Origin of the sequence: Mixta sp. Marseille-Q2659 (assembly GCF_940807255.1) — a bacterium.
Lineage (GTDB): Bacteria > Pseudomonadota > Gammaproteobacteria > Enterobacterales > Enterobacteriaceae > Mixta.
Genome location: NZ_CALNWY010000003.1, coordinates 1 through 57,671 on the forward strand (window position 1 = coordinate 1; position 57,671 = coordinate 57,671).

Sequence of the window (57,671 nt, forward strand, 5' to 3'; positions counted from 1 at the left end):
CGGCCAACACAGCAGACTGCGTGGGTAAGGCGCAGTTTGGCCAGCTGCGGCCAGAAGCCGAAGCAGAGCGCGGCATAGCCGAGCGCGATAAGCGGCGCGGCCAGGTCGCGCGGTGCCTGTAAATAGAAAGCGGTCCAGCGAAACGCCCAACCCAGATGCCATTGCAGCAGCGTCGCGGGCAACTGGATCAGCCAGCCGATGGTTAACAGCACCAGTGCCGTGCGGCGATAGTGACGGCGGCTAAAGGCGCCCTGTAGCCAGCCGTTGCGCATCAACGCGCCGCCGATCAGCATCAGTCCCGCCAGTTGCCAGCCATACTGCGCGCCCAGCGCCAGCAGCATCGACGAGAGATGATCGAGCCGGTTTTGCACCGCTTCCGCGCCGCCGTTCAGCTTCCAGAACATTTCATACTGAATATCCGCGGCGCCGGGCAGCCAGGATCGCGCCGGTTCAGGCGAGGAGATCAGGCCAAACAGCAGCAGCACGCCAACGCCCACCAGATAAAGCATCACGCCGGTGTTAAACAGCGATCGCGTCGAGGGCACATCACGGATCATGCGCCAGGCAATCAGGCCGATAATGCCGTAAGCCAGCAGAATATCCCCTTCCCACAGGAAGATGGCATGGATAAAACCGAAGATTACCAGCCAGCTCAGGCGCGCCTGTAGCCAGCGTTTTCCGCGCGGCAACAGCATTTGCAGGCCCGCGCCGAACAGCAAGGCAAACAGCGAGAGAAATTTACTCTGCGCCAGCAGATCGAGCAGCGCCCAGCTCAGCGCGTCGCTGAAGGCGGGCTGGCCCTGCCAGGCGGGATTCAGGTAGGCGGCGGAAGGCAGGCCGAAGCCGCTGATGTTCAGCAGCAGGATACCGAGAATGGCGAGACCACGAATAAAATCCAGCGTGATATTTCGTTGCATGCCGGTTCCTGCCGCCGTCAGAGAGGATTAGTTATGGCGCACCGCGCGTAAAAATTCCTGACGCGTGTTCTGGCTCGACTTAAACAGGCCGCCCAGCGAAGTCGTGGTGGTGGCGCTATTGGCGTCGCGAATGCCACGCGCTTTCACGCAGTAATGCACCGCGTCAATGGAGACCGCCACGTTATTGGTGCCGAGCAGCGTCTGCAACGCGATCAGCACCTGCTGGGTCAGTCGCTCCTGCACCTGCGGGCGCTGAGCAAAGAACTGCACGATACGGTTGATTTTCGACAGGCCGATCACTTTATCTTTCGGGATATAAGCTACGGTCGCTTTGCCGTCGATGATCACGAAATGGTGTTCGCAGGTGCTGGTCAGGGTAATGTCGCGCACCGTTACCATCTCATCCACCTTCATCTTGTTTTCGATAAGGGTGATTTTCGGGAAATTAGCGTAGTCCAGACCGGAGAAGATTTCATTCACATACATCTTGGCGATGCGATGTGGCGTTTCCATCAGGCTGTCATCTTCCAGATCGAGATTAAGCAGCTGCATGATTTCTGTCATATGTCCGGCAATCAGCCGTCTACGCGTTTCGTCATCCATTTCACGCACGGGCGTACGTAACGGGGTTTCCAGTCCACGCGCAACCAGCGCTTCGTGAACCAGAGCGGCTTCATGACTTAACGTCGCCATCTGATGTTTCTCCAGCAGGTGTAACAACCGATAATCGCCAACACGGTCGTTATCGGGGTAATAATCTGAGGGCGTATTCTGAAGCACTCCGCCCGGTTTATCCAGTGAATACGCGTAATGGCTGCTGAAATCCCTTCATACAGCGCGCCGCCAGACCAGCGCGCCCGCCAGCAGCAGCGCGGCGCCAGCTACATAGAGCGCCGGATCGAGCCGGTGCCACAGCAGTGTGGAGACCGACGAGAGCAGCGGCCCCGCCAGCTGGCCGACGGCGTAGCCGGTGGTCAGCAAACCGGCCAGGTAACGCACATGCTGCGGCGCCAGTTCGCGACCATATTGCAATGTCAATTGCACCACGCACAGAAAGCCGCCGCCAGTCAGCAACGCGCCCAGCGCCAGCCCGCCGATACCCGGCAGCAGCCCGCCGAGAAAGACGCCCAGCGCCTGCAACCAGAGCGCAATTGCCAGCCGGCAGTGGCTGGCGCCCAGCCGTCGGGTCAGGATACCCAACGCAATCCCCGCAACCGCCGCGCCGCCAAAGATCGGCCAGATATACTGCGCAAACGGGCTGTGTGGAAAGCGCGACGCCGCCAGTTGAGAAAGAAAAGTGGCGGGCAGAATATAGCCGAAGCCCGCCAGACTGTAGCTCCAGACCAGGCGCTTCAGATTGCCGTTCAGCACCAGCGGCGCGGGCGCCGTTTCAGGCCGGTGCAGTTCGCCCTGGCGCGGCAGGTTAACGGCAATCGCCGCCACCAGTAGCAGCGCCGCGGCGCCATAGGCCAGCCACGCGGCGGCGGCCGAAACCTGGTAGCCGTTCAGTAATACCGCCAGCAGGCCGCTGAGCGCAATACCGACGCCCGGCCCGGCAAAAACCAGCGCCGACAGGCCAGGCTTGCCGTGGCGCTGGAGCTGTTCACTGCTCCAGGCCGCCACCAGCACCATCGCCCAGCCGCTGGCCCAGCCGATAAAAAAGCGCGCCGCGCCGTGCAGCCAGGGGCCATGCAACACGGCGGAAAGCAGTGTCAGCGCCACCGCGCCCCAGACACCGCAGCGCAGACGCAACTCGACCCGCTGGCGGGCGCGCATCGCATCAAACGAGCCACACAGATAGCCGAGATAGTTAAGCGCCGCCACCAGGCTGGCGCTGGTCAGCGTCAGCTGATGTTCTGCGATCATCAGCGGCACCTGCGGCGTAAAGGCAAAACGTCCAATGCCCATCGCCACCACCAGCGACAGTAGCGCGCTGAGCGCAATGCGCCCTGCTCCCGGCGCGGTTCTATCGCGAAGATTCTGCATGCTTAATATCATCTTATCTGTTTTAGCGGTTGCACCCATCTTGCCTGACGTTTAAACTCACGGAAAGTGAATACTTATAACCAACTTCCTTACGGTAAGAGAACAGATGGATTTAGTCCAGTTACGTATGTTCTGTTCGGTGGCGGAAACCGGATCGGTGGCGCGTGCCGCCGAGCAGCTGCATCGCGTACCTTCCAACCTCACCACGCGTCTGCGCCAGCTTGAGCAGGAGATTGGCGTCGATCTTTTCATTCGTGAAAAGCAGCGCCTGCGTTTGTCGCCGATGGGCCATAATTTCCTTAACTACGCCCAGCGCATTCTGGCGCTGAGCGACGAGGCGTTAAGTATGGCGCGCACCGGCGAACCGGGCGGCAATTTCGCCCTCGGCTCGATGGAAAGTACCGCCGCCACGCGGTTGCCTAACCTGCTGGCGGCCTATCATCAGCGTTATCCGACGGTGGCGCTGTCGCTGATCACCGGCACCTCCGGCGAGATTATTGATCGGGTGCGTGAAGGCACGCTGGCGGCGGCGCTGGTCGACGGGCCGGTAAACTATGATGAGCTGAACGGCTGCATCGCCTTTCGCGAGCAGATGATGCTGATCTCCAGCGCCGATCATGCGCCGATCCACAGTGCGGCTGATGCCAGCGGCGATACGGTATTCGCCTTTCGCACCAGCTGTTCCTATCGTTTGCGACTGGAGGAGTGGTTCCGCGCCAGCAATGTGCAGCCGCACAACATTATGGAGATCCAGTCCTATCACGCGATGATGGCCTGCGTCGCCAGCGGTGCAGGCGTGGCGCTGATTCCGCAGTCGGTGCTGGCGCAAATGCCCGCCCGCGAGCGGGTGCAGGCGCACGTGCTGCCGCCGAAGTTTGCCGATACCGCCACCTGGCTGCTCTGGCGGCGCGATGCGTTTACGCCCAATGTGGAAGCGCTGAAGTACCTGATTATTGAACAATTTGATGACAAACCCGTTAACGATGAACTGATTCATCCCCTGGAGCTGATAAATGGAAATGATTAAGACCCGTGCCGCCGTTGCCTGGGCCGCAGGCGAACCGCTGAAAATCGAAGAAGTGGATTTAATGCCGCCGCAAAAAGGCGAAGTGCTGGTGCGCATCGTGGCCACCGGCGTTTGTCATACCGATGCCTATACGCTGTCAGGCAAGGACCCGGAAGGCGTGTTTCCGGCAATCCTCGGTCATGAAGGCGGCGGCATCGTGGAAGCGGTGGGCGAAGGCGTGACCAGTGTGGCGGTGGGCGATCATGTGATCCCGCTCTATACGCCGGAGTGCGGCCAGTGCAAATTCTGTCTCTCTGGCAAAACCAACCTGTGCCAGGCAATCCGCACCACGCAGGGCAAAGGTCTGATGCCGGACGGCACCACTCGCTTCTTCAAGGACGGCAAGCCGATTTTCCACTATATGGGCACCTCTACGTTCTCTGAGTACACCGTAGTGCCGGAAATCTCGCTGGCGAAAATCAGCAAAGAAGCGCCGCTGGAAGAAGTATGTCTGCTGGGCTGCGGCGTAACGACCGGCATGGGCGCGGTGATGAATACCGCCAAAGTGAAGGAAGGCGATACCGTGGCGATTTTCGGCCTTGGCGGTATCGGTCTGTCGGCGATTATCGGCGCGAAAATGGCGAAAGCGGGCCGCATTATCGGTATCGATATCAACACCAGCAAGTTCGATCTGGCGCGCAAACTGGGCGCTACCGACCTGATTAACCCGAAAGATTATGACAAACCGATTCAGGAAGTCATCGTGGAGATGACCGACGGCGGCGTAGACTTCTCATTCGAGTGCATCGGCAATGTAAACGTAATGCGTTCGGCGCTGGAGTGCTGCCATAAAGGCTGGGGCGAGTCGGTGATTATCGGCGTAGCGGGCGCGGGCGAAGAGATCTCCACCCGTCCGTTCCAGCTGGTGACCGGTCGCGTCTGGCGCGGCTCCGCCTTTGGCGGCGTCAAAGGCCGTTCGCAGCTGCCAGGCATCGTGCAGGATTACCTCGATGGCAAGTTCCAGCTGAATGATTTCATTACGCATACCATGCCGCTGGAGGAGATTAACGAGGCTTTCGACCTGATGCACGAAGGCAAATCGATTCGCTCCGTGGTGCATTTCAGTAAGTAAACGGGAGCTATCATGCCAACAACGCTGGAATTACTGGAAGAGCATCGCCTGTTTGGCGGCTGGCAGCAGCGCTGGCGCCACCACTCGTCGGTGCTGGGCTGCAATATGACCTTTGGCATCTTTTTGCCGGGGCCAAAAGGGGATACCCCGCCGCCGGTGGTCTGGTGCCTGGCGGGCCTGACCTGTACCGATGAAAACTTCGCCGTTAAGTCCGGCGCGCAACGCATTGCGGCAGAGCTGGGGCTGGTGCTGGTGATGCCTGATACCAGCCCGCGCGGCGACGAAGTGCCAAACGATGAGGCGTACGATCTGGGCCAGGGCGCCGGGTTCTACCTGAACGCCACCCAGGAGCCGTGGCGGCACAATTTCCATATGTACGATTACCTTAATGATGAGCTGCCGGCGCTGATTGCCGCCAGCTTTAAAATAAGCGATCGTCAGGCGATTATGGGCCATTCCATGGGCGGCCACGGCGCGCTGATGCTGGCGCTGCGTAATCCGCACCGATTTGCCTCCGCCTCTGCCTTTGCGCCGATTGTTAATCCCAGTTCAGTGCCCTGGGGACAAAAAGCGTTCCGCGCCTATTTAGGGGAAGATGCTGAACAATGGCAGCAGTATGACAGCTGTCTGCTCATGCAGCAGACACAGGCGCAGCTGCCGATCCTGATCGATCAAGGTGACAGCGATCAGTTCCTGGCCGATCAGCTCCAGCCTGAACGGCTGAAAGCCGTAGCGCAGCAAAACGGCTGGCCGCTGACGTTGCGCATCCAGCCGGGTTACGATCACAGCTATTTCTTTATCGCTTCATTCGTTGAGGATCACCTGCGCTTTCACGCGCAACATCTGCTGGCATAAAAAAGGGCGGCCTCGGCCGCCCTTTTTCATCAGAAGCTGTAATCCATCGCCAGGAAGTAGCGGCGTCCATCCTCATTAAAGCCGTAGTCATCGCGGCTGAAATCTTTATCCAGCAGATTCTGCACGCCCGCGCGCAGCTTAACCGCTTTGGTGGCCTGCCAGCTGGCGCCGCTGTTCCACAGCACGTAGCCGCCCGGCGTCACGCCATCGTTATTCAGCGTACGACGTTCACCGGAGTAGTTGGCCTGCAGATAGACATTCCAGTCATCCACCGGCGTCCAGTCGAGCGTGCCGTTGGCGGTATGCAGCGGCAGCTCACGCAGCGGTTTGTTGCCGCCGTTGCTCAGATCGCGTCCGTCGCTGTAGGTATAGTTCAGCGTCAGTTTCCAGCGATCGGTCAGCGGCACCTTCAGTTCGGTTTCCAGCCCGGTAATACGCGCCTTGTTAACGTTGTAATAGCGGAACACCGGATTACCCTCATCATTGACGCCAACATAGTTGCTGTAGCCCGGCGCCAGCGCCTTGTCCGAGGTGCGCGAAATGCTGATCATGTCATCAACGTTATTCTGAAAGGCAGTGATGCTGCCGGTCACGCCATCCAGCCAGCCTTCGTCGCCGCGCCAGTAAAGGCCCAGCTCAAAGCTTTCGCTGGTTTCCGGCTTCAGATCCGGGCTGCCGACCACCGCGCAGCTGCCGCGACAGGAGTTGCTCTGCCAGTCAGGGCTGAGCTGCAGCAGCGAAGGTGCTTTAAAGGCGTTGGCCCAGCCGCCTTTTACCGTCACATTATCGGTGGCGTTCCAGACCAGGTAGAGACGCGGGCTCCAGTGATCGCCGTAGGTTTCATGATCGTCCATACGCACGCCGCCGGTCAGCGCCAGCGACTCCAGCAGCCGCCACTCATCTTCAACAAACAGCGCGTACTGGCTGGCGGAGGTGCTGCCGCTGCCCTTCAGGTTTACCGCATCGCTCAGCTTATCGTGTCGCCACTCGCCGCCGACGGTCAGCAGCTGGTTAATATCCATCAGCGGCAGCACCAGCTTGCCGTCGAGGCTGTTATTGCGCGAGGTAATGGTTTTGCTGGTGTAGTTATCCACTTTATCGCCGTAGAAGCGCAGCTCCGTATTGCCAAAGTCCCAGCGCCCGTTATGGCTGATGCTGTAGTTCTGGCGCTCAAGACGATTTTTATCCAGCGAGTCGGAGTCGCGATCTTGCCGATCGAAGCCGTAACCCAGGCCGATCTCCTGGTTATCAGTCGGCGTCAGGGTAAATTCGGCATTGCCGTTGCGCGTGGTGTAACCTTCGATGCGCGCAGATTCGCCGTTGGCGGGCGCATCATCTTTTTCGCGCTTGCCGAGGTTGCCGTAGACTTTTACGCCGAGCAGGTCGTCAATCAGCGGCCCGCTGGTAAAGAAGTTGCCGTTGTAGCTATCACCGCGATCACGATGCTCCTGAATAGTGGTGTCAGCACTCAGGGTGCCGTGCCAGGCCTTGCCTACTTTGCGGGTGATAATATTCACCACGCCGCCCAGCGCATCGGACCCGTACAGCGAGGACATCGGGCCGCGCACTACTTCGATACGTTCGATGGCATCAACCGGGATCCAGTTAAGGTCGAAGTCGTTATGGCGGAAGACTGCATTGCGTGAGCTGACGCGCTTGCCGTCAATCAGGATCAAGGTGTAGCTGCTGTCCAGCCCGCGCAGGCTGACGCCCTTACGGTTATCCCCTTCGTCGGTCAGCTGGACGCCCGGCACTTCACGTAATACATCACGCAGGTTTTGTACCGGTTTACGCTTAATCTCTTCACTGGTGATAACGCTAATGCTGGCTGGCGCATCCTGTAAGTTAATTTCATTCGCCGAGGCGGTTACCACCATCGTATCGCTGGCATCTTCTCCAGCGGCATTAACAGGCAGCGTCACGGCCAAAACGGACGTAAAAATACCGGCCCGCATTACACCATTTAAGCGAAACATATTCTCTCCATGAGGTCAAAGTAACAAGGTTTAAAATGTGTCGCTCACATTGAAAGGGGTGATAAAGCATCCCCAAAAAATTATTTAACCGTTATTTAAACGGCGGCCGCTTGATTAAATTTTACGGCCTTATTATGTCGATTATTTATAAAGCGCCAGCGCTTATTATCCACTGACGGCTTAAGGTTATATTTATTTAACTGCTGATGGATTAAGGGCGGCGCAGGCCGCTCCGTTGGTTACAGGCTCGGCGCCGTTACCAGCCCGTCAATTAACACCTGCGGCGTTCCCTGCGAGCAGCGCTCAATGCGTCCGCGTACGCCGTAAACTTCAGCGAGGCTTTCCGCAGTAATCACCTTTTCCGGTTCGCCATCGGCAATTAACCTGCCCTGCTGCAGCATTAATACATGTTCCGCATGGCGCAGCGCGATATTAATATCATGCACCACCACCACGGTAACAATATTCCGCAGGCGCGTTTCACGGCGAACTAAATCCATTACGTGAAACTGATAGTTTAAATCCAGCGCGCTGAGCGGCTCATCCAGTAATAGTAATTCCGGGCGACGAATTAATGACTGCGCTAATCCCACCAGCTGTTTTTGTCCGCCGGAAAGCTGATCGAGATAGCTTAACGCCAGATGCGCAATGCCCAGCTGCTCCAGCAGCGTCATCACTTCCGCTTCGCTGGCAACGCGGCTGCCATGACTGCCGGAGGCGCGCTGGGCGACGATGATCGACTCCAGCACGTGCAGATGGACGCCCGCCGGCAGCGACTGCGGCAGATAAACCACCTTTTGCGCGCGCCGCACAAAAGGCTGCACCATCAGCTCTTCGCCGTTAAGCCACAGCTCGCCCTGCGCCCGGTTTAAGCCGGCCAGCGAGCGCAGCAACGTCGATTTACCGCAGCCGTTCGGCCCCAGCAGCACGGTAATTTTGCCGCGCGGCAGCTGCGGCACGTTAAGATTTTCAATGACCTTGCGCTTCGGATAACCGGTATGAAATGCGCGGATCTGTAAGCCTTCCATCAGACATTCCCCCGATGACGCAAAATAATAGTCAGGAAGAACGGCACGCCAACCAGCGAGGTGACGATGCCGACCGGAATAATAATGCCGGGGATCAGGTTTTTCGAGGCAACCGACGCCATCGACAGCACCAGCGCGCCGGTCAGGGCGCTGGCAGGCAGGTAGAAGCGATGATCTTCACCAAAAATCAGGCGCGAAATGTGCGGCGCCACCAGGCCGATAAAGCCAATCGGCCCGACAAAGGCTACCGCCAGCGCTGAGAGAATGCTGATGCGCAGCAGCGTGCCCAGACGCAGGCGACGCACATCGATGCCGAAACTGATGGCGCGATCTTCGCCGAGGCGCAGCGCGGTCAGTTTCCAGGAACTCATTAAGGAAAACGGCAGCAGCAGCAATACCGCCGCGCTTAAGATCCCCAGCTTTTCCCATGAGGCGCGCGCCAGGCTGCCCATCGTCCAGAAGACCAGGCCCTGCAAGGTATCTTCGCTGGCGATAAATTGCAGCATCGACACCAGCGCGTTAAAAGTAAACACCAGCGCAATGCCAAACAGCACTACGCCAGAGGTAGCAACCCGCGTCCAGCGCGTCACCGCGTCCAGCATCAGGGCAGCAAACAGCGCAAAGATAAAGGCGTTGCCGGAAACAAACCACTGGTCGGGAATGCCGGGAATGCCGATGCCGAGAATAATGGCCAGCGCGGCGCCGAAGGCAGCGGCAGAGGAGACGCCAAGCGTAAAGGGGCTGGCGAGCGGGTTATTTAAAATGGTTTGCATCTCTGCCCCGGCGAGGCCGAGCGCCAGGCCGACCACGACCGCCATCAGCGCGTAAGGCAGCCGGATTTCCCAGACGATCACGCGCGTTCCGGCATCGACGCTGTCCGGCTGCAGCAGCGTATGCCACAGCGTATCCAGCGTCAGGCCAGAAGGACCGAGGGTAAAGTCTAAGATTAGCGAAGCCAGAATGGCCACCAGCAGCACGCCCATCAGCATCAGACGATGCCGTAAAAGCTGGTGGTAGCGTCCCATTACCTGCTCAGGCGCTTTGGCGCTGGCACAGGAAGCGGAATCAGGTGTTACACTCATGTTAAATCCTGTCAATATTTCAGTCGCGGGCGCGGCATCGGTTGCCTGCCTGACGGCGCAACAACGCATGGAACGCTGCCCTTCCCCCGCCGTCATCGTCGCTTTCTGACGTTAAGGGCTCGAACAATAGAACAAATGATAATGGTTATCAATGCAATTTGTAACAACTTTGCCGCATAGCAAAAAGGCGCGACCTGAGTCGCGCCTTTATTTTACCAGTCTCTGTTTAACCGTTACTTACCGAAACGCGGAAACTCCATGTCCTTGTAGCGGACAAAACGGCTGCGACGCACCAGCTTGTAGCCAAACCAGATAACCAGGAACAGCGGAATACCGATATAGGTAGCGGCCACGCCGTACCAGTCAATTTTATCGGCCAGGAACGCCTGGTAGTTCTGCCCCAGGGTAATGATCAGGCAGAGAACAAAGGCGAAGATCGGCCCCAGCGGGAAGAAACCGGACAGATAAGGCAGATCCGCCAGATTATGTCCCTGCGCCACATAGCCGCGACGGAAGCGGTAGTGGCTGATGGCGATGCCAAGCCAGGCGATAAAACCGGTCATGCCGGAGGTGTTCAGCAGCCACAGATAAACCTGCTGGTTGCCGAATTTGGAGGTCAGGAAGCAGAGCGCCGCCACCACCGTGGTGGCATACAGCGCGTTACGCGGCACGCCGTTTTTCGACAGTTTGGCGAAAATACGCGGCGCTTTGCCTTCGCTGGCAAGAGTGAACAGCATACGCGTGGAAGCGTACATGCCGGAGTTGCCCGCCGACAGTACCGCCGTCAGGATCACCGCGTTCATGACCGCCGCCGCTGACAGCAGGCCGGCATGCTGGAACACCAGCGTGAACGGGCTGACGCTAATATCTTTCACGTCGTTGCGCAGCAGGCTGGGATCGGTATAAGGGATAATCAGGCTGATAATCAGAATGGCGAAGATATAGAACAGCAGAATACGCCAGAACACCTGACGCACCGCGCGCGGAATGTTTTTCGCCGGATCTTCTGATTCGCCCGCCGCAATGCCGATCAGCTCCGTGCCCTGGAAGGAGAAGCCGACAATCATCGCCACGCCGATCATCGCGGAGAAACCGCCAGCAAAAGGCGCCTCGCCAATCTGCCAGTTTTCCCAGCCGGCGTGATCGCCGCCGCGCAGAATGCCGACAATCATCAGCACACCGACGGCGATAAAGATAATCACGGTGGCCACTTTGATCAGCGAGAACCAGTATTCCGCTTCGCCAAAGCCTTTTACCGAAATGTAATTCAGCAGGAACATCAGGCCGAGGAACAGCGCGCTCCAGATCCAGCCCGGCGTATCGGGAAACCAGTAACTCATCACCAGCTGTGATGCCACCAGGTCAACGGCGATAGTAACCGCCCAGTTGTACCAGTAGTTCCAGCCAAGCGCGAAGCCAAAACCCTCTTCGACATATTTGGCACCATAGGTGGAGAAAGAGCCGGAAACCGGCATAAAGGCCGCCAGTTCGCCGAGGCTGGTCATTAAAAAGTAAACCATCAGCCCGATCAGGGCATAGGAGAGTAGCGCACCGCCAGGCCCCGCCTGTGAGATGGTCGCGCCTGAAGCGACAAAAAGCCCGGTGCCGATAGAGCCGCCGATAGCGATCATTGTCAGATGACGCGCCTTCAGCGCACGCTGCAACCCAGGTTGTTGTGTTGTTTTTTTATCCTGAACCATATTTAAACGCTGTAAAAGGGGTGAAAAGAGGCGCGATTGTAGCAACTCGACCGGTCAAGTATAGTAATAACCCGCCGTTATAAGTTACCTTCATGATCCACGCCAGATTATTAGCAACATCGCCCCGGGCTTTACGCCGCCGCATTTAAAGCCGTTCAGCCTTTTCGCCGGACGCGGTTGCCAGCGAGAAAAACGGCGCTGCGCTTATTCGCGGCAGTAGCTGAGAAAGCGCGTCAGCGCCTTTGAGATATGTTTTTGCCGGTGATGAATACGATAAAGCGTACGCGAGAGCGTCGGCAGCGGAATAGCAATCTCAACCAAAGAGCCGGTCTCCAGCTGCTCGGCGATAACCCGCCGCGACAGACAGCTAATGCCCATGCCGTGCCGCACCGCGTGCTTGATGGCTTCCGAATTGCCCAGCTCCAGCGCCAGCTGAAACTGCGGCAGATGCGACAACAGCAGATAATCAACAATTTCCCGCGTGCCGGAGCCCTGCTCGCGCAGGATCCAGGGCGCGGCGGCCAGGCTTTCCAGGGTCACTGGTTGCTGGCGTAACGGCGTATCCGGCGCGGCAAACACCACCAGCTCATCTTCCAGCCAGGGTTCGCTGACAATATCGCTGACGTGGCACGGCCCTTCGATCAGCCCCAGATCGACGCGAAAATCCGCCACCGCGTTAATCACATCCTGACTGTTGCCGACGCTCAGCTCCAGCGGCAGCTGCGGATAATCGCGCCGCCAGGCGGCGATCATGCCCGGCAGTAGATAGTTGCCGATGGTGCTGCTGGCATACAGGCGAATCGCACCGTTGTCCTCGCGGAACAGCTGCTCGATATCGGTCGCCTGCTCCAGCAGCCCTACCGCGCGTGGATAGAGCAGACGTCCATGTTCATTCAACACTAAACGTTTGCCGACGCGGTCAAACAGCTGTACGCCCAGCTGTCCCTCCAGATCGGCCAGCGCCGCGCTGACCGCCGACTGAGACAGTGAAAGCAGTTGGGAAGCCTGGGTGGTGGATCCGCTTTTCAACACTTCGGTAAACACTTCAATTTGACGCAGCGTAATATGCATCGATTTTCCTTTACGACATAAAATGTCTGACGCCCCACATCAGCAGCGCCAGCCAGAGCAGCAGCAGAATGACCAGCGCGCTGCGGCTAATTAATTTTTTACCCTGTTGCTGCCGCCTTTCCACTTTGGCGAGGCTGCGGGCGCGTACCTGAGCGGGCATGGCGCGCAGCAGCAGCATGACGCCCGACGGCACAATGACCGCATCGTCCAGCCATCCTACTAAGGGGATTACATCAGGGATCAGATCGATCGGGCTAAAGGTATAGGCTGCCAGCACGCCGGTAAACACTTTCAGCCACAGTGGTGCCTGCGGATCGCGGCAGGCAAACCATAACGTCAGGGCATCTTTCTTAATGAGCCGCGCCCAGCGGCGTAAACGATTAAACAGCATTCTTCTTCCTGTATTCCGTCTCGGCGCAGGCTGCGTAAAGCCTGTAGCCGCAGGCATAACCGTACCACGATTTACAAACCGCCATTATGAATAGCGGACTCACTTCGGCACATGACCAGCAATACGCGCTATCAACGCCGGGTTTAATGCACTGTACAGAATGGCTGAAAAACCGCGATTTTACCTGCAGGCAGGGTAAAAACTATCGGGCAGCAGGCTCCAGATTATCAATAACGTCTTTCTCACCTTATACTACTTATTTCGATTAATTATAAATATATAATCAATTTTACTTTTAAGCCAGCTAACAGGAGACTTGTCTCATCAGAGAGGAGTGTGACTATGGCTGAACTCATTTTTTCTAAATCACATCATCATCCGGGACGCTTTTTACCCGGACTGCTGCTGACCGGCCTGATTGCCGCCGCCGCGTTAATGCTCGGCAGCCAGCCTGCCGTCGCCGCATTGGGACTGAGTGCGCTGACGTTGGCGATTGTGCTTGGCATGCTGGTAGGTAACACCTTTTATCCGCGCCTCTATTCTGCCTGCGACAGCGGCGTGCTGCTGGCGAAGCAGCGCTTGCTGCGTTTGGGGATCATTTTGTACGGCTTCCATCTGACCTTTCAGCAGATCGCCAGCGTGGGCTTCAGCGGGATAATTATCGATGCGCTGACGCTCAGTTCCACCTTTCTGCTGGCCTGCTGGCTGGGACGCCGCTGGCTGGGGCTCGATCGCGAAACCTGCTGGCTGATCGGCGCCGGAAGCAGTATTTGCGGGGCCGCCGCCGTGCTGGCCACTGAGCCGGTCGTCAAAGCACAGGCCTCGAAAGTGGCGGTGGCGATTGCAACCGTGGTGCTGTTCGGCACGCTGGCGATATTTCTTTATCCCCTGCTGTGGCCGCTGGCGCAGCATCTCTTCCCGCAGCTGACCGCCACGCAGTTTGGCATCTATACCGGCTCCACCGTACATGAAGTGGCACAGGTGGTGGCGGCTGGCCATGCGATTGGCCCGGACGCGGAAAATGCGGCGGTCATCGCTAAAATGCTGCGCGTCATGATGCTGGCGCCCTTTCTGCTGCTGCTTACCGCCTGGATACAGCGTCAAAGCCCACAGATGGCGACACAGAAAAAAGCGTTGCCGTTTCCCTGGTTTGCCCTGCTGTTTATCGCGGTCGCGCTGTTTAACTCTTTTCATCTGCTGCCTGCCGACATGATTGCGCGTATCAACCAGCTCGATACGCTGCTGCTGGCAATGGCGATGGCAGCGCTTGGGCTGACCACGCACGTGAGCGCCCTCAGGAAAGCAGGTGTACGCCCGCTGCTGCTGGGATCGTTACTGTTTATCTGGCTGCTGCTGGGCGGCGGCGCGATTAACCTGCTGGTTCACCATTTTCTGCCTTAAGCGCATCAGGTATTATGGCCTGCCTGCTCAGGCGGGCCATTAACAGGAGAGACGCATGAAATTTATTGGCGCACATGTCAGCGCAGCGGGCGGTGTGGAACAGGCGGTGTTACGCGCCCATGAACTGGAAGCGACCGCGTTTGCGCTGTTTACCAAAAACCAGCGCCAGTGGCGGGCGGCACCGTTATCCGCGGCGACCATCAGCGCCTTTCGCAATGCCTGCGAAAAATATGGCTACAGCAGCGGTCAGATCCTGCCGCACGACAGTTTTTTGATTAACCTCGGTCATCCGCAGGAAGAGCCGCTGGAGAAGTCCCGCGCGGCCTTTATCGATGAGCTGCAGCGCTGCGAGCAGCTGGGCCTGACGCTGCTGAATTTCCACCCCGGCAGCCATCTTAGCCAGATCGATGAAGATGCCTGCCTGTCACGCATTGCTGAATCAGTGAATATCGCGCTGGATAAAACCACCGGCGTCACCGCGGTGATTGAAAACACCGCCGGTCAGGGCAGCAATCTGGGCTATCGTTTTGAACATCTGGCGGCGATTATCGATCAGGTGGAAGATAAATCGCGCGTCGGCGTTTGCATTGATACCTGCCATGCTTTTGCCGGTGGTTACGATCTGCGCAGCGAAGCGGACTGCGAGACGACCTTTGCCGAGTTCGATCGCATTGTCGGCTTTCGCTATCTGCGCGGTATGCACCTGAATGATGCGAAAAGCGCTTACGCCAGCCGCGTTGACCGCCATCACAGCCTGGGCGAAGGCAATATTGGCAAAACCGTGTTTAGCTGGCTAATGAAAGACAGCCGCTTCGACAATATTCCGTTGATTCTGGAAACCATCAATCCTGACATCTGGAAAGATGAAATCGCCTGGCTGAAATCGCAGCAGATTGCCGCTGTAAATCCTTAATCACATGGCGTGGCGCCGCCGTAAAGGGCAGCGCCACGCCAGATCCCCTTCTCCCGCTCGCGTTAATTAACCGGCTTTAATCGGTAACACCTCACTGCTGATAATACACAACTTTATAACCTCGCAACTTTATAGCAGCATAATTTATCATTTCTTTAGCGCAACTATTTCGTCAAAAGATAATAGAGCGTTACAACGATGTTTTCCGGACACGTTTTTAATTCCTTTCAGGCGGCTTTTCTGACGCAACATAGAGTAACTTCGAATAGAAACAGGCTTTTTCAGGATTATTAGCTGTGCTAATTAATAGGAAGGTAATTTTTTAAATTAAAGCATCGCGTTAAACAGGGATTATTGAACGTATTAAATTACTTAATTTAACAATTGCCTTTCTCTATTAACCGCTCGTTAAAGCATCCGCTTTATATAACCAATAAAAATTACGGGCCTGCAGATAAAGGTATCAGTATGCAAACACAAATCCTCCCCCGCCAAAATGTTACAGCATTGGGCTTTCTGGCAATTGTTCGTCGCGCCGGGCGAAATGTTCAGGAGGCATGGTAATGACCACTGAAACAACCTTAAATGCGGTGAAGCCGGTGGCGCGCGGTTGGTCGCTGAAGGATACGATCTGGATACTGAGCGTGTATGGCTCGACGGTCGGCGCCGGAACGCTGTTTCTGCCGGTAGAAATCGGCACCCGTGGCCCGATGGTGTTTTTTATGCTGTTGCTGCTGGGCTTCCCGCTGTCAATGGTGCCGCATGTATTAATCGGTCGCGTATTTATGCGCGATCATCAAACCGCCGATAAAAGCCTGCCGATGTTCGGCTCCTGTTTTGGCGCGAAAGGACGCCAGGCGATTAAAATCTATTTTTGTATTGCCCATTTTCCGGTGACGCTGGTGTACGGCATTTCACTGGTTAACGCGCTGGATAATCTCTTTACGGCACACCTGCATTTTGCCGCCATCAATCGGGGAATGTTGTCGTTTATTGTGGTGGCTTTTCTGTTTTTATTGCTGAGCAACGGGCGCGATAAAGTCGTTAGCACGCTGAGCGCCTTAGCGCTGCCGTTCGCGCTTACCGTGCTGGCAATCGCAATCATCCTGATCCCCGGCTGGCACCTGGCGAACTTTACCGATGCGCTGAAAGCGACCAATACCGCGCCCGCCGGAGAGACGATTAAAAATCTCTGGCTGACGCTGCCTTTGGTGACCTTTGCGTTTTGCTCTACGCCGATGATTTCGCCGCTCGCCTCTTACTATCGTGAGGAAGGCAACGGCGGCGAGCAGAAATCCGTGCTGGTTATTCGCCTGGCCTATGGGCTGATTTTCTTTAGCATCGTCTTCTTTGTGCTGAGCTGTATTTTAAGCATTCCTCATGACACCTTCGTTGAGGCGAAAGCGCAAAACCTGAATGTGCTGTCGGTGATGGAAGGCAACGGCGGATCAAATCTGATTTATTACATCGCGCCGCTTATCGCTATCCTGGGGATGACCAAATCCTTTCTGGGGGTCTGCCTGTCCGTAGCGGAAACCTTTACCACGCTGACCGGTGAAGTTATCGGCGCGAAAAGTGAGGCCGGCTGGAAGAAGGCCAAAGTTATCGCCTTCCTGATTATGTTCGCCGTCTCATTCGCGGTGGTTTACGTTAACCCGGATGTGATTACGCTGATTGAAACCGTGTGCGGGCCGCTGATAGCGATCTTCCTTTTCCTGATCCCCTCCTGGCTGATCTATACCCGCAAAGAGCTGCAGACGCTGCGCGGTCTCACCGCGATTGTCGTGCTGTTTGGCGGCCTGCTGACGGTTTCAGCCCTGCTGTATGGCATGTTCTTCTGATCGCTCAGCCCGTACAAGATAAAAAAATGCCAGCCCGCAGGCTGGCATTTTTATTGGTGTTCGCTGAAGGATCAGGCTTTCGCCAGCTCCGACTCAGGACGCTTCAGCACCGCATAAGCCACACCGGCCAGCAGCGTACCCACGGCAATCGCCAGCAGATAGCCCAGCACCGGCGTAATAGCGCCTGGGATCAGTAGCACAAACAGACCGCCGTGCGGCGCCATCAGTTTTGCGCCGACCATCATGGAGATGGCGCCAGTGACCGCGCCGCCGACGATGCAGCAAGGCAGTACGCGCATCGGATCGCGGGCCGCGAACGGAATCGCCCCTTCGGAAATAAAGCACAGCCCCAACACCAGCGCCGCTTTGCCGCCTTCCTGCTGCCCTTTGTTAAATTTCCGACGCGCCAGCAGCGTGGCAACGCCCATTGCCAGCGGTGGTACCATCCCGGCAGCCATAATCGCCGCCATCGGCGCGTAAGTTTGCGAACTGAGCAAGCCAACACCAAACGCATAGGCGACTTTGTTAATCGGGCCGCCCATATCGGCACACATCATGCCGCCCAGGATCGCGCCCAGCAGTACCGCATTCGCCGTACCCATATTACCCAGCCAATGCGTCAGGCCTTCCATGATCTTCGCGACCGGCGTACCCACCACATAAATCATCAGCAGACCGGTGATCAGGCTCGCCACCAGCGGAATGATCAATATCGGCTTCAACGCTTCCATACTTTGCGGCAGTTTCACCTTGCTGCTGAGGAACTTCGCGGCGTAACCGGCAATGAAACCGGCGATAATCCCGCCGAGGAAACCGGCGTTAATCGAACTGGCCAACATACCGCCGATCAAACCCGGCGTCAGGCCCGGACGGTCAGCGATAGAGAACGCGATAAAGCCCGCCAGCACCGGTACCATTAGCGCAAACGCGGTGCCGCCGCCAATCTGCATCAGCGCCGCCGCCAGCGTACCCTGCTCTTTAAAAGCGGTAATACCAAACGCAAAGGAGAGCGCAATCGACAGGCCGCCCGCCACCACCATCGGCAACATATAAGAAACGCCGGTCAGCAGATGGCGATAGGCGCCGGCGCGTTCTTTCTGATCGCCTTCGCTGGCGGCATTCGCCTGATTACCTTTCGGCTGATAAGGACGCGCTTCCGCCAGCGCCTTATCAAACTCCTGCGCGGTTTTCTTCAGCGCCAGGCCGGTTGAGGTGCGATACATCGGTTTACCAGCGAATTTCGCCAGATCCACCTCAATATCCGCCGCCACGATCACCAGATCGGCATCGGCAATTTCCTGCGGCGATATCGGGTTGCCCGCGCCAACCGAGCCGCGCGTTTCGACTTTTACCCACCAGCCACGCTTTTTCGCCTCGGTCTCAATGGCTTCTGCCGCCATAAAGGTGTGCGCTACGCCGGTCGGACAGGCGGTAACGGCGACAATGCGTTTAGCTTCCGCTGGTGCCGCCGCGCTGGCAGGCAGCGCAGTAACCAGCTCCGCCGCTGGCGCCTGCCAGGGCTTCGCTTCCGCTTTGGCCTGGTTGAGGAAGGCCTGCGGATTACGTACCGCCTGCGCCGCATCGCCCAGCCATACCGTCTTGCCGTTCAGCGCCGGATCGTTGGGCAGTTTGTTGCCCAGCACGATAACCAGTTCAGCATCAGCAGGATTTTCTACCAGCGTCAGGCCAGCATTGCCTGCCGCCGCCGTGATAAGTTGTTTTGCCACATAGCCGGAGGCCAGCCCCAGCGAAGGATCTGTAATCAGCAGCGTTTTCATTCTACCTCTCCTGCTGTCAGTTAAAGGGTTTCAGCTCGACACGCGCCATCATCGCGGCCAACTGGGTACGATCGGTAACGCCGACGTTGCTTTGGCTTACCGCCAGTGCAGCAACGGCGGTCGCCAGACGCAGCGTGTGTTCGCTTGATTCACGCATCAGCAGGCCGTAAATCAGCCCGCCGACCATGGAGTCGCCCGCACCAACGGTGCTGACCACTTCGCAGGCGGGCGGTTTAGCAATCCATTCGCCGGAGGCGTTAACCCACAGCGCGCCTTCCGCGCCCAGCGAAATCACCACGTGAGCGATGCCCTGTTCGCGCAGTGCATGGGCCGCTTCGATAACGTCTTCCAGGGTCGGCAGCTTGCGTCCGGCCCAGATTTCCAGCTCGCGACGGTTGGGTTTTACCAGCCAGGGCGCCGCTTTCAGCCCCGCCACCAACGCTTCGCGGCTGCTGTCAAAAATAATGCATGGACACTGGGCGCGCAGATCGCTCATCCAGCGGGTAAAGGCTTCTGGCGATACGCCCGCCGGCAGGCTGCCGCTGACGCAGACCATGTCGAACTGTCCCAGCCAGGTCAGTGAATCGGTGGTAAAGCGCTCCCAGTCCTGTGCGCTGACGTCAAAGCCGGAGAAGTTCAAATCGGTGACTTCACCATCTTTTTCGGTCAACTTGACGTTGATGCGCGTACGGCCCGAGACCACCTGAAAACGGTTAGCGATGCCCAGTTCACTGAACAGATGCTGAAAGCCATCCTGGTTCTCTTTGCCCAGGAAACCGCCGACGGTGACGTCGATGCCTAAATCTTTCAGCACTTTCGCCACATTGATGCCTTTGCCTGCGGCGTGCAGGCCGGTGGTTTTCACCAGGTTGACTTCGCCACGTTCGATTTCCGGGCAGTAACCTACCAGGTCATAAGCCGGATTTAACGTAATGGTTGCGACGCGTCGCTCATGCTGCCCCCTCGCCAAGGCCGCTGTTAATGGCCTCTTCAATCGCATTCAGCGCCTGCTGCGCATCTTCACCGCTGGCGGTAAAGCGCAGGCGATGTCCTTTTTTCACGCCCAGCGCCACTACCTTCATCAGGCTGCGTCCGTTGGCCGGTTTACCGCTGCCGTCGAGGTTCGTTACGGTGACATCACAGTTAAATTGCTTGATGACGCTGACCAGCGCAGTACCCGGACACGCGTGCAGTCCATGTTCATTACGAATGGTAAATTCAGCCGTCAGCACGTCGGCCTGCTCGTCAACTTCGCTGGTTAACAACGCCAGCACGCCTGCAGCATCCGCTTTCAGCAGGCGATCCGCTTTCTGTTTCACCAACAGATCGCTCAGGTAGTTCAGCACCTGCAACGGTTTATCATCGGCGACCGCCACGGTTACCAGCATTGCGGCCTGTTCGCCATCCACGTCAAAAGGCTGCGCGGCGCGGCTGACCGCGACGCCGCTGCTGAGATTGCCGTCGGTGCTATCGTTCAGCCAGATGCCCTGGCCGAGATTCAGCGGTTTCGCGCTGATGACCTGCGCAACAAAGCGCGCATCAACCGCACCAGCCTGTTGCAGACGACCGGCGTTTAACGCCTGCAGCGTCATCAGATCGCTGGCGTTCACGTCGGTGGCGATCAGGGAAGTATCGAATTTGAATTCGCTGCCCTGCTTCTCGCCCATCAGCAGACTACGTAGCGCTTCAGCAGAATCGGTGGTACGCAGCTGCGCGGCCACGTCGTCATCGCTCAGCACATGGGTTAACTGACGCAGCAGCGCCAGATGCTCATCGGAGCGCGCGGCGATGCCGATAACAACATAAGCGGTTTGCTCGTCGCCCCAGGCGATGCCCTGCGGGAACTGAAAGACCTGTACGCCGGTTTGCTGAACCAGATCGCGGGTGTCGGTTGTGCCGTGAGGAATGGCAATGCCGTTGCCCAGATAGGTTGAGGTTTGCTGTTCGCGAGCCAGCATGCCATTAACGTAGCCTTCGCCTACATTGCCAGCGGCAGTAAGCGCCGCAGCAACCTGGCGAATAGCCTCTTCTTTATTGCTGGCTGTTTGGCCTGGGTGAATAGCCTTGATATCGAGCTGGAACATAGTTCTCCTCTCCTGCCGAAATTGAATCGTTTCAGCTGTATTGAGAAAAAAAGCGTTATCCCATGCCAACTTTACTACCGAGATAACGCTGAAACGTTTCAATCAGTTTGGGACACGCTGCCGTTTGCATGCAAGTTATACGTAAAATTGCGTAGCATATTTTTGAAGCAACGCACATTTCATTTACGTTTTCGGAATAAGTCGGCCACGTTGCTGACATCGTTGCTGAAGGGTAAATGACTTTTACCGTTACGCTTCAGCTAATATCAGCTTAGCGGAAAACAGGGGAATCGACAGGGTGAGGAAGGTTAAGAGAGCTGCATGGACAAAGATGAAACAGGCTTAGGGCGCGGTTTCTGCTTCGAGCTGGATTAAGAAAATTATGGCGGCATCGCGATTGTCAGAACACATCTCCCGGCTCGCCTGCAGGCTGGCGCACACCTTCGGGCGCAGCGGTGAAGTGAAGATTTTGCAGCGGAAGTCGTCGGCAAGCTGAACACAGCGCGTGTTGGCCGGTTTTCCCTGCGGCATACCGGGAATAGGACTGGAAATGGAAGGCGCGATGCAACAGGCTCCGCAGTCGGTACGACACTCCATTAACTTCCTCCACTGACTTTGCCAAAACCGGGTGACAGAACGCTATCGCGCCATTAGCGCACCGCCTCATAACATTCCGCTCACAAAAACCGCGCGACAATAACAGTCCGCGGGTTAAATTGCCATCTGCTACGCTAAAAATCGGTGCGGGATCTTGCCTGTTATGCTGGCCGAGAGTACTTTGTCGCGATTCTTAACTATCACGATGCAGAGAGAATTGACATGCCAAAAGCTAACGAAATAAAACGCGGTATGGCCGTAACCTGGAACGGCAAACTGCTGCTGGTTAAAGACATTGATATTCAAAGCCCAAGCGCGCGCGGCGCCTCAACGCTGTACAAAATGCGCTTTACCGATATTCGTACCGGAATGAAAGTAGAAGAACGCTTTAAGGGCGATGACATTCTTGACGCCATTTCGCTGGTTCGTCGTTCAGTGAACTTCTCCTATGTGGACGGCGATGAGTATGTCTTTATGGATGATGAAGACTACACGCCTTACATCTTTAAGAAAGAGCAAATCGAAGAAGAGCTGCTTTTTATTCCAGAAGGCGGCATGCCCGGTATGCAGGTGTTGACGATGGATGGCCAGGTGCTGGCACTTGAGCTGCCGCAAACAGTGGATATGGAAATTGTTGATACCTCGCCTGGTATTAAAGGCGCTTCAGCCAGCGCGCGTACTAAACCTGCCGTTATGAGTACCGGCCTGTCGATCCAGGTGCCGGAATACCTCAGCAATGGCGACAAAATCCGTATTCATATTGCCGAGCGTCGTTACATGGGCCGCGCTGAATAATTCTGGCGCATTAGGCAACACAAACCAAATGTTATATTATAACATTTGGTTTAACGATAGCTGATGACGATAAGTCCGTTTTTCTGATGCTTGTCCAGCCAGATAACTTCTGTCTCCAGCGCCTGCGCCAGCCTGTTATTGGTGCTTAAATCATTTAACGGCTGAGTCTGGCGGATCCACTGACCGTTTAAATAACATTCGCTGTTTAACATGCTGCCCTTAACGCCCATGTCGCAGCCGCCTGTATTCATGTAACCGACGATCGCTACTGCACCGGTACTGGTGGCTGGCACACCGGATGGCAGCGCAGAGAGCAGTAAGGTCAATACAGCTAAATATTTCATCGTGTCATGCCCTGATCGTTAAATGATTTATTAACAATACAACTAACGACACCTTGCCCATTTACATAAGCGCTAAAAGTGAATTAGCAGACAAAAGGAGATAAAGATGATCAAGGTCAACTTAATTACCGGCTTTCTCGGCAGCGGTAAAACCACCACGCTTCTGCATCTGCTGGCGCAAAAACCGGAAGGCGAAAACTGGGCAATCCTGGTCAATGAGTTTGGCGAGATTGGTATTGATGGTGCGCTGCTGGCCGAAAGCGGCGCGGTGCTGAAAGAGATCCCAGGCGGCTGCATGTGTTGCGTAAATGGCCTGCCAATGCAGGTGGGACTGAATATGCTGCTGCGTCAGCACCAGCTGGATCGCCTGCTGATCGAACCGACCGGGCTGGGCCATCCCAAACAGATCCTGGATATGCTGAGCGCCGAGGTTTACCAACCCTGGCTGACTATTCAGGCTTCGCTGACGCTGCTCGATCCGCGTCAGCTGAACGAAGCGCGTGTACGCGAAAATGAGAATTTCCGCGATCAGCTGGCGGCGGCAGATATTATCGTCGCCAATAAGCAGGATCGCTGGGCAGAGCAAGATCGTCAGGCTTTAGCGCTGTGGCAAGCTGAGGAGCTGGGCGATCGTCAGCTGATTTGCACCGAATATGGCCGCATCGATCCAGCGCTGCTGACGCAACCGCGCCGCAATATGCGCGCTTTGCCCTCAGGCGAAGCTCATCAGCACGCTCACCGTAGCTCCGGTCTGTCTGCGCTGCGGCTCGATCGCAATGCGCGCTGGCGCCGCGCCTTTAATCAGGGACAGGGTTATTTCGCCTGCGGCTGGGCTTTTGACGGCGATACGGTTTTCGATACCATCGGCGTGCTGGAGTGGGCGCGACTGGCGCCGGTTGAACGCGTCAAAGGCGTGATGCGTATAGCGGAAGGCGCAGTTAGTATTAATCGTCAGGGTGCCGATTTTCATATCGAAACGCGCCAGGCGCCGCCGCCGGACAGCCGCATTGAAATTATTCACAGTAGCGACGCGGACTGGAATCAGCTACAAAGTGAGTTGTTGAAACTTCGTTTAAGCGATTAAGCCTAATCTTTGCCGTTATTTTTGTTCTTTGTTATGAGCCCATATGAACGCAAAACGTTTAGCAATAATTTTATTGCTCAACCTTATCGGGGTGACGCTGTTTTTGTCCTGGTATCTACCGGCTAATCACGGCGCCTGGTTCGGCATCGATAAATCTGTTTTTTACTGGTTTAACCAGCATATGGCTACCAGCCATGCTTTTGCTTTGCTGCTGGCTATTACTAATTATCGCGGTTTCGATGCGGTATCTCTGTTGGCAATGGGATTGCTTTACGGGTCATTCTGGCTGCGCGAAACGCCTGAAGGCCGCCGCCGGATGCTGGCGATCGGTATTTGTATGCTGCTGAGCGCCGTGGTGTTGAACCAGCTTGGGCATCTGCTTCCGGTTCAGCATTCCAGCCCTACGCTGTTTTTTGAGCATGTTTACCGCGTCAGCGAGTTAACCGGCATACCAGCGAAAGATGCCTCAAAAGATAGCTTTCCTGGCGATCACGGCATGATGCTGATGATTTATGCCTGCTTTATGCTGCGCTACTTCGGCAAACGGGCTTTCGCTATCGCGCTGGCGATTGTGGTGCTGTTTTCTCTGCCGCGTATTATGGCAGGCGCGCACTGGTTTACCGATGTCGCTGTCGGTTCGCTCTCGGTGGTGCTGGTTGGTCTGAGCTGGTGGCTGATGTCACCGGCCAGCGATCGGGTCGTTAACTGGCTTTACCGCACCTTGCCCGGCAAATATAAACCGGATAATGCTGGCTGAAAAAGCCCCGTCGGTTTATTTCCGGCGGGGCTTTTTTTATCAGTTGATAATTAGTCTGCTAACAGCGCCATTAAAAGAAAAAGTGATGAACAGCTGGCGAAATATTATCTGAGCCCGTCGCTTGTCCAACCCGTTTTTTCTGAAAAAATCCCCAATGCCTTAAATTAGCCAGCCAAAGCCCCTTTAATCCCGCCATTATCCGCCCATAATTGTCGATAAAGTAACCAAATGGTTACGTATTGATTTCACATCAATAAAACCTATAAAAAAGTGCGTAAAACCACTCGCCATGCGGCTTGCAATCGGTTAACCTCAGCCACTGCCAGGCATAAACAGCGCGTAAATGTACGGTTCTGTAAAAGAAAAATGTGCGGGTTTACACATTTTAAAGATTCAGAAATTGTCTTATGCCTTTGGAGTATTTAATCTCGTGCCGTTTTGCTCATTAATCAGCGACCTCAGGTCGTAAGGACTTCAAGGGATAATAAACATAATGGTCAAATCTCAACCGTTCCTGAGATATATCTTGCGGGCAATCCCTGCTGTCGCGCTGGCGACATTACTCTCAGCATGTAGTGGTCATCATGGACAAAATGCGCAAACTGAGACCCATGCAGTTAATAACCAGAATGGTTTTTTACTTCAAGCGTCTCAGGATGAATTTGAAAAAATGGTTCAGAATGTCGATATTAAATCGCGCATTCTGGAGCAATATGCCGACTGGAAAGGTGTGCGCTATCGTTTAGGCGGCACAACTAAACGCGGCGTCGATTGTTCCGCCTTTGTTCAGCTCACATTCCGTGAACAATTTGGACTGGATTTGCCGCGTTCTACGTGGGAACAACAGGATACCGGAAGCCAGGTTTCGCGCACTAAGCTGCGTCCAGGCGATCTCGTTCTGTTCCGCTCTGGCTCTACTGGCCGTCACGTGGGTATTTATCTGGGCAATGACAATTTTGTCCATGCTTCTACCAGCAGCGGCGTAATGATTTCCAGCCTGAACGATTCATACTGGAAAAACCGTTATCGCGAAGCACGACGCGTACTGAGCCGAACGCAAAGTTAATATTTTATCCCTGAACCTGTATTAATGAGCAATTAAAAGACGCTGCCCCGGCAGCGTCTTTTTTCATCCCTTCTCCCCCGTATTGCAAAAAACGTTCGGTAAAAAGTCTCTAATTCAGAATAACGAGACATAATGCCTCTCTCGTTATATTCTCCTTCACTTATCACCAGATACTGGCTGTACTAAATCTCGTAAGAAAAACCGGCTAAAGCGGGAGATTATTGCCCAATGCCATTATCCCAAGTTATAAAGCGCCATGCGGATCACCCGCGCAGGTTAGCCTGGATCAGTAGCGCCGCAGGTGTCGCTTTCTTTCTTCTTTTTAGCACCATTACCCTGTTTGTTATTCATCATAAGCGGGCGCAGCAGCATGATCGGCTGGCTAACGCCAGTAAGGCTTATATGCAGGGAATATTTAATAACCTGGAAAAAAGCCTGCTGCCGCTGCTGAGCTATACCCGCAGCGACTGCCAGAACGTTGGCAATGAACTTACTTCACGCGCCGCATTTACCAACGGCGTACGCGCCATTTTACTGGTGCGCGACGGCAACGCCTGGTGTTCTTCCGCCATCGGCCCCTTTTGGCTGCCGGTACGCAATATTGCCCCTGCCCTGACGCTGACGCTCCGTCGTAATGTTACGCTGGTTGCCGGTACGCCCATGCTTCCTCATCAGCCTGCCATGCTGTTGTGGCTGCAGCATCCGCAGCGCCCGAATGAAGGTATCTTAACCACGCTGGATATTAATATGACGCCGCTGCTGCTGTTAGCGGCGGATCAGGAGAGTGTTGATGAGATCGCGATTGCGGTAGGCGATAACGTACTACTGACATGGAACAATCAGCTAATATCCCGAACGGCGCTGCACAATGCGCCGCTGCGCCAGTTTACCCTGCCGGAATATTCGTTAACCTTTTACATGTACGGCAAGGCACTGTCGGCGCGCGATATTTCTATTGTTCTGCTAACCGGACTGCTGCTGGCCGTTGTGGTTGCATCCTTCTGCTGGCTGTTATTCTCACTGCGTCTGCGTCCCGGCAAAGAGATCCTGGCGGGTATTAAACACAATGAGTTTCACGTTGTTTATCAGCCGTTAATCGAGGCGACTTCCGGGCGCGTTTACGGGCTGGAGGCGCTGCTGCGCTGGACGCATCCCGTTACTGGTCCTATTCCGCCCGATGCTTTTATTAGCTATGCCGAAAGCCAGGATATGATCGTGCCGCTCACGCGCCACTTGTTCAAACTGGTGGCACAGGATGCGCAGCTGCTGTGCCAGCATTTACCGCGCGGCGCCGTTATGGGATTAAATATTGCGCCCGGCCATCTCGCAGCTGAGAGTTTCCGTCAGGATGTTGAGGAATGGATAGCGGCGATGCCGCCTGAGCATTTTAACTATGCATTTGAAATTACCGAACGCACGATGGTTTCCGGTCAGAGTGCTGCCGCCGTTTTTGACTGGCTGCACGATCGGCATATTGCAATCGCCATTGATGATTTCGGTACGGGCCACAGCGCCTTGATCTATCTGGAAAAGTTCTGCTTCGACTATCTGAAAATCGATCGCGGCTTTGTACAGAGTATTGGTATGGAGACCGTAACTTCGCCGGTGCTGGATGCGGTGCTGAATCTGGCGCGCAAATTAAACCTCAATACCGTGGCCGAAGGGGTGGAAACAGAAGAACAGGCCGCATGGCTTATTAAGCGCGGCGTAACCTATATGCAGGGCTATTTGTTTAGCCGGCCTTTGCCGCCGACGCAGCTTATCAGCTTCCTGCAACAGCAGCAGGCCAGCCAGCCCTGACGCCCGATCTGAGCGTTATGATTAGCCGTCGGCATCCAGCATCGCCGTTTATTTGTCCAGGAGTTTATTGTTTGATGTTACTTCGTCTGCTGTTAATGGCTCTGTTTATCGGCTCGGCCTCCGGCGCCAGCGCTGAAATAATAAAAGAAGGCTATGCCTTTGCAGAGCTGGGCAAGCCCAAATATGACGTGAATTTCACGCATTACGATTACGCTAACCCGGCCGCGCCTAAGGGCGGAAAGATCACGCTGGCGGCATCGGGAACGTACGATAACTTTAACCGCTACGCATCACGCGGCTATCCGGGGATGGGCACGGATACGCTGTACGACCGGCTTTTCACTACCTCCGATGATGAGATCGGCAGCTATTATCCGCTGATCGCGGAATATGCGCGCTATCCTGCCGATTTTAAATGGGCGGAAGTGGCGTTGAATCCTCAGGCGCGTTTCCAGGACGGTACGCCGATTACGGCGCAGGATGTCGCCTTTACCTTTGAAAAATTTATGACCGAAGGCGTGCCCGCCTTTCGGGTGGTTTATAAAGGCGTGACGGTGAAAGCTATCTCGCGGCTAACGGTACGCATTGAGCTGCCGAAAGCGGACAGAAGCATGATGCTGGGCCTGTTTAGCCTGCCGGTTTTGTCGGAAAAGTTCTGGCGTCAGCATAAGTTTAATGAGCCGCTGGGCTACCCTCCGCTCTCCAGCGGGCCCTATCGCATCACCTCTTATAAAGTCGGCCAATACATTACCTATACGCGCGTGAAAGATTACTGGGCCGCCGATCTGCCGGTAAACAAAGGACGCTTCAATTTCGACACCATCCGTTACGACTATTATCTGGATGATAATGTCGCCTTTGAAGCATTTAAAGCGGGCGCATACGATTTCCGTGCCGAAGGCTCTGCCAAAAACTGGGCAACGCAGTATCGCGGCAACAGTTTTAAACAGCAGCAAATTGTTAAAGAAGCGCGCCCGAACCGGGTTACCACCGATACCAGCTGGATCGCCTTTAATAATGAAAAGCCGCTGTTCAGCGATCGGCGCGTTCGCCAGGCATTGACGCTGGCGTTTGATTTTGAGTGGATGAATAAGGCGCTGTTTTATAACGCGTACCAACGCAGCAGCAGTTACTTCCAGAATACCGAATATGCCGCCCACGGCTATCCTGACGCAGAAGAGCTGGCTATCCTTGCGCCCTTTAAGGGCAAAATCCCCGATGAGGTATTTACTCAACGCTATCAGCCGCCGGTAAGCGACGGCAGCGGCTACGATCGCACCAGCCTGTTAAAGGCGCTGGCGCTGCTAAAACAGGCGGGCTGGCAGCTAAAAAATCAGCAGTTAGTTAACGCCACTGGCCAGCCTTTCCGCTTTGAACTGCTGGTGCGCAGCGGCAGCAATATCGCCTGGGTGCTGCCGTTTCAGCACAACCTGAAACGTCTGGGTATCACCATTGATATTCGTCAGGTAGACAGCTCGCAATATTTGCGACGCCTGCGCAGCGGTGATTATGATATGACGCCAACGAATTACTACGCTCAGCCCTGGCCGAATACCGGACTCAGCCAGATCTGGCAGTCGCAGTTTATCGATTCGAGCTGGAATCAGGCGCGGGTAAAAAGTCCGGTGCTGGATGTATTAATCGATCGCATTATTGCGCACCAGGGCGATAAAGCGGCGCTGCTGCCGTTAGGTCGCGCACTGGATCGCGTGCTGTTGTGGAACTACTACATGATTCCAGGCTGGTATAGCGCCGAAGACCGCTACGCCTGGTGGAATAAATTTTCGCATCCGGCGGTACTGCCCGCCTTTTCGGTGGGCCTGGAAAACTGGTGGTACGATGTTAACAAAGCCGAAAAATTACCGGCTCAGCGGCGTTAAGGAGAAAGTGTGGGCGCTTATTTAATTCGACGTCTGCTGCTGATTATCCCGACGCTGTGGGCAATCATTACGCTGAATTTTTTTATTGTGCAGATAGCACCAGGTGGCCCGGTCGAGCAGGCGCTGGCCAACGTACAGTTTGGTCATAACAGCGGTCTGCCCGGCAGCGGCAGCGCTGAAAACAGTCGTGCAGCGCTTAACGCCTCGCCGGGCGATAATCAGTATCGCGGTTCGCGCGGGCTCGATCCTGAAATCGTGGCGGAAATTACCAAACGCTACGGCTTTGATAAGCCACTGCACGAGCGCTATTTCAAACTGCTGTGGGACTATGTGCGTTTCGATTTCGGTGACAGCCTGTTTCGCAGCGCCTCGGTCATTCAGATGATTAAAGAGAGCCTGCCGGTATCGGTATCGCTTGGCCTGTGGAGTACGCTGATTATCTATCTGGTTTCCATTCCGCTGGGCATTAAAAAGGCGGTGCGCAACGGCAGCGCCTTCGATATCTGGAGCAGCACTTTAATCATTATCGGCTATGCGATCCCCGCCTTCTTATTCGGCATCATGCTGATTGTGCTGTTTGCCGGCGGCAGCTATCTGGACTGGTTTCCGCTGCGCGGTTTGACGTCGCCGCAGTTCGACACGCTGCCCTGGTACGGAAAAATCACCGATTACTTCTGGCACATCACTTTGCCGGTGCTGGCGACGGTAATTGGCGGTTTCGCTACCTTAACCATGCTGACAAAAAACTCCTTTCTGGATGAGATTCGTAAGCAGTATGTGGTTACCGCGCGCGCCAAAGGGCTGGATGAGAATAAAATTCTCTATCGACACGTATTTCGCAACGCGATGCTGCTGGTGATCGCTGGCTTTCCCGCCACCTTTATCAGCATGTTTTTTACCGGCTCGCTGCTGATTGAGGTGATGTTTTCGCTGAACGGTCTCGGTCTGCTGGGTTATGACGCCACCATCCAGCGCGACTACCCGGTGATGTTTGGTACGCTGTATATCTTTACGCTGATTGGCCTGCTGCTGAATATTCTCAGCGATATTACCTATACGCTGGTCGACCCACGCATCGATTTTGAGGGACGCTAATGAGCCGTTTAAGTTTGGTTAACCAGGCGCGCTGGCAGCGCTTTCGGCAAAACCGTCGCGGCTACTGGTCGCTATGGCTGTTTGCGCTGATTTTTGTGTTGTGCCTTGGCGCAGAGCTGTTGGCTAACGATAAGCCGCTGCTGCTGCATTATCAGGATCGCTGGTATGCGCCGCTGTTGTTTAACTACAGCGAAAGCGATTTTGGCGGCGAGCTGGCGACGGCGGCTGATTACCAGGATCCCTGGCTTAAACAGCGGCTGGCGCAGCATGGCTGGGCGCTGTGGGCGCCGATCCGCTTTGGCGATAATACGATTAACTTTGCCACCGACGTTCCCTTCCCTTCTCCGCCGTCGGCGCAAAACTGGCTCGGCACCGACGCTAACGGTGGCGACGTGCTGGCACGCATTCTGTACGGCACACGCATTTCCCTGCTGTTTGGCCTGATGCTTACGCTGATTTCCAGCGTGATTGGCATTATGGTCGGTGCGATACAGGGCTACTTCGGCGGCAAAGTCGATTTGTTTGGCCAGCGTATTATTGAGGTCTGGTCGGGCATGCCGACGCTGTTTCTGATTATTCTGCTCTCCAGCGTCATTCAGCCCGGCTTCTGGTGGCTGCTGGCGATCACCGTTGCCTTTGGCTGGATGAGTCTGGTCGGCGTGGTGCGCGCCGAGTTTCTGCGCACGCGCAACTTTGACTATATTCGCGCGGCCACCGCGCTGGGCGTCAGCGACAGTCGCATTATGCTGCGCCATATGCTGCCGAATGCGATGGTCGCTACGCTCACCTGGCTGCCTTTTATTCTTTGCGGCTCGATTACCACCCTGACCTCGCTCGATTTTCTTGGCTTTGGCCTGCCGCTGGGATCGCCTTCGCTGGGCGAGCTGCTGTTACAGGGCAAAAACAATCTGCAGGCGCCCTGGCTGGGGCTGGCAGGCTTTTTCACACTGGCTATTTTACTGTCGCTGCTGATCTTTATTGGCGAAGCGGTTCGCGACGCGTTCGATCCCGCTAAGATGTCCTGATATGTCCACTCCCCTGCTCAGTATTAATCATCTCAGCATTGCGTTTCGCAGCGGCGATCGCGAGCGTCGCGTGGTGGACGATCTGTCGCTAACGGTCGAAGCGGGTGAAACCCTGGCACTGGTCGGCGAATCCGGCTCTGGCAAAAGCGTTACCGCGCTGTCAGTGATGCGTCTGCTCCCTTCGCCGCCGGTGGTCTGGCCGTCGGGCGAAATCCTGTTTGATGGACAGGATCTGCTGCGCGCGGATGAACGCACGCTCCAGCGTCTGCGCGGCAACCGCATGGCGATGATTTTTCAAGAGCCGATGGTGTCACTTAATCCGCTGCATACGCTGGAAAAACAGCTGTATGAGGTGCTGTCGCTGCATCGCGGCATGCGCCGGGAAGCGGCGCGCGCGGAAATGCTGAGCTGCCTTGATCGGGTCGGCATTCGCAACGCGCGCGCGCGTCTCGCCGATTATCCCCACCAGCTTTCCGGCGGCGAGCGGCAGCGCGTAATGATTGCCATGGCGTTGCTGACGCAGCCGGAACTGTTGATTGCCGATGAGCCGACGACCGCGCTAGATGTTACGGTGCAGGCCCAGATCCTGACGCTGCTGAAAGAGCTGAAGCGCGAGCTGAATATGGGGCTGCTGTTTATTACTCATAACCTGAATATTGTGCGGCAGCTGGCCGACAGCGTTAGCGTGATGCAGAACGGCAAAGGCGTGGAGCATAACCGCTGCGCTACGCTGTTTGCCGCGCCGCAGCATCCCTACACGCGCAAGCTGATCGATGCCGAACCGACCGGACGCCCGTTGCCGATTGACGGCAGCCAGCCGGCGCTGTTGCAGGTAAACCATTTACAGGTCGCGTTTGCCGTGAAGCGCGGTTGGCTGCGGCGTACCATGCATCAACATCATGCGTTAAAAGATCTCAGCTTTAGCCTGCGTCCTGGCGAGAGCCTGGGATTGGTCGGCGAATCCGGTTCCGGCAAAAGCACCACCGGACTGGCGCTGCTGCGGCTGATTTCATCGCAAGGCGAGATTGTTTTTGCCGGTCAGCCACTGCAAAACCTCAGCCGTCGGCAAATGCTGCCCTGGCGGCCCCGGATACAGGTAGTATTTCAGGATCCCAACTCTTCGCTGAATCCCCGGCTGAACGTGATGCAGATTATTGAAGAAGGTTTACAGGTGCATCGCCCGAATCTGACCGCGCAGCAGCGCGAAGCGCAGGTTATTAAGGTGATGGAGGAAGTCGGACTCGATCCTGACACGCGCCAGCGCTATCCGGCGGAGTTTTCCGGCGGACAGCGACAACGCATCGCCATTGCCAGGGCATTAATTTTGCAGCCGGAGCTGGTGATTCTGGATGAGCCGACTTCGTCGCTTGATCGCTCGGTACAGAAACAAATTCTGGAGCTGCTGAAAAAGCTTCAGCAGGAACATCGGCTCGCCTACATTTTTATCAGCCACGATTTGCAGGTGGTGCGTTCGCTGTGTCATCAGGTGGTGGTGCTGCGTCAGGGCGAGGTGGTGGAACAGGGCGATTGCGAAGCGGTGTTTGCCGCTCCGCAGCAGGACTATACGCAACAACTGCTGTTGCTGGCGCAAACAACAGAGTAAGCGCGTCGACCTGTAGCTTGTTGCTAATGGCAGGAGCTGTAGCGGCTCCTGCCTCAGGCTCGTAGCTCCTGACTCAGGCTCGTAGCCAGCTAATCGTTCAGAGCGGCTGCGCGGTAAAGGTTTCGGCAATGGCGACGCCCTGATTTTTCAGGCGTACCGTTGCCGCGCTTTCGTCGCCGCGCTGCACAAACAGACAGGGTTCGCCCTGCCATTCCACAATCGTACATTCCACCTGAATATCCGCCAGCATCGTACGCATCTTCTGCATAACGTCCCATGCAGGCGCACCGTCATGGCTCAGCAGCCGCAGACCAATCAGATCGTCCTCAGCCGCCAGCGTATTCAGCTCGACGGCGCCGCCGGTCAGACCGGCTGCCCAGCGATAGCTTTGCGGTAAGCGATGTACAATTGACAGAGGTAACGTATTCAAAGGCAATCCCCAGGGCATCTGATGCTCGCGGTGCGTTACCGCGTATCCGGTTAATCGAAAAAACAGACTCGCCGGATAACACATTGAGCTTTTTTATTGTTACGGCATTTTGAGAGTTAGCTCTCATTTTACTGTTATATGTACCGCGTTCAGCAATGAGGCACAACCACTTTTGCTTCATTTCTGCAACTTTTACGCAGGATTACTTTCACATATAATCAACAATGCGCCATTCCGCCAGGGGAAAGCTTAATTTAGCTGGTATGCGCAGGTTTACGGGCGCGGCTGGCATAAAAATGGAGCAGCAGCGAACAGGTTGCACAAAGCGCAATTGACCAAACCATCGGCCAGGCGCTGGTAAAATTAGCCATCGAGAGCAGCGCACCGACCAGCGCTCCCACGCCAAAGCGCAGCGTTCCCGCCAGCGATGAAGCCGTACCGGCAATATGCGGAAACTCATCCAGAATCACCGCCATCGCATTCGATGAAACCATCGCTACGCAGCCGATAAACAGCGCCACGCCGAATACCAGCGGCAAAAAGCCCAGATCGAAAGCGCTTACTACCAGCAGCCAGATGCCCATCGCAAACTGAATAAGCAGACCGAAACGGAACATCGCCAGCGGGCCGAAACGACGCACCGACCGGCTATTAATCAGCGTCATAATAAACAGGAACACCACGTTTAAGCCGAAGTAGTAGCCAAAGTTCTGCGGCGATACGTGATTGATTTCGATATAAACAAAAGGCCCGGCGTTAAGAAAAGAGAACAGCCCGGCAAAGGAAAAGCCGCTGGCCATCATATAGCTGAAGGCACGCTTGTGGCGAAACAGCGACAGAAAGTTACGCAGCGTGGTTCGCAAATGAAAGCGCTGGCGCTGCTCTTTGGGTAGCGTTTCATGGATTTGCGTGGCGACCATCAGTGTAACCGCCAGCGCCGCCAGCGCCAGGCTCCAGAAGATGGCGTGCCAGCTCCACAGCACCAACAGCCAGCCGCCGATAATCGGCGCCAGCAACGGCGCAATAGTGGTCACCAGCATCACAAACGACATCATGCGCGAAAATTCCTCTTTGGAGAAAGAGTCGCGCATTAAGGCATTGATCACTACGCTGGCCGCTGCCGCCGACAGGCCGTGCAGAAAACGCATATTGATCAGCTGCTCAACGCTTTGCGCCATGGCGCAGGCCGCCGCCGCCAGCGCGAAAATCAGCGTGCCGACAGTAATCACCGGCTTGCGGCCAAAGCTGTCCGCCAAAGGGCCATAGACTAACTGGCCCAACGCGAACCCCAGAATATAAGCATTCAGCGTCATCTGAACGCTGCCAGCGCTTACGCCAAATTCCCGTGCAATCTGCGGCATCGCCGGCAGATACATATCAATCGATAACGGCATCAACATCGCCAGCAGGCCAAGAATGACCACCAGACCGGTTGATGAGTTCTTTTCCTTACGCAACCTCAACTCCCCTCGTTCAAGCTGTAACGGCAGCCATCATCTGCCGTTAGCGCGGCGCGCCGACGCTGGCGACTTCTTCTTCGGTTAACGGACGGTATTCGCCTGGCTCCAGATCTTCATCCAGCACAATGGCGCCAATGCGTTCACGATGCAGCGCTACAACATGGTTGCCCACCGCAGCGAACATACGTTTTACCTGGTGATAGCGCCCTTCGCTGATGGTCAGTAGCGCTTCGGTTTCGCTCAGCGCTTCCAGCGTGGCCGGTTTGGTCAGCGTTTTTTCGCCGTGCAGTTGCACACCTTCGGCAAACTGCTGAGCCGTCTCCGGCGCCAGCGGGTGTTCCAGCGTAACGCGATAGGTTTTTTCGCAATGATGACGCGGCGAGGTGATGCGATGCGACCACTGGCCGTCATCAGTCAACAGCACCAGGCCGGTGGTATCAATATCCAGACGCCCCGCGGCATGCAGCTTCCAGGCGGTTGGCTCTTCGATAAAGTAGAGAATGGTTGGATGATCGGGATCGTCGGTGGAACAGACATAACCCTGCGGCTTGTTCAGCATAAAGTAGCGCGGCCCGACCTGAAGCTGGAGCAGATTGCCGTCATATTCAACCTGGTGTTCCGGCAATACCTTAAACGCGCCGTCGCGTACAATTTCGCCGTCTACCGTTACGCGTTTAGCCCGCAGTTCCCGCGCGGCGATGGCCCGGCTAACTTCCAGTTGTTGGGAGAGAAATTTATCAAGTCGCATTGCTGTTGTGATGCCTGTTTTCGTACCTGGAGAGATGCGCGCCTGGCGCATAAAGAGCGCTAAGTATACCTAGAGTTACCGGCAGCGGACAGAGTGAAATGCCGTTTCATCCGCTTTCATGGCATAATCAGGGCCGGTTTCCAAAATTCATACGATCCATGTCCTTTACTCTGCGTCCTTATCAACAGGAAGCGGTTGAAGCTACGCTTAACCATTTCCGTCGTTCCCAACAGCCTGCGGTTATCGTGCTGCCGACCGGTGCCGGTAAAAGCCTGGTGATCGCTGAGCTGGCGCGCCTGGCGCGCGGCCGCGTGCTGGTGCTGGCGCACGTCAAAGAGCTGGTGGCGCAAAACCACAGTAAATATTGCGCGCTGAGGCTGGAGGCCGATATTTTCGCCGCCGGTCTTGCGCGCAAAGAGAGTCAGAGCAAGGTGGTTTTCGGCAGCGTGCAGTCAGTGGCGCGTAACCTGCCGCTGTTTGACAGCGCTTTTTCACTGCTGATTGTCGATGAATGCCACCGTATCGGCGACGATGAAAACAGCCAGTATCAGCAGATCCTCACCCATCTGCGTCAGCATAATCCGCAGCTGCGGCTGCTCGGCCTGACGGCAACGCCCTATCGCCTCGGCAAAGGCTGGATTTACCGCTTTCATTATCACGGCATGGTGCGTGGCGATGAGCGCGCCCTGTTCCACGACTGTATTTATGAGCTGCCGCTGCGCTACATGATTAAGCATGGCTTTCTGGTGCCGCCGGAGCGGCTGGATATGCCGGTGGTGCAGTATGATTTCAGCCGTCTGAGTGCGCAGGCAAACGGCCTGTTTTCCGAGGCCGATCTTAATCGTGAATTAAAACAGCAAAAGCGCATTACGCCGCATATTATCAGCCAGATCGTGGAGTTTGCCGCCGATCGCAAAGGCGTTATGATCTTTGCCGCCACCGTGGAACATGCCAAAGAGGTGCTGTCGCTGTTGCCGGAAGGAAAAGCGCTGGTCAGCGCCGAAACGCCGGGGCCGGAGCGCGATGCGTTAATTACCGCCTTTAAACAGCAGCAGATTAAATATCTGGTCAACGTTGCGGTGTTGACCACCGGCTTTGACGCGCCGCATGTCGATCTGATCGCTATTTTGCGCCCGACCGAATCGGTTAGCCTCTATCAGCAGATCGTGGGCCGCGGGCTGCGCCTGTGCGAAGGCAAAAGCGACTGCCTGATTCTGGACTACGCCGGTAACCCACACGATCTTTTTACGCCGGAAGTCGGCGCCCCCAAAGGCCAGAGCGACAACCAGCCGGTGCAGGTTTTTTGTCCGGCCTGCGGCTTCGCCAATACGTTTTGGGGGAAAACCACCGCTGACGGCACCATCATTGAGCATTTTGGTCGACGCTGTCAGGGCGTGCTGGAGGATGACGAAGGCCATCGCGAGCAGTGTGACTATCGCTTTCGCTTTAAAAGCTGTCCGCACTGTAATGCGGAAAACGATATTGCCGCGCGCCGCTGCCATGAGTGCGATGCGGTGCTGGTCGATCCCGACGACATGCTGAAAGCGGCACTGAAGCTGAAGGATGCGCTGGTGCTGCGCTGCGGCGGCATGACGCTGGAAGCGGGCCGCGACGATAAAGGCGAATGGCTGAAGGCCACCTATTTTGATGAGGACGGCACCAGCGTCAGTGAGCGCTTCCGCCTGCAAACGCCCGCGCAGCGTACCGCTTTTGAACAGCTGTTTATGCGTCCGCACCAGCGCGCGCCCGGCGTACCGCTCGGCTGGCAGAATGCCCATGACGTGGTGGCGCTTCAGCCGCTGCTGCGCCATCCCGATTTTGTTGTGGCGCGCGCGCGCGGCCAGTTCTGGCAGGTGCGGGAAAAGGTGTTTGATTATCAGGGCCGCTATCGACGCGCCAACGAACTGCGCTGAGCATCGGACGAACCCCGCAATACCAGACTTTCCCGATGGTCAGCGCAAACCGTGTCAGTAACATGCCGCGTAAAGCTGGTTACCTCATCGCCTTGCTGTCATGCATGAGCCGCCTCAATGACCTGATGCCAGCGCGGCATATCCGTTTGCCCCCGCAGGCAAACACCGCTATAATGTCGCGCGCTTTTGTCTGACAAGAGCTGAACAATCCCACCTGCTGCTGGGTCGCCTGTAGCAGGATCATTTATTTGAAGAGAGTAATTATGTTTACTATCAACGCAACTGAACGTAAAGAGCAGGGTAAGGGTGCGAGCCGCCGCCTGCGCGCAGCTAACAAATTCCCGGCTATCGTTTACGGTGGCAAGGAAGCAGCTGTTTCCATCGAACTGGATCACGACAATGTGATGAACATGCAGGCTAAGCCTGGCTTCTACGACGAAGTTCTGGTTCTGAACATCGATGGTAAAGAAACCAAAGTTAAAGTTCAGGCTGTACAGCGTCACCCGTTCAAGCCGAAACTGCACCACATCGACTTCGTTCGCGCTTAATCGCGTTCTGGATTCGAAAAAAAACGCCGCAGCTGCGGCGTTTTTTTATGCCTGCGCGCCGGCCAAACCCGCGCGCTTTGCGTTACTGACCGCTGGTGCGACGCTGAAGCTGATCGCGCAAATTCGGCGGTGTACCTTTGATCGTTAGCGTATCGGTGACCGGATCCCAGAAAATACGCTCGCCTAACAGCATGGCGTCGAAGTTAATCGTTAATCCGCCGCCGCTGCCCGCAAATTTTGTCAACTGACGCAGCGTACTGCGATCCGCCGGGAAACTCTCTTCAAGCTCGTAGCCCTGCTCCTGCGTAAACTCGCGGAAATTTTTCTCGCCCAGCGGCGGCAGTTCGCGTGCCAGCTCTTCAATGGCAATTTCCTCACCTGCCTGCAGTTGCTCGTTACAGTAGCTGTAAACCTGCTGGCGATAGTTTTGCCGCTCGGCTTTGTCCAGGCTCGACTCGGCGCAATAGTCATCCACCGCCTGCAGCAGGCCGCGATTCTGCGCCTTGGTGTCCAGCCCAACGCTGGCACCGAGAAAATCCATAAAGAAATCGGCCACCTTGCGCCCGACGCGCCCGCGTAAAAACGTCAGATAGCGCGTCGATTCCGGGTTGGTTTCCCACTCGGTTAGATCGACGCGCGCCACAATATCGGCATGGTTAATATCGAGATAGTGAACGCTGCTGATATCCAGCTGCTCGTTAACGCGCATACTGCTTTGGCTGTTCAACACGGCGATCAGTAAGTATTCCACCGCCAGATAACGGTAGTGGCAAAACAGCACAATGCCGCCTTCGGCAAAGGGATATTTCGCCAGCTCATCGCGCAGGCGTCCGGTCGCGGCACGGCTAAACGCTAAAAAATCCTGCTGACCGTCGCGGCATTCGCGCAGGGTTTGCGCCAGTTCGCTCTCCGGGTTAAACAGGCCGAACGCTTTACTTTTCGCGCTGTAAATCCGGTGCAGCTCTTCTACCAGATCCGACACGGCCTGGGTGGTGGGCAACAGGCTATCACGCAGCACCAGTTCCAGCGTTTGTTCATCACGTTTGATCAACTGGTGCAGGGCAATCTGGTCGATATTCAGACTCATGGTAGACTCTCCTTTAGGCTTCAGGCGCGTATTCAAACACCGTGCGCCTTTGCGATCAACCAGCGCCTGCATGAATCCGAAGCATTGCCGAAGATTAACGCCGTACTGACGATAAAAGTGCAGAAAAAAAGGCGTGCTTACGGTAAGATACCGCCTTTTCAAAACGTATTAGTTAAGGTTATGCCACAATCATCCCGTTATAGTGACGAACGCGTGGAACAGATCCTCGCGCAGCTGGTGCAGGTGCTGGAATCCAACCAGGCACCAACCGATCTCTCCCTGATGGTACTGGGAAATATGGTCACCAATTTAATCAATACCAGCGTGGCGCCTGCACAGCGTCGTGCGCTGGCCCGTTCCTTCGCCGATGCGCTGCAAGCTTCAGTGCGCGAAGATAAAGCCCATTAATGTGATGATCTGACCGCAAATATGGTTACCAATCGGCAGCGCTACCGTGAAAAAGTCTCCCAGATGATCAGCTGGGGGCACTGGTTCGCGTTGTTTAATATCATTTTTGCCACTCTGTTAGGCAGCCGGTATCTGCTGGTTGCTGACTGGCCCGGTTCGCTGGCGGGGCGTATTTACGCCTTTACCAGCTGGATCGGCCACTTCAGTTTTATTGTCTTTGCGGCCTATCTGCTGCTGATCTTCCCGCTTACATTCGTGGTGATGTCGCAGCGCCTGCTGCGCTTCTTATCCGCGATAGTCGCAACCGCCGGGCTTACGCTGCTGTTGGTGGACAGCACCGTTTTTAACCGCTTCCATCTTCACCTTAATCCGGTGGTATGGGAGCTGGTCGTTAATCCCGATCAAAGCGAAATGGCGCGCGACTGGCAGCTGATGTTTATCAGCGTGCCCGCGATTTTTCTGGTGCAGATGCTATTCGCGACCTGGAGCTGGCAAAAGTTGCGCAGCCTTAACCGTCGTAGTTTCGGCAAGCCGCTGGCCGCGCTGTTTATCAGCGCCTTTTTCGCCAGTCATCTGCTCTATATCTGGGCGGACGCCAATTTTTATCGTCCGATAACCATGCAGCGCTCTAACCTGCCGCTCTCCTATCCGATGACCGCCCGACGGTTTCTGGAGAAACATGGCCTGCTGGACGCGCAGGAATACCAACGTCGCCTGGTGCAACAGGGCAACCCGGAAGCGGTCTCGGTCGCCTATCCGCTGAGCGATATACGCTTCCGCGATGCAGGTTCAGGTCAGAATCTGCTGATCGTTACGCTGGATGGCCTTAACCAGGCTTCTATGGCTAAAGCGCTGCCGGGTTTGTCGCGCTTCGGCGAAGAAAATGTCCGTTTCAGCCAGCATTTCACTGCCGGCAGCTCGCCAGACAGCGGTCTGTTCGGTCTGTTTTACGGCATTTCTCCCAGTTATATGGATGGCGTGCTGGCTTCTCGCATTCCGTCGGCCTTTATTAATGCGCTCAGCCAGCAAGGCTACCAGTTTGGCCTGTTTGCATCCGATGGATTCCGTTCGCCGCTCTATCGCCAGGCGCTGCTGGCCGACTTTTCTCTGCCGGCCGCCAGCGATCAGCCTAACAGTCAAACCACCGCGCAGTGGCAGCGCTGGCTTGGCTCATTACCGGCAGGCCACGCCCCCTGGTTCTCGTGGATTTCTTACAATGGGCTGAGCGATCTGCCGGACCGCGGTAAAGAAAGAGTGCAGCGCTACAACCGCAGCGCCAAAGAAGTTGATGGCGAAATCAGCCGGGTATTAACCACGCTGCGGGAGAAAGGGCTGCTGGACAATACTGTGGTCGTGATTACCGCGCAGCAGGCAGTTATGCTGCACGGACAGAACAACGACAGTAGCCGCCCTGCCCTTCAGGTGCCGCTGCTGATTCACTGGCCGAATACGCCAGCGCAAACCATCGGGAAGCTGACCGACCATCAGGATGTGATGACCACGCTGATGCAGCGTTTGTTGCACGTCAGTACGCCGCCCGCTGAATATTCGCAGGGTGAAGATTTGTTTGCGGCGCAGCGTCAGCATAACTGGATTGCCAGCGCCGATAACGATCGGCTGATTATCACTACGCCGCAGCTAACGCTGGTGCTGGACGCTAACGGCAGCTATCAGGCTTATAATCGTCAGGGGCAGCCGTTAAAAGACCATAAGCCGCAACTGGCGCTGCTGCTGCAGGTGCTGACAGATGAGAAGCGCTTTATCGCTAACTGATTATTAATAAAGCAGTTAGACAGGAAGCGTCTTGCATTTAGTCAGATTCCAGGTAGTATAGCGTCCACATATCGGCACGTAGCGCAGCCTGGTAGCGCACTGTCATGGGGTGTCAGGGGTCGGAGGTTCAAATCCTCTCGTGCCGACCAAAATTCCCGAAAAAACCAGCCTTTATGGCTGGTTTTTGTTTATCTGTTACTACCTCCTGGCCATCGCGCTTATGAAAATTTTCGTCATTAATCTTGCCAGATCGATTGAAAGACGTTCCCGTCTGGAAAAAAGGCTTGCTGAACTAAATATTGCTGCTGAATTTATTAAAGCAGTTGACGGTTCGGCCTTAAATAAAGAAGAACTAACAAAACATGTTCGTTCTTTAAATTATGCTTTTCTTTGTGGCGAAATCGGTTGTGCCCTGAGCCATCAATTTATTTACCGCAAGATGGTTGAAGAAAATATTGAAAAAGCGTTAATTCTTGAGGATGACGTTTATTTACCTCATAACCTGAAAGATATTCTCAAAAATATTACTATTGAAACTTATGCCCCTCAGGTTGTTCTGTTGAGCAAAGTTAATCGTTATCTGGCTCATCCTGCTCGCAGAGTAACAGATACCCATAATTTACATCGTGTTCATCACGCAACGACAACCCATAGCTATATTATCAATAAACAGGCGGCCCGAAATCTTCTGGATAACCTTTATCCTGTATGGATGGTGGCTGATAAATGGGCATTGTTCGAAGATTATTCTTGGCGCGTTCAGGCAGTAGTGCCTGCGCCGATTATTTTAAATGATAATGCTATTAACTCTACTATTAATGAAAGCAAAGATGATAATGAGCATAATCATAAGAAAAAAATAATCTGGCGGCAGTTAATGGCGCAACGGCCTTTAAAAGTTAAAATTAAACATCGGCTACGCCGAGCGCTGATTCCTCTTTTTTATAAAGTAATCAACGAAAAGAAAAAGGTCTGAAATTTTGCACACCGTCACAAAATTACCTGTCCTTCATCAAACCTTCACATAAACGTCACAAATCTATCCTAGCCTGTTGCCACCTCAACGAAACGGGAATCAGGCAATGGCCGTCGTTAAAGCGAAAAATATGCAGGATACCGAAGCCCTGCTGCATTCTGGGATCAATAAGGTAGAACTGGATTGGGAAATTGGCAGCGATGATTTTTTCCGCCTCGCCAGCCACTGGTGCGATCGCGGCGCGAAAATCACCCGCACTCAGCGTCATTTTGTGGTGTCGGTAAAGGGGTTTGCTATTCCGCCTAATGACTGACGGCCCAGCCGGGAGCGCTTCTTTTATGTAGCTGCATCCCGGCAGTCAGTCAGCCAACCAGCCAAAAGGTTGATTAGCCAATCAGTCAACCAATCAGTCAGCGGCTCAATAAACGAATCGGTCAGCGAACCCATTTACCGAGCGTCCAGTTACCTTTTTATTCAGGCTCGTCCGCGTTAGCGGCCGGTATCGGTGCGCTGCACGGCATCCAGCGTCGCTTTATCCCTCTCGCTTCCGGTCAGCTCATACAGCACGCCTTCGCGCATCTCCAGCAATCGATCGGCATGAACAAAGTAGTGATCGTCATGGCTGATGGCAAACACGGTTTTTCCGCTTTGCTGGAGCCAGGGCAACAGTTCACGATAGAAAACGCGGCGGAAATGGGGATCCTGATCGGCGGCCCACTCATCCAGTAGCAGAATGTCACGCTGCTCTGCAGCCGCCAGCAACAGCGCCAGACGCTTGCTCTGCCCTTTCGACAGCTGCAAATTCAGCACTTTGTTTCCTTCCAGCTTCAGCTTGTCCTGCATTTTCAGCCGCGCCAGCCACTGCTGCACCAGCGCCGGGCTGGCAGGCTGCGCGCCTGGGCCGATAAGCCGATCGAACAGATGCACATCGGTAAAGACCGCTGAAAAAAGCTGACGATAGCGCTCAGCATCGGTCATTACTTCGCCGTCCAGCAAAATAGCGCCGGAAACCGGCTGATAAAGACCGGTCAGCAGCATCGCCAGCGTTGATTTTCCGCTGCCGTTGCCGCCAATCAAAAATACCAGCTCACCGCGTTTCAGGGTCAGGTTAATCGGGCCGACGCTAAACCCATTTTCACCGTACTGGAAAACCACCTCGCGCAGTTCCAGCGTTTGCCAGTCATGTGCCATCGGCAGCGGCGTGAACGGCTCGCGCCACTCCGCCAGCTGGAAGCTTCGCAGTTTATTAAAGGCGACCTGTGCGCTTAACAGCGTCGGCAGCGCGCCGACTGCCTGCAACATCGGCGTGCGTAAAAACAGCAGCATCAACGAATAGGTGGCAGCGACGGCAGTATTAGCCCAGCCCAGACCGTTCGCCATAAAAAAGACCATGCCGATCGCGCCAAGCATCATGATATTCGACCAGTTCACCGCGCTGAGATGATAGGTATCGGCGCGCACAATATGGTGACGATAGGTACTGGCATCTTCCTGATAAACAGTGTCGTAAATTTGCTGGGCGCGCTCGCGGTTCAACGCCAGCTCTTTGCGCCCGTCAATCACCGTCTGATAATCGGCATACAGGCGATCTTCCGCCTCGCGCAGCTTCGCCATATGCTGATAAACGCGCGATACCAGCATCCAGCCGCCGATAATCGTCACCGCAACCCAGGCCGCTGTCACCGCCAACATAGCTGGCGACAGCCAGGCCAGATAGGCGGCTGAGCCGATAGTCAGGATAATGCCCTGAAACAGCTCCGGCAGGCGCACAAAGGCGATAGTGATATTGCGCACGTCGCTGGTGAGACTCGCCAGCAGCTGCGCGCTGCCGATCTGCTCAATACGCTGAATATGGGTATCCAGGATGCGTTTAATAAACTGACCGCGCAGACGCCAGACGAAATGGTGTCCCAACAGGGTCAGCGCCAGCTGCGACGCCAGCGTAACCGCCATTAATAGCAGCAGCAGGCCGAGAAAGGTGGGTAATACCGCGGTCGAGGCGTTAATACTGACAATCAGTTCGCGGTTGATATAGGCGATAATGCCGATGCCGAGCGCTGCGCTCAGCAGATTAAGTACGATAACGGCAATAAAAGGCCAGCGGTACTGTTTATAAACAACGGACAGCAACTCCATAACTGCATCCTGATAAGAACTAAAGCAGCCTGCAGTTTAATGAGAAGCTAATCGATAGCAATACTAATTCTCAACTGAAATGATTTGTTCTGATCATTAACGCGCCCGACGGAAGGTCAGGTTGTAACGAAACGCGCCCGCCAGCGGATGAACGCCAGCTTTAACGGGTAAAATGCCGTGAAAACGCAGCCGCGACGGGCCGCCCCACACCACCACATCGCCATGTTCCAGCAGCACGCGTTGCACCGTGTCGCCGCGCTCAAAGCCGCCAAACTGAAATACCGCCGGCAGGCCAAGGGAAACGGAGACAATCGGCTGGCGCAGATCTTTTTCATCCTTATCCTGATGCAGCGACAGTTTCGCGCCAGGCTCATAGCGATTAATCAGGCAGGCATCGGGCTGGAATGTATTAAAACCCGCTTCCTGCGCGCACGCCTGCGCCAGCTGACGAAACGCCTGCGGCATCGGCGGCCAGCGGCGTCCGGTCGCATTATCTTCGCCGGTATACTGATAGCCGCGCGCATCGCTCGACCAGCCGAGATCGCCACAGTTGGTCATGGCGACCGACATACGATGACCGCCCGGCGTGATGCGATGTTGAAAGGGGTTTTGCTGAGCAATCAGCGCCACCTGCGCCAGCAACGCTTCGCCCTGCTCACGCGCGCGCCGCCGCAGGATCACCGCGCCTTCCGCCAGAGGCTCCGCCCAGGGCGCCTCTTCGCTAAACAGATCTAACATTATCGCACCGCCTTTCTTCAATCGCCCTGCCGCATGCTAACGGTCGTCGCCGGTCTCCTGCAACAAAAACGCGCGGAACTGCGGCGACATCCAGCTGCTGAACCCCTCTTTTTCTTTGGTAATCAGGTAGACCGCCAACTTTTCTCGCAGCGCGACTTCTTTGGCTTTTTCCGTACCCAGCACCATCAGGCCGGTATCCCAGCCGTCAGCCTCCAGCGCGGTCGTGGCGATAACGGTGGCGGAAACCAGATGATGCTCCACAGGACGGCCGCTTTGCGGATCGATTACGTGCGAAATGCGCCTGCCGTCCAGCTCATAATAGTTGCGATAGCTGCCGGAAGTGCTGATGCCGTGTCCCTGCAGATCCACCAGCGCCTGCACCGCATTTTCCTGGTCGGTCGGCTTCTGGATGGCCACCCGCCAGGCTTTGCCGGCGGCGTTGCGTCCGCGCGTCAGCACCGCGCCGCCCACCGAAACCAGGTAGTTATTGATGCCTTCCGCTTCCATTAATCGGGCCAGATGATCGGTGGCAAAGCCTTCGCCCATGGTAGAAAGATCGACATAGAGCGCTGGCAGATCTTTCTGGAGCCAGGCACCGTCGGCGCGCTCAATGACCTGTAAATGTTGCAGACCGGTCAGCGCTTTCGCCGCCGTGATTTCGGCCTGCGACGGCGTATGCAGCGGCTGCTTGTCCGGGCCGAATCCCCACAGATTTACCAGCGGCCCGACGGTAATATTCATCGCGCCGTCGGTTAATCTGCCGATGCGCAGTGCGCTAATAATGACGTCCGCCATATTATGGCTAATCGGCTGCGGCTGATTATCACGCCGCTGGTTGAAGCGCGACAGCACGGAGTCCTTTTTCCAGGTGGAGAGTTCATGATCATCCTGATCCAGCCGCTGCTGAATTTTCGCGCGCAGCGCATCGGCGCGCCCGGCGGGGACGCCCGCCAGACTTACGCGCCACTGGGTTCCCATGGTTTTGCCCGTCAACACCAGGCCTTTATCGGACGTTGCATTCTGCTGGTCGCAGCCTGCTGCCAACAATCCCAGCAGCATTACCGCTGTCAGCGCTATTTTTTTCATTGCTTTCATCTCTGTCGTTTTGTTAACCGTTGCTTGCTGTTTCAGGCACGCAGCGCCGCAGTTTGCCCTGGTTTGGCGCACGCCATGTTAACAAATGTGCTTTAACGCTGGCTTAACCACCATATCAAAGCTGGCACGGAAGCTGCTTGATCTGGTGAACAGTTAACGATGGAGCAGAAAGATGGATACGATGATGAACTGGCGTCAACGGCTGCTGGCCTGTTGTGCTTTTACGTTAGGCGGCAGCGCGCTGGAAGGGATGTGGGGCGCAGCGCTGCATGAAAACGGCGCCGCGCCCTTTTCTTCTGCACCGTCCGCTAACGCAACCGGAGAAACGTGCTGCGGCGTGGATCGCCAGCCACAAAAAAGGCGACGCTAAGCGTCGCCTCTGGCTGAATCTGCGTTACATCAGAACTGGTAAACCAGGCCCAGTGCCACAACGTCGTCGGTGTTGATACCGGCAGCGTCGGTGAACGCGTTGTCGTCCAGCAGGTTGATCTGGTAATCAACATAGGTAGACATGTTTTTGTTGAAGTAGTACGTCGCGCCTACGTCGATATATTTTTTCAGGTTCTGTTTGCCGTAACCTTCAATATCTTTACCGCGTGAGGTCACGTAAGCCAGGGACGGACGCAGACCGAAGTCGAACTGATACTGCGCAACCAGTTCCCAGTTGTCCGCTTTATCAGCGAAACCGTAAGCGTCATCGTCCGAGCTGCCGAAGCGGGTCGCGTTATAAGAACGGGTGTACATCGCCGCCAGGTAGATGTTGTTCGCGTCATATTTCAGGCCGCCGGTGTAAGCTTCCGCTTTATCGCCATTGCCCAGCAGCGCGCCGCTGTTCTGGTAGTTGGTACGGTCAGACTGGAACATCGCCGCACCCAGGCCCAGGCCATTGCCCAGATCGTAAGTGGTACTCAGACCCCAGCCGTCGCCGTTCTGCGCGGTAGCGGAACGGGAGCCGTCCAGTTCCGGGTTGCTGTCATTTTTGCCCTGGTACTGTACGGCGAAGTTCCAGCCGTCAACCAGGCCGAAGAAGTTGTTGTTACGGTAGGTCGCTACGCCGTTAGCGCGCTGGAACATGAAGTTGTCCGCGCCGTAGGTGTCGCCGCCGAATTCCGGCAGTACGTCGGTCCATGCGCCGATATCGTATGCCACGCCGTAGTTACGACCGTAATCGAAAGAACCTGCGTCGCCGAATTTCACACCGGCAAAGCCGACGCGGGTAAAGTTGTCTTCGGTGCCTTCCGCTTCAGAGTGATTCAGAGCAACCTGATATTCCCACTGGCCGTAGCCGGTCAGTTGTTCAGAGATCTGGGTTTCGCCTTTAAAGCCGAAGCGCATGTAAGACTGGTCGCCGTCGCTGCCGTCGTTGTCAGAGAAATAGTGCAGACCGTCGACTTTGCCGAACAGGTCCAGCTTGTTGCCGTCTTTATTATAAATCTCAGCTGCGCCCGCGGAGCCTGCTACTAACAGCGCCGGGACCATCAGGGAGAGAATATGACGTTTCATTTTTATTACCCTCTGGTTATGTGCCTTATAATTGCCACTGCTTGCCGAACGTTTATTTTTCAGTCGGCAACTCATTGTTCAGTTGCGAGAAGTAATAATCCATAAAGAAAATGCTACTAAATTTCCGAAAGTGTTTCGTTATATTTTATTGTGCCGGCAAAATGTAAATAAAGCGGAACTTTTATACCGCACGCAGCGTTAAGAAATTTCGCATTAAATGGTAAGAAATAAATTAATCTGTATTTATGAGCGAGTTAAAAGAAACCCTGAGTTAAGCACTGAATGATAAAAATTTTCTTACCTCTGGTTATAAAATAGATCCCGCTATCATCATTTTATTTCATTATTACCTTCATTCACCCCGAATGAGCTGTTTTACCCTTATTTTCCGCCGGACATAGATTGTCCGGCTTTTTTTATGCCTGCAATTTATTTTTGCCCAGAAAAACACTCATCCGGCCATTATTTCTGCGGTTAATAAATACCGTCATCATTTTGGGCAAGCCGCTTATTTAACGGGCTTTATAGATGTGCCGTTCGACATCGCAACACGCTGTGATGACAGAGAGAAACATTCCTGCAGCTCAGCTACGCTATACTAAGCGCTCTTGTTGGCTGGGATCGACTCGCGCAGGCGGCAATAGTTTTCGGTCGCGTGATAAAGCGCGCTATATTACCGGCGCCGCGCTGTCCGTTGCCGGTGGGGCTTGCGTTGAATGGCTAATGCAGCGGCAATCTCAAGGATCTTCTCGTGCTGGTTAAAATTATTTTGGCGATGGTGGCCTTTGCCACCAATTCCCTGCTCTGTCGCATAGCGCTGGCGGGAATTCATATCGATCCCATCACTTTTAGCAGCGTCAAGCTGCTGAGCGGCGCGGTGGCACTGTTACTGCTGCTTCAGATCGGGCGCGTAAAAAAAGCGCCGCAGTTTAACTGGCTGAACGCCGCCCTGCTGACCCTCTATGTCTTTACCTTTTCTGTCGCTTACGTGGCGCTCAGTACGGCGGTAGGCGCGCTGCTGCTGTTCGGCACCGTGCAGCTGGTGATGACGGCATGGGGAATTTTTCGCGGTGAAAGGCTCAGCCTGTTGAAAATAGTCGGCATGGGCGGCGCGCTGGCCGGATTTGCGCTGCTGTTGCTGCCCGTTGCCGATCGTCCGCCACTCTTTACAGCGCTAATGATGATCGTTTCCGGCGTCGCCTGGGCAATCTACAGCATCCGGGGCAAACAGGTTACCGACGCTGCCGCCGCGACTGCCGGCAACTTTATGCTTTCCGTTCCGATAGTGATGATAGTGCTGGCGCTCAGCCACAACGTGCTGTTTACGGATATGACTGGCGTATTGCTGGGCGTAGTTTCCGGCGCGGTGACCTCCGGCGCGGCTTATCTGCTCTGGTATTCCCTGTTGCCGTTACTTTCCCCCGCCACCGCCAGCACCTTACAGCTTAGCGTGCCCTGTCTGGCGACGCTGGGCGGCACGGTGCTTCTGGCGGAACCGCTGGATCTACGCATCGTCAGCGCCACGCTCATTATTCTGACGGGCATCGGCCTGGTGATTTGGACGGACAGAACGCCCGGCAGGTAACAGCGCAAACGCCCTTTCAGGCATAAAGTGAACGCCGCTCAAAATATTGCATCATTAATTCCGCTGAATCTTATTGGTATTCAATGCGCGCCGGATCAGCGCTCGCGCATCGCCTCATTCACCTTATTCAGCGGTTTAATCAGGTAATCCATCACCGATTTCTGGCCGGTTTTAATTTCCACATTCGCCACCATGCCCGGCACGATCGGGAATTTGCGTCCGGCGCGGTTAACCAGCTCCGCCTTCTGCGTGCGCACGTAAACGCGATAGTAATACTGATCGCGCTTCACCTCATCCTGAATGGTATCGGGCGATACCGTTTCCACTTCGCCCGGCAGATCGCCATAGATTGAGGAGTCGTAGGCGGTGACCTTCACCACCGCCGGCAGGCCGGGCCGAATATAGGCGATGTCGCGCGGATTAATGCGCGTTTCAATCAGCAACTGATCTTCCAGCGGCACGATTTCCATCAGCTTGCCGCCCGGCTGTAACACGCCGCCCACCGTCGTCACCTGGATATCTTTAACGATGCCGCGCACCGGTGAATAGAGCGTAGCGCGGGTCAGCTGATCCTCTTTTCCGGTCAGCACCTGAAGTTGCGCATCCAGTTCGGCGTTATTTTTGACCTGCTCCTCGCGGGCGCGCACCGCATATTCATTGCGCGCTTCGTCGATTTTGCCGCGCAGCTCGCTGACCTGACGACGCAGGCGGATCACTTCCACCTCGCCCGCCGCGCCCTTCGCCACCAGCGGCGCGGTCATGCGCAGTTCATCCTGCACCAGCTTTAGCGACTGCTGTAAATTGCTGACGGTTTCCAGCAAATTGCGCCGCCGCGACTGATAGAGCTGCGTTTCACGTGCCACCAGCTCCGGCTCTTTCAGGGTTTCCGCGCTGAATTCAAGCGGCGCGCCGGTCAGCTCGGCGCGCAGCCGCTCCGCCGAGGCGCGCAACGTACGCGCTTTTGCCTGCGCTTCGCCATAGGTGGACTGAAAGCGCGTCGGATCGAGGCGCGCCAGAATTTGCCCTTTGCTGACAATATCCCCTTCATGCACGTTGAGCTGATTAACGATGCCGCCGTCAAGGCTCTCAATCACCTGGGCGCGGCTGGAAGGCGTGACCTTACCGGTGCCGACCGTGACCTCATCGAGAATAGCGAAGTGCGCCCAGACCAGGAAAATCACCAGCGCCGCGCTGCACAGCCAGATAATAAACGAGGTGCGACGTTCATGGGTTTTCAGCTGACGATCTACCGTTACCTGCGTCATGCGGCGTCTCCTTTCGCGGACTTGCTGCCGCCAGCGGCGCGCAGGATCTCATCGCGCGGGCCGTCGGCGACGATGCGGCCGTTATCCATCACCACAATGCGATCCACCAGCTTCAGCAGCGCCGGACGGTGCGTTACCAGCACCAGCGTGCGTCCGGTCAGCCAGTTTTTCATCTGGCGAATCACATGCTCCTCCAGCTGTTCATCCATTGAGGCGGTGGGTTCATCCAGCAGCACCACCTGCGGCTGACGCAGGATCATGCGGCTGATTAATACCATCTGGCGCTGGCCGCCGGACAGCCCGCGGCCGCCCTCGTTAATAATGCGATCCAGGCTGGCGGCATCCTGCTGCACCAGGCTTAGCGCGCCGCTGACGCGCAGCGCCTGCAGCATCTCCTGCTCGCTGGCGTGCGGATTGCCCAGCATCAGGTTTTGCCGCAGCGTACCGAAAAAGAGCCGCGAATCCTGCGACAGCCAGCCGAGCTGACGGCGCAAATCAATCGGGTCGATGCGATTAATATCCACGCCATCGACAATCACCTTGCCCTGCGAGGCTTTCGCCTGCCCGGCCAGCAGCTTCAGCAACGTCGATTTACCAGCGCCCACCTTGCCCAGTAGCGCGATGCGCTCGCCCGGCTTGATCTGTAACTGGCCAATATTCAGCACGTTTTTGACATTTTCTTCGTCATAGGTGTACTGCACGTTGCGCAGATCGTAATGACCGGTCAGCGTCGGGCAGTGCGCCATTTCACCCTCTTCCGCCTGATCGAGCGGCTTTTTCAGCAGCTCATCCAGCCCTTTCATGGCGCTTTTGGCGTGCTGCCAGCGCGAGAAGATCATGGTCAGCTGCATCAGCGGCGCGATGGTGCGCGACGACAGCAGGCTGCTGGCGACCAGCGTACCGGTGGTAATATCGCCCGCCAGCACCAGGTAGGTACCGAATACCAGCATCCCGGCATAAGTAAGCTGCTGCACCGAGGATGCCCAGCCGGTAAGCCGCGCGCCCCACAGCCGCTGCTTCATGCCGATCGCGGCGCTCACCTCATGCGTCTGCTCCCACTGGCGCTGAAAATAAGGCTCCGCCTGTAGCGCCTTAATATCCTCCACGCCCTCGATGGTCTCTACCAGCACCGCGTTACGCAGCGCGCCTTCGCGCATTCCCTCTTTCGCCAGCCGCGCCATCGGGATCTGCACCAGCAGGCCAGGGATCACGATCAGCGGGATCGCCAGCAGCGGAATAATCACCAACGGGCCGCCGATAAAACCCATGATAAACAGAAACAGAATGATAAAAGGCAGATCCGCCGCCGCGCCGACGGTGGTTGAGGTCAGTAGTTCGCGTACCTGATCAATCTCGCGCAGCTGCGAGATAAAGGATCCGGTGGATTTGGGCCGCGCCTCGTTGCGAATGTTCATCGCGCGCGCAAACAGCATGGAGGAGACTTTCAGGTCGATGCGTTTCCCCATCAGATCGGAAACCTGGGTGCGCATCAGGCGGATCAGATATTCAATGGCGGCGGCGATCAGCACGCCGACAAACAGCACCCACAGCGTTGGCTCCGATTGCGCCGGGATCACCCGGTCGTAAATCTGCATAGAGAACAGAATGCCCGCCAGCGCCAGCACGTTGCTCACCACCGACGCCAGCGAGATCTCGGCGATGCGCCGTCCCATGCCGCGAAAGTTTTTCCAGAACCAGTGCTGTTCGTAGGGCTGAACAAACTCATCGATACGCGCATCGCGTCCGCGCGCCGCCACACCAGGCACCGCCACCTGCTGCTGGCTCTGCGCCAGCAACTCCTGCAGATCGCTTTCGCGCACCACGTCGCCGCCTTCACTGAGCCAGTAGCGTGCGCGCCCTTCGGCGTCGATCGCCTCGATGACCGCCACGCTGCCGTTTTCCAGCAGCAGAATGACCGGCGTCACCTCCTGGCGCCAGCGCAGCTTATCACGCGGGGTCATGGTTAAATGCAGGCCCAGCAGGCCCGCCAACCGCTCCAGCTGCTGATCCGGCGTCAAATGCTCAAACCAGCGCATCTGTTGACGCAGCGTTTTGCCATCGGCTGGCTTGCCGAAGCGGGCGGCTACCCGCAGCATCGCCGCAATCCAGTTATCGGTTGGGGTGGTCATAGTCGCTGCCTTATTCATTTGTCGTTGCCTGCGCCCTACTTCAGTGAAGGCAGCATTTCGCCGCTGTTTTTCTCACGGTCGATGCCCATGATATCGAGCAGATTGTCCACCGCGGCGGCATAGCGCACCGTGGCATTCCAGCCGTCATAGAGCGCCGTAATGCGCATGCTGTCCGCCTGGAACACATCCTGTTCGACGCTGAGCAGATCGTTGAGGCTGCGCTTGCTGAGACGATATTCATCGGCATAAACCGAACGGGTATGCTCCGCGCTTTCCAGCTGCGCTTCGCCCGCCTGCTGACGCTGCTGCGCGCCGATCATATCGGCGTAGGCGGTAGAGGCGTTCTGATTAATCGTCAGTTTGGCGCGCTGGATCTCCGCCTGCGCCGCCTCGCGCTCCGCCTCGGCCGAGCGGGTTTTGGCATTCACCAGCCCGCCCTGATAGAGCGGCGCCTCAACCCGTAGCTGTAGCTCGTCGTCCCAGTAAGAGCGGTTATCGTTTTCATAGCGGGTGCGTCCCGCCTCTACCTTAATGGTTGGCCAGTGATTGGAGGCCGCCTGATTAATACGTTCACGCGCCGCCTCCTGCTTTGCCTGCGCGCTGCGTACCGCCGCGCTCTTCTCATAGGCGATGCGATCGAGCGTGATCTGCTGTTGCAGCAGCGATTCCGGCAGTTCCGGCAGGTTATCGGAGATAACGCCGGTAAGAACGGTAAGCTGCGCCTGCGCCGAGCGCTGTTGGGCGCGGTACTGCTCCAGCGTCGCGCGCATACCCGCCAGCCGCGTCCCCGCCTGCAGCACATCGGACTGTGAGTTGAGTCCGGCGTCAGCGCGCAGCGTGGCAATGTCACGCACATGCTCCAGCGAAGCGATATTTTTGCGCGCCGACACCACCAGCGCCTGATAGCGCTTGACCTCCAGATAGGCCTTCAGCGTGTCGGAAGCGACGGTAGTCATGGTGTCAAACAGCGCAAAGCGGTAGGCATCGGAAAGGGCGTGCTGTTCATCAATCGCCCCGTTAGTGCGGCCAAAGTCATACAGCAGCTGGCTCAGGGTCACGCCAGCGGAAGCGGTATTATTCAGGCTGCCGGAGGAGTCGGTCTGGTGCGATCGGCCGCCGGTGCCCTGCAATGAGATTTGCGGATACCAGGCGCTTTTCGCTGCGTCCAGCTCCGCCTCGCCAACATTAATCTGTGCGGCGGCCTGGGCAATTTGCGGGTTACGGGCAAAGGCGCGCAGGATCGCATCGCGCAGCGTCAGGGTAGCGATCTGCTCCTCAGTTGGCGCGGCGCGCCAGTTAAATTCGGCTTTCGGCTCTGACGCCGCCCAGACGGGAGAACTGACGGCACAGCAGAGGGAACTCAGGCAAAAGGAAACAAGGAGTTTACGCATGCAGTAATGTTGGCCTTCTTTTATCCATACAAACGGGGCTGATGCCGGCTGCCGACCGTTACTGTATTAATTCTGTGTAAGATAACACCATGAATTATTACAGAGTTCCATTCACTTTATTAATCTAACATCACATTTTTTCTGTCTTAATTTTTACACTTTCAAGTAAATAACCGTATTAAAGCGCTAAAAAAGCGTTAAGCAACGGCAAAACGGCGACATCCTGTCGCCGTAAACATTAATAAAACCACTTTATTAATCAGGTGAAATCTTAAGATTCGCGAACCTAAACTACCTGCTGTAAATGCTGTTGTTGTAGCGCATCGGCCAGCGTCGTTTCCGTTGCTGCAGGATAAACGGCATCAGCGTGCTGCATCTCAACCAGCGAACCTGCAGAGAGGTTTTGCCACATATCTGCCGGCGCGGCGGGCAGCGAAACATCGGCATCGGTCGCGGTAGCAGGCGCCACGCTCTCTGTACCGCCGCTTGCCTCGTTGGTCAGGGCATTGGTACTGGCGGGCGAGCCGACATCAACAGTCGGGGCATCTGCACCGACCGCTGACTTCGCCGTTGCGCCCTGCTCCGTCGCGCTGTCGGTCAGATGGGCAATCAGCGCACTAACGGAAGGCTGGTCGTTACTGCTTAATCCCAGCGCCGACGCATCGAACGCCGTCTGCTGCGCTTCAGGCGCGCTTGCAGCATGATGAGATTCGGACGCCTGCTCGCTGACCGTTGCCGTTTCGGCGGCGAACGTATGGACGGAACTCTCCTGAACCGTTGCCGCATGGCTATCGCTCAGGGTGGTCACGCCATCATCGTCAACGGTGATGATTTTGGTCTGGATGTTACGTGCCGGCGTCGGCTTCCCGCTTCCTGAGTTGTCAAAAAGGGTGGTCATGGTAGAGATAAGGGTATAGCTGCCGGGGGTCAGCGTCGCGACATCGCTGGCCGGTACCGTTAACTGCCAGTGTGCGTAAGGCCAGTCGTCCCCGATCACGGTAGTATTATAGGTTTTTCCGTTCAGCTGTACCTCGACGGTCGATCCCACCAGCGGCCCTTCTCCCCACAGTGATGAACCGATCACCAAATCCTGATGTTTTTCATCGCCGCTCAGATGATTATCGCCGCTGACGGTATCGATGGTGTAAGTGATCGGGTAGTTATAAGGAAAACCGACGTCCAGCGAGATCGGACGGCTGGCGGAAAACTGATTGCCCTCCGCATCCTGAAAAGTGACGGTGGCATGGGTGGTGTCGCCGTTTTGCAGGTTAAAAACGTCTTTAATAAAGACACTCCAGATGCCATCGCTGGTAACCGTGCCGCTAAAATGTTTATCGCCGATCAGCAGTTTGACGGTGCTGCCGGCAGGAATATTTTCTACACGGCCGGTCGCATACTGATTGGCTTCGATCTCATAGTAATCGCCCTGATCGTCGCCATACAGCGGATCCATGGTTAATACCGGCGTTTCCCTCCCTTCGCCGTTGGGGCTAATGGTCAGCGTTTTCGCTACCTGATTTACGCCCTGCTGCGTCACCAGCGAGGCCAGCAGCGTGACATGGCCTTCGTTCGGCAGCGCCTGCACATCCTCTTTGGGTATAGTCAGTACCCAGCGGCTTTCGCTGGTGGTTTTCGTGCTATAGGTATGGCCATTCAGCGTGACCTGTACCTCGTAGCCTGCACCGATAAAGCGTCCCCAGCCGGAAACAACCAGATCGCCGCCGCGCTCGACCGCGCTCAGCACATCGTCGCCGGTGACTTTATTCATAAACAGGCTGGGCAAACGGCTGGTGGAGTTAACCAGCGTAAATTGCGTATTAACCTGATGTTCAACGCCGTTGGTATCGATATGCCCGGCGACAACGCTAACTTTGCCATCAGGAATCGCACCGATATCGCTTTCCGGCACGGTGACATACCACATTGAATCGCTGCCCAACTTGCCGCTGTAGGTTTTGCCGTTCAGCGTTACCAGCACCGTATCACCCAGCATCCCCTCAAAGGCATAGCCGGAAATGATCGTATCGTTACCATGTTCGCTGCCGCTAACAGCGTTATTTCCGGAGATGGGATTAAACACCAGATCGGGATCGATTACGGTCACCACTTTCGTCTGGGTGCTGTTAACCTGCTGACCGGTGTATAAGGTGGCATTGATCGAGGCGATCACCGTATAGCTGCCCGGCGGCAGCGCCTGCACATCGCTGGCGGGCACGGTAATTTGCCAGTGGTTGTTATAGTCGCCGCCCTCCACCACGCCAGTATAGGTTTTGCCGTTTAGCGTGACGTAAACCGTTTCGCCGAAACCGAGGTTTTCCCCGGAAAAATTAGATCCGGTAATAATCAGATCGTTTTGCGCTTCCTGACCGTCAATCTTGCCATCAACGCTGATGGTATCGATCTGGAAAGCCATCGGATATTTGTAAGGATAGCTGGAGGGCTCCAGATGAATTTCGCGACTGGCCGCCGTTTCATTGCCCGCGCTGTCTTTCCAGCTCACCACCGCATGGGTGGTATCGGCATTCTTCGCGTTATAGAGCTGACCGACCTTCACACTCCAGACACCGTCGTTGGTGACATCGCCATAAAAAACTTTGTCGCTGATGGTCAGCTTGACACGGCTGCCCGCCGGGATGTCGCTGGCGTGGCCGGTAATAAAGGTAGTCGCGCCGATTTCATAGCTACTGATGGTGTCATCGACGGAAACCGTATCGATGCTCAGCGTTGGCGTGACGCGGCCCGCGCCGTCGTTATTCAGCGTCAGGGTTTTCGCTATTTCCGCCACGCGCGTTTCATGGCCCAGCGAAGCGAGCAGCGTAATATTGCCGTCCGGCAGCGCCTGCACGTCCGCCTGCGGAACGGTAATCACCCAGCGGCTGTCCTGGGTGGTGGTGGCGTGATACTGATGACCATTCAGCGTAACGATAACTTCATAACCTGCGCCGATATTGCGACCCCAGCCGGAAATCAACAGATCGCCGCCGCGCTCGACCGCGCTTAACACATCGTCGCCGGTTACTTTATTCAGATAGAGCGTCGGCACCGAGGTGGTTTGCGCGCCCGCCAGCAGGCTAATCTGGCTACCGGCCTGATGCAGCACGCCCGTGCTGTCGGTATAGCTGGCGCTGACCGCCACTTTGCCGTTAGGAATTTGCGCGATGTCGCTTTCCGGCACGGTGACATACCACACCGCGTCATTGCCCAGCGTGCCGCTGTAGCTTTTGCCATGCAGCGTAACGGTGACGGTATCGCCCGGATTGCCCGCGTTGACGTAGCCGG

The 57,671-nt window shown here is 55.9% G+C and carries 49 protein-coding genes and 1 tRNA gene (1 of these 50 running past the window's edge); 24 read left to right on the plus strand and 26 right to left on the minus strand.

The genetic code is table 11. From position 1 onward, the window contains the following. From yeiB to P3C52_RS03255, 3 genes are all read right to left on the minus strand, one after another. Positions 1 to 917 (minus strand): DUF418 domain-containing protein YeiB (gene yeiB / locus P3C52_RS03245; RefSeq protein ID WP_275553777.1); only part of this gene is annotated, 917 nt, incomplete at its 3' end. Between the two features lie 27 nt (positions 918 to 944). After that, positions 945 to 1,610: a GTP cyclohydrolase I FolE gene (gene folE / locus P3C52_RS03250; protein WP_275553778.1), complete on the minus strand. Its 666-nt coding sequence runs from the start codon at positions 1,608 to 1,610 to the stop codon at positions 945 to 947. A 135-nt stretch (positions 1,611 to 1,745) separates the two neighbouring features. Beyond that, on the minus strand, positions 1,746 to 2,903 hold the full coding sequence (locus P3C52_RS03255; RefSeq protein WP_275553779.1) for a YbfB/YjiJ family MFS transporter: 1,158 nt from the start codon (positions 2,901 to 2,903) through the stop codon (positions 1,746 to 1,748). A gap of 106 nt (positions 2,904 to 3,009) precedes the next feature. On the opposite strand from P3C52_RS03255, the gene P3C52_RS03260 reads away from it, so the two are divergent. Genes P3C52_RS03260 through fghA form a run of 3 tightly spaced genes read left to right on the plus strand, consistent with a single transcriptional unit; the run spans position 3,010 to position 5,896 of the window. Continuing rightward, entirely contained in the window at positions 3,010 to 3,930 is a 921-nt protein-coding gene (locus P3C52_RS03260; protein WP_275553780.1) for a LysR family transcriptional regulator, read from the plus strand. Beyond that, complete coding sequence (locus P3C52_RS03265) at positions 3,917 to 5,041, plus strand: S-(hydroxymethyl)glutathione dehydrogenase/class III alcohol dehydrogenase (protein ID WP_275553781.1); 1,125 nt, start codon at positions 3,917 to 3,919, stop codon at positions 5,039 to 5,041. Before P3C52_RS03260 ends, P3C52_RS03265 begins: the two co-directional genes overlap by 14 nt. A 12-nt stretch (positions 5,042 to 5,053) precedes the next feature. Beyond that, positions 5,054 to 5,896, plus strand: a complete 843-nt coding sequence (gene fghA, locus P3C52_RS03270; RefSeq protein WP_275553782.1) for an S-formylglutathione hydrolase — start codon at positions 5,054 to 5,056, stop codon at positions 5,894 to 5,896. Between the two features lie 29 nt (positions 5,897 to 5,925). Here fghA and cirA read toward each other — a convergent pair whose 3' ends face one another. From cirA to P3C52_RS03300, 6 genes are all read right to left on the minus strand, one after another. Beyond that, positions 5,926 to 7,872 (minus strand): catecholate siderophore receptor CirA, encoded by a 1,947-nt coding sequence (gene cirA / locus P3C52_RS03275; RefSeq protein WP_275553783.1) that lies wholly within the window; start codon positions 7,870 to 7,872, stop codon positions 5,926 to 5,928. 239 nt (positions 7,873 to 8,111) lie between these two features. Next, entirely contained in the window at positions 8,112 to 8,903 is a 792-nt protein-coding gene (locus tag P3C52_RS03280) for an ABC transporter ATP-binding protein (RefSeq protein ID WP_275553945.1), read from the minus strand. Continuing rightward, complete coding sequence (locus P3C52_RS03285; protein WP_275553784.1) at positions 8,900 to 9,982, minus strand: iron ABC transporter permease; 1,083 nt, start codon at positions 9,980 to 9,982, stop codon at positions 8,900 to 8,902. Before P3C52_RS03285 ends, P3C52_RS03280 begins: the two co-directional genes overlap by 4 nt. Before the next feature lie 233 nt (positions 9,983 to 10,215). Beyond that, positions 10,216 to 11,682 (minus strand): amino acid permease, encoded by a 1,467-nt coding sequence (locus P3C52_RS03290; protein ID WP_275553785.1) that lies wholly within the window; start codon positions 11,680 to 11,682, stop codon positions 10,216 to 10,218. Positions 11,683 to 11,886: 204 nt separating this feature from the next. Then, entirely contained in the window at positions 11,887 to 12,753 is an 867-nt protein-coding gene (gene yieE, locus P3C52_RS03295; protein WP_275553786.1) for a DNA-binding transcriptional regulator YeiE, read from the minus strand. A 10-nt stretch (positions 12,754 to 12,763) separates the two neighbouring features. Further along, positions 12,764 to 13,144, minus strand: coding sequence for a YkvA family protein (locus tag P3C52_RS03300; RefSeq protein ID WP_275553787.1), 381 nt, complete (start codon positions 13,142 to 13,144; stop codon positions 12,764 to 12,766). A gap of 342 nt (positions 13,145 to 13,486) precedes the next feature. Between P3C52_RS03300 and P3C52_RS03305 the strand changes: the two genes are divergently transcribed. The 3 genes from P3C52_RS03305 (at position 13,487) to P3C52_RS03315 (ending at position 17,299) form a co-directional block, all read left to right on the plus strand. Continuing rightward, positions 13,487 to 14,545, plus strand: a complete 1,059-nt coding sequence (locus P3C52_RS03305; protein WP_275553788.1) for a YeiH family putative sulfate export transporter — start codon at positions 13,487 to 13,489, stop codon at positions 14,543 to 14,545. A gap of 55 nt (positions 14,546 to 14,600) precedes the next feature. Further along, on the plus strand, positions 14,601 to 15,458 hold the full coding sequence (nfo, locus tag P3C52_RS03310; protein WP_275553789.1) for a deoxyribonuclease IV: 858 nt from the start codon (positions 14,601 to 14,603) through the stop codon (positions 15,456 to 15,458). Positions 15,459 to 16,021: 563 nt separating this feature from the next. Beyond that, the gene (locus P3C52_RS03315) at positions 16,022 to 17,299 is read left to right on the plus strand and encodes an amino acid permease (protein ID WP_275553790.1); all 1,278 of its coding nucleotides are present in this window, start codon (positions 16,022 to 16,024) and stop codon (positions 17,297 to 17,299) included. A gap of 71 nt (positions 17,300 to 17,370) precedes the next feature. Here the strand turns inward: P3C52_RS03315 and fruA are convergent, their stop codons facing one another. The 4 genes from fruA to P3C52_RS03335 all read right to left on the minus strand — a co-directional run bounded on the left by fruA (position 17,371) and on the right by P3C52_RS03335 (position 21,758). Further along, the gene (gene fruA, locus P3C52_RS03320; RefSeq protein ID WP_275553791.1) at positions 17,371 to 19,077 is read right to left on the minus strand and encodes a PTS fructose transporter subunit IIBC; all 1,707 of its coding nucleotides are present in this window, start codon (positions 19,075 to 19,077) and stop codon (positions 17,371 to 17,373) included. 16 nt (positions 19,078 to 19,093) lie between these two features. After that, entirely contained in the window at positions 19,094 to 20,047 is a 954-nt protein-coding gene (gene fruK, locus P3C52_RS03325; RefSeq protein ID WP_275553792.1) for a 1-phosphofructokinase, read from the minus strand. Continuing rightward, positions 20,028 to 21,161 carry a fused PTS fructose transporter subunit IIA/HPr protein gene (gene fruB, locus P3C52_RS03330; protein WP_275553793.1) on the minus strand — a complete coding sequence of 378 codons (1,134 nt, stop codon included), beginning with the start codon at positions 21,159 to 21,161 and terminating at the stop codon, positions 20,028 to 20,030. Before fruB ends, fruK begins: the two co-directional genes overlap by 20 nt. A 342-nt stretch (positions 21,162 to 21,503) precedes the next feature. Further along, a complete protein-coding gene (locus tag P3C52_RS03335) occupies positions 21,504 to 21,758 on the minus strand; it encodes a YkgJ family cysteine cluster protein (RefSeq protein ID WP_275553794.1) in 255 nt (84 codons plus the stop codon). A gap of 222 nt (positions 21,759 to 21,980) precedes the next feature. Here P3C52_RS03335 and yeiP point away from each other — a divergent pair, with 222 nt between their 5' ends. Beyond that, on the plus strand, positions 21,981 to 22,553 hold the full coding sequence (yeiP, locus tag P3C52_RS03340) for an elongation factor P-like protein YeiP (protein WP_275553795.1): 573 nt from the start codon (positions 21,981 to 21,983) through the stop codon (positions 22,551 to 22,553). Positions 22,554 to 22,603: 50 nt separating this feature from the next. On the opposite strand, the gene P3C52_RS03345 is transcribed toward yeiP, so the two are convergent. Next, entirely contained in the window at positions 22,604 to 22,897 is a 294-nt protein-coding gene (locus tag P3C52_RS03345; RefSeq protein WP_275553796.1) for a hypothetical protein, read from the minus strand. A 106-nt stretch (positions 22,898 to 23,003) separates the two neighbouring features. Here P3C52_RS03345 and P3C52_RS03350 point away from each other — a divergent pair, with 106 nt between their 5' ends. The 8 genes from P3C52_RS03350 to yejF all read left to right on the plus strand — a co-directional run bounded on the left by P3C52_RS03350 (position 23,004) and on the right by yejF (position 33,207). Further along, positions 23,004 to 23,981 (plus strand): GTP-binding protein, encoded by a 978-nt coding sequence (locus tag P3C52_RS03350; RefSeq protein ID WP_275553797.1) that lies wholly within the window; start codon positions 23,004 to 23,006, stop codon positions 23,979 to 23,981. Positions 23,982 to 24,024: 43 nt separating this feature from the next. After that, on the plus strand, positions 24,025 to 24,738 hold the full coding sequence (locus P3C52_RS03355; protein ID WP_275553798.1) for a phosphatase PAP2 family protein: 714 nt from the start codon (positions 24,025 to 24,027) through the stop codon (positions 24,736 to 24,738). 493 nt (positions 24,739 to 25,231) lie between these two features. After that, positions 25,232 to 25,804: a bifunctional murein DD-endopeptidase/murein LD-carboxypeptidase gene (gene mepS / locus P3C52_RS03360; protein WP_275553799.1), complete on the plus strand. Its 573-nt coding sequence runs from the start codon at positions 25,232 to 25,234 to the stop codon at positions 25,802 to 25,804. A gap of 228 nt (positions 25,805 to 26,032) precedes the next feature. Beyond that, a complete protein-coding gene (locus P3C52_RS03365; RefSeq protein WP_275553800.1) occupies positions 26,033 to 27,604 on the plus strand; it encodes a cyclic di-GMP phosphodiesterase in 1,572 nt (523 codons plus the stop codon). Between the two features lie 74 nt (positions 27,605 to 27,678). Further along, positions 27,679 to 29,484, plus strand: a complete 1,806-nt coding sequence (locus P3C52_RS03370) for an extracellular solute-binding protein (RefSeq protein ID WP_275553946.1) — start codon at positions 27,679 to 27,681, stop codon at positions 29,482 to 29,484. Positions 29,485 to 29,493: 9 nt separating this feature from the next. Beyond that, positions 29,494 to 30,579, plus strand: coding sequence for a microcin C ABC transporter permease YejB (locus tag P3C52_RS03375; protein WP_275553801.1), 1,086 nt, complete (start codon positions 29,494 to 29,496; stop codon positions 30,577 to 30,579). Further along, the gene (locus tag P3C52_RS03380) at positions 30,579 to 31,604 is read left to right on the plus strand and encodes a microcin C ABC transporter permease (RefSeq protein ID WP_275553802.1); all 1,026 of its coding nucleotides are present in this window, start codon (positions 30,579 to 30,581) and stop codon (positions 31,602 to 31,604) included. The genes P3C52_RS03375 and P3C52_RS03380 overlap by 1 nt, the downstream gene beginning before the upstream one ends. Before the next feature lies 1 nt (position 31,605). Beyond that, positions 31,606 to 33,207, plus strand: a complete 1,602-nt coding sequence (gene yejF, locus P3C52_RS03385) for a microcin C ABC transporter ATP-binding protein YejF (protein ID WP_275553803.1) — start codon at positions 31,606 to 31,608, stop codon at positions 33,205 to 33,207. A 97-nt stretch (positions 33,208 to 33,304) separates the two neighbouring features. Here the strand turns inward: yejF and P3C52_RS03390 are convergent, their stop codons facing one another. From P3C52_RS03390 to rsuA, 3 genes are all read right to left on the minus strand, one after another. Continuing rightward, a complete protein-coding gene (locus P3C52_RS03390) occupies positions 33,305 to 33,637 on the minus strand; it encodes a YejG family protein (protein ID WP_275553804.1) in 333 nt (110 codons plus the stop codon). Between the two features lie 254 nt (positions 33,638 to 33,891). Then, positions 33,892 to 35,094, minus strand: coding sequence for a Bcr/CflA family multidrug efflux MFS transporter (locus P3C52_RS03395; protein WP_275553805.1), 1,203 nt, complete (start codon positions 35,092 to 35,094; stop codon positions 33,892 to 33,894). A gap of 46 nt (positions 35,095 to 35,140) precedes the next feature. Further along, positions 35,141 to 35,845: a 16S rRNA pseudouridine(516) synthase RsuA gene (rsuA, locus tag P3C52_RS03400; RefSeq protein ID WP_275553806.1), complete on the minus strand. Its 705-nt coding sequence runs from the start codon at positions 35,843 to 35,845 to the stop codon at positions 35,141 to 35,143. Between the two features lie 158 nt (positions 35,846 to 36,003). Here rsuA and P3C52_RS03405 point away from each other — a divergent pair, with 158 nt between their 5' ends. Next, positions 36,004 to 37,758 carry a DEAD/DEAH box helicase gene (locus tag P3C52_RS03405; RefSeq protein WP_275553807.1) on the plus strand — a complete coding sequence of 585 codons (1,755 nt, stop codon included), beginning with the start codon at positions 36,004 to 36,006 and terminating at the stop codon, positions 37,756 to 37,758. A gap of 263 nt (positions 37,759 to 38,021) precedes the next feature. Beyond that, positions 38,022 to 38,306: a 50S ribosomal protein L25 gene (gene rplY / locus P3C52_RS03410; protein ID WP_275553808.1), complete on the plus strand. Its 285-nt coding sequence runs from the start codon at positions 38,022 to 38,024 to the stop codon at positions 38,304 to 38,306. A gap of 82 nt (positions 38,307 to 38,388) precedes the next feature. On the opposite strand, the gene yejK is transcribed toward rplY, so the two are convergent. Further along, positions 38,389 to 39,393 carry a nucleoid-associated protein YejK gene (gene yejK, locus P3C52_RS03415; RefSeq protein ID WP_275553809.1) on the minus strand — a complete coding sequence of 335 codons (1,005 nt, stop codon included), beginning with the start codon at positions 39,391 to 39,393 and terminating at the stop codon, positions 38,389 to 38,391. Positions 39,394 to 39,573: 180 nt separating this feature from the next. Here yejK and P3C52_RS03420 point away from each other — a divergent pair, with 180 nt between their 5' ends. The 5 genes from P3C52_RS03420 (at position 39,574) to P3C52_RS03440 (ending at position 42,863) form a co-directional block, all read left to right on the plus strand. Then, complete coding sequence (locus tag P3C52_RS03420; protein WP_085071075.1) at positions 39,574 to 39,801, plus strand: YejL family protein; 228 nt, start codon at positions 39,574 to 39,576, stop codon at positions 39,799 to 39,801. Between the two features lie 21 nt (positions 39,802 to 39,822). Further along, a complete protein-coding gene (gene yejM / locus P3C52_RS03425; protein ID WP_275553810.1) occupies positions 39,823 to 41,574 on the plus strand; it encodes an LPS biosynthesis-modulating metalloenzyme YejM in 1,752 nt (583 codons plus the stop codon). Between the two features lie 72 nt (positions 41,575 to 41,646). Further along, positions 41,647 to 41,723 (plus strand) — tRNA-Pro (locus tag P3C52_RS03430). Next, a complete protein-coding gene (locus P3C52_RS03435; protein WP_275553812.1) occupies positions 41,714 to 42,550 on the plus strand; it encodes a glycosyltransferase family 25 protein in 837 nt (278 codons plus the stop codon). Before P3C52_RS03430 ends, P3C52_RS03435 begins: the two co-directional genes overlap by 10 nt. A gap of 106 nt (positions 42,551 to 42,656) precedes the next feature. Continuing rightward, on the plus strand, positions 42,657 to 42,863 hold the full coding sequence (locus P3C52_RS03440) for a hypothetical protein (RefSeq protein WP_275553813.1): 207 nt from the start codon (positions 42,657 to 42,659) through the stop codon (positions 42,861 to 42,863). 176 nt (positions 42,864 to 43,039) lie between these two features. Here the strand turns inward: P3C52_RS03440 and P3C52_RS03445 are convergent, their stop codons facing one another. From P3C52_RS03445 to apbE, 3 genes are all read right to left on the minus strand, one after another. After that, on the minus strand, positions 43,040 to 44,686 hold the full coding sequence (locus P3C52_RS03445) for a multidrug ABC transporter permease/ATP-binding protein (RefSeq protein ID WP_275553814.1): 1,647 nt from the start codon (positions 44,684 to 44,686) through the stop codon (positions 43,040 to 43,042). A gap of 96 nt (positions 44,687 to 44,782) precedes the next feature. Then, a complete protein-coding gene (alkB, locus tag P3C52_RS03450; RefSeq protein WP_275553815.1) occupies positions 44,783 to 45,424 on the minus strand; it encodes a DNA oxidative demethylase AlkB in 642 nt (213 codons plus the stop codon). 36 nt (positions 45,425 to 45,460) lie between these two features. After that, complete coding sequence (apbE, locus tag P3C52_RS03455; protein WP_275553816.1) at positions 45,461 to 46,519, minus strand: FAD:protein FMN transferase ApbE; 1,059 nt, start codon at positions 46,517 to 46,519, stop codon at positions 45,461 to 45,463. 172 nt (positions 46,520 to 46,691) lie between these two features. Between apbE and P3C52_RS03460 the strand changes: the two genes are divergently transcribed. After that, positions 46,692 to 46,889, plus strand: a complete 198-nt coding sequence (locus P3C52_RS03460) for a hypothetical protein (protein ID WP_275553817.1) — start codon at positions 46,692 to 46,694, stop codon at positions 46,887 to 46,889. 29 nt (positions 46,890 to 46,918) lie between these two features. Here P3C52_RS03460 and ompC read toward each other — a convergent pair whose 3' ends face one another. After that, positions 46,919 to 48,022, minus strand: coding sequence for a porin OmpC (gene ompC, locus P3C52_RS03465; protein ID WP_275553818.1), 1,104 nt, complete (start codon positions 48,020 to 48,022; stop codon positions 46,919 to 46,921). 751 nt (positions 48,023 to 48,773) lie between these two features. Here ompC and P3C52_RS03470 point away from each other — a divergent pair. Continuing rightward, entirely contained in the window at positions 48,774 to 49,607 is an 834-nt protein-coding gene (locus P3C52_RS03470) for a DMT family transporter (protein WP_275553819.1), read from the plus strand. Between the two features lie 95 nt (positions 49,608 to 49,702). Here the strand turns inward: P3C52_RS03470 and P3C52_RS03475 are convergent, their stop codons facing one another. From P3C52_RS03475 to P3C52_RS03490, 4 genes are all read right to left on the minus strand, one after another. Next, positions 49,703 to 50,872 (minus strand): HlyD family efflux transporter periplasmic adaptor subunit, encoded by a 1,170-nt coding sequence (locus tag P3C52_RS03475; protein ID WP_275553820.1) that lies wholly within the window; start codon positions 50,870 to 50,872, stop codon positions 49,703 to 49,705. Continuing rightward, positions 50,869 to 53,001, minus strand: coding sequence for a type I secretion system permease/ATPase (locus tag P3C52_RS03480; RefSeq protein ID WP_275553821.1), 2,133 nt, complete (start codon positions 52,999 to 53,001; stop codon positions 50,869 to 50,871). The genes P3C52_RS03475 and P3C52_RS03480 overlap by 4 nt, the downstream gene beginning before the upstream one ends. Before the next feature lie 35 nt (positions 53,002 to 53,036). Further along, on the minus strand, positions 53,037 to 54,392 hold the full coding sequence (locus P3C52_RS03485; protein WP_275553822.1) for a TolC family outer membrane protein: 1,356 nt from the start codon (positions 54,390 to 54,392) through the stop codon (positions 53,037 to 53,039). 286 nt (positions 54,393 to 54,678) lie between these two features. Then, positions 54,679 to 57,671 carry the 3' portion of a hypothetical protein gene (locus tag P3C52_RS03490; RefSeq protein ID WP_275553823.1) on the minus strand. 262 nt of this gene lie beyond the right edge of the window, so the window shows 2,993 of its 3,255 coding nt (coding positions 263-3,255); its start codon lies beyond the right edge, outside the window; the stop codon is at positions 54,679 to 54,681.

Bases quoted from the DNA above. Each gene is read 5' to 3' on its own strand.
- fruA (WP_275553791.1), bottom strand. From the start codon at position 19,077: ATGAAAACGCTGCTGATTACAGATCCTTCGCTGGGGCTGGCCTCCGGC.
- P3C52_RS03285 (WP_275553784.1), bottom strand. From the start codon at position 9,982: ATGAGTGTAACACCTGATTCCGCTTCCTGTGCCAGCGCCAAAGCGCCT.
- apbE (WP_275553816.1), bottom strand. From the start codon at position 46,519: ATGAAAGCAATGAAAAAAATAGCGCTGACAGCGGTAATGCTGCTGGGA.
- P3C52_RS03290 (WP_275553785.1), bottom strand. From the start codon at position 11,682: ATGGTTCAGGATAAAAAAACAACACAACAACCTGGGTTGCAGCGTGCG.
- P3C52_RS03300 (WP_275553787.1), bottom strand. From the start codon at position 13,144: ATGCTGTTTAATCGTTTACGCCGCTGGGCGCGGCTCATTAAGAAAGAT.
- fghA (WP_275553782.1), top strand. From the start codon at position 5,054: ATGCCAACAACGCTGGAATTACTGGAAGAGCATCGCCTGTTTGGCGGC.
- ompC (WP_275553818.1), bottom strand. From the start codon at position 48,022: ATGAAACGTCATATTCTCTCCCTGATGGTCCCGGCGCTGTTAGTAGCA.
- nfo (WP_275553789.1), top strand. From the start codon at position 14,601: ATGAAATTTATTGGCGCACATGTCAGCGCAGCGGGCGGTGTGGAACAG.
- yieE (WP_275553786.1), bottom strand. From the start codon at position 12,753: ATGCATATTACGCTGCGTCAAATTGAAGTGTTTACCGAAGTGTTGAAA.
- rsuA (WP_275553806.1), bottom strand. From the start codon at position 35,845: ATGCGACTTGATAAATTTCTCTCCCAACAACTGGAAGTTAGCCGGGCC.
- yejM (WP_275553810.1), top strand. From the start codon at position 39,823: ATGGTTACCAATCGGCAGCGCTACCGTGAAAAAGTCTCCCAGATGATC.
- P3C52_RS03255 (WP_275553779.1), bottom strand. From the start codon at position 2,903: ATGCAGAATCTTCGCGATAGAACCGCGCCGGGAGCAGGGCGCATTGCG.
- rplY (WP_275553808.1), top strand. From the start codon at position 38,022: ATGTTTACTATCAACGCAACTGAACGTAAAGAGCAGGGTAAGGGTGCG.
- yejK (WP_275553809.1), bottom strand. From the start codon at position 39,393: ATGAGTCTGAATATCGACCAGATTGCCCTGCACCAGTTGATCAAACGT.
- yejF (WP_275553803.1), top strand. From the start codon at position 31,606: ATGTCCACTCCCCTGCTCAGTATTAATCATCTCAGCATTGCGTTTCGC.
- P3C52_RS03475 (WP_275553820.1), bottom strand. From the start codon at position 50,872: ATGACGCAGGTAACGGTAGATCGTCAGCTGAAAACCCATGAACGTCGC.
- cirA (WP_275553783.1), bottom strand. From the start codon at position 7,872: ATGTTTCGCTTAAATGGTGTAATGCGGGCCGGTATTTTTACGTCCGTT.
- P3C52_RS03365 (WP_275553800.1), top strand. From the start codon at position 26,033: ATGCCATTATCCCAAGTTATAAAGCGCCATGCGGATCACCCGCGCAGG.
- P3C52_RS03350 (WP_275553797.1), top strand. From the start codon at position 23,004: ATGATCAAGGTCAACTTAATTACCGGCTTTCTCGGCAGCGGTAAAACC.
- P3C52_RS03445 (WP_275553814.1), bottom strand. From the start codon at position 44,686: ATGGAGTTGCTGTCCGTTGTTTATAAACAGTACCGCTGGCCTTTTATT.
- P3C52_RS03420 (WP_085071075.1), top strand. From the start codon at position 39,574: ATGCCACAATCATCCCGTTATAGTGACGAACGCGTGGAACAGATCCTC.
- P3C52_RS03380 (WP_275553802.1), top strand. From the start codon at position 30,579: ATGAGCCGTTTAAGTTTGGTTAACCAGGCGCGCTGGCAGCGCTTTCGG.
- P3C52_RS03440 (WP_275553813.1), top strand. From the start codon at position 42,657: ATGGCCGTCGTTAAAGCGAAAAATATGCAGGATACCGAAGCCCTGCTG.
- P3C52_RS03480 (WP_275553821.1), bottom strand. From the start codon at position 53,001: ATGACCACCCCAACCGATAACTGGATTGCGGCGATGCTGCGGGTAGCC.
- alkB (WP_275553815.1), bottom strand. From the start codon at position 45,424: ATGTTAGATCTGTTTAGCGAAGAGGCGCCCTGGGCGGAGCCTCTGGCG.
- yeiP (WP_275553795.1), top strand. From the start codon at position 21,981: ATGCCAAAAGCTAACGAAATAAAACGCGGTATGGCCGTAACCTGGAAC.
- P3C52_RS03305 (WP_275553788.1), top strand. From the start codon at position 13,487: ATGGCTGAACTCATTTTTTCTAAATCACATCATCATCCGGGACGCTTT.
- P3C52_RS03345 (WP_275553796.1), bottom strand. From the start codon at position 22,897: ATGAAATATTTAGCTGTATTGACCTTACTGCTCTCTGCGCTGCCATCC.
- P3C52_RS03370 (WP_275553946.1), top strand. From the start codon at position 27,679: ATGTTACTTCGTCTGCTGTTAATGGCTCTGTTTATCGGCTCGGCCTCC.
- P3C52_RS03355 (WP_275553798.1), top strand. From the start codon at position 24,025: ATGAACGCAAAACGTTTAGCAATAATTTTATTGCTCAACCTTATCGGG.
- P3C52_RS03460 (WP_275553817.1), top strand. From the start codon at position 46,692: ATGGATACGATGATGAACTGGCGTCAACGGCTGCTGGCCTGTTGTGCT.
- mepS (WP_275553799.1), top strand. From the start codon at position 25,232: ATGGTCAAATCTCAACCGTTCCTGAGATATATCTTGCGGGCAATCCCT.
- P3C52_RS03260 (WP_275553780.1), top strand. From the start codon at position 3,010: ATGGATTTAGTCCAGTTACGTATGTTCTGTTCGGTGGCGGAAACCGGA.
- P3C52_RS03335 (WP_275553794.1), bottom strand. From the start codon at position 21,758: ATGGAGTGTCGTACCGACTGCGGAGCCTGTTGCATCGCGCCTTCCATT.
- P3C52_RS03405 (WP_275553807.1), top strand. From the start codon at position 36,004: ATGTCCTTTACTCTGCGTCCTTATCAACAGGAAGCGGTTGAAGCTACG.
- P3C52_RS03485 (WP_275553822.1), bottom strand. From the start codon at position 54,392: ATGCGTAAACTCCTTGTTTCCTTTTGCCTGAGTTCCCTCTGCTGTGCC.
- folE (WP_275553778.1), bottom strand. From the start codon at position 1,610: ATGGCGACGTTAAGTCATGAAGCCGCTCTGGTTCACGAAGCGCTGGTT.
- P3C52_RS03265 (WP_275553781.1), top strand. From the start codon at position 3,917: ATGGAAATGATTAAGACCCGTGCCGCCGTTGCCTGGGCCGCAGGCGAA.
- P3C52_RS03315 (WP_275553790.1), top strand. From the start codon at position 16,022: ATGACCACTGAAACAACCTTAAATGCGGTGAAGCCGGTGGCGCGCGGT.
- fruB (WP_275553793.1), bottom strand. From the start codon at position 21,161: ATGTTCCAGCTCGATATCAAGGCTATTCACCCAGGCCAAACAGCCAGC.